The 56868-nt window shown below is 42.8% G+C and carries 47 protein-coding genes, 1 tRNA gene and 1 pseudogene; 18 read left to right on the top strand and 31 right to left on the bottom strand.

Annotated elements, in window-relative coordinates; translation table 11 throughout:
* On the top strand, positions 1-224 hold a 224-nt coding region (locus tag O9334_RS14945), incomplete at its 5' end, for a type II toxin-antitoxin system PemK/MazF family toxin (RefSeq protein WP_288000871.1).
* A gap of 496 nt (positions 225-720) precedes the next feature.
* Here O9334_RS14945 and O9334_RS14940 read toward each other — a convergent pair.
* From O9334_RS14940 to O9334_RS14930, 3 genes are read right to left on the bottom strand one after another with little or no spacing between them, the layout of a single operon-like run.
* Complete coding sequence (locus O9334_RS14940) at positions 721-3534, bottom strand: formylglycine-generating enzyme family protein (RefSeq protein ID WP_288000869.1); 2814 nt, start codon at positions 3532-3534, stop codon at positions 721-723.
* 8 nt (positions 3535-3542) lie between these two features.
* The gene (locus O9334_RS14935) at positions 3543-4514 is read right to left on the bottom strand and encodes an AAA family ATPase (protein ID WP_288000866.1); all 972 of its coding nucleotides are present in this window, start codon (positions 4512-4514) and stop codon (positions 3543-3545) included.
* Positions 4496-5887, bottom strand: a complete 1392-nt coding sequence (locus tag O9334_RS14930; RefSeq protein WP_288000863.1) for a hypothetical protein — start codon at positions 5885-5887, stop codon at positions 4496-4498. Before O9334_RS14930 ends, O9334_RS14935 begins: the two co-directional genes overlap by 19 nt.
* 126 nt (positions 5888-6013) lie before the next feature.
* Here O9334_RS14930 and O9334_RS14925 point away from each other — a divergent pair, with 126 nt between their 5' ends.
* Positions 6014-6181, top strand: a complete 168-nt coding sequence (locus O9334_RS14925; protein WP_288000860.1) for a hypothetical protein — start codon at positions 6014-6016, stop codon at positions 6179-6181.
* Between the two features lie 184 nt (positions 6182-6365).
* Here O9334_RS14925 and O9334_RS14920 read toward each other — a convergent pair whose 3' ends face one another.
* Together O9334_RS14920 and O9334_RS14915 are read right to left on the bottom strand one after the other, a co-directional pair.
* The gene (locus tag O9334_RS14920) at positions 6366-7550 is read right to left on the bottom strand and encodes an NAD(P)H-quinone oxidoreductase subunit H (protein ID WP_045358935.1); all 1185 of its coding nucleotides are present in this window, start codon (positions 7548-7550) and stop codon (positions 6366-6368) included.
* A 516-nt stretch (positions 7551-8066) separates the two neighbouring features.
* Positions 8067-8726 (bottom strand): SDR family oxidoreductase, encoded by a 660-nt coding sequence (locus O9334_RS14915; protein ID WP_045358937.1) that lies wholly within the window; start codon positions 8724-8726, stop codon positions 8067-8069.
* A gap of 124 nt (positions 8727-8850) precedes the next feature.
* Here O9334_RS14915 and O9334_RS14910 point away from each other — a divergent pair, with 124 nt between their 5' ends.
* The 3 genes from O9334_RS14910 (at position 8851) to O9334_RS14900 (ending at position 12676) form a co-directional block, all read left to right on the top strand.
* Positions 8851-9555 carry a DUF1997 domain-containing protein gene (locus O9334_RS14910; protein ID WP_045358939.1) on the top strand — a complete coding sequence of 235 codons (705 nt, stop codon included), beginning with the start codon at positions 8851-8853 and terminating at the stop codon, positions 9553-9555.
* Positions 9556-9706: 151 nt separating this feature from the next.
* A complete protein-coding gene (gene typA / locus O9334_RS14905) occupies positions 9707-11500 on the top strand; it encodes a translational GTPase TypA (RefSeq protein WP_002796752.1) in 1794 nt (597 codons plus the stop codon).
* Positions 11501-11716: 216 nt separating this feature from the next.
* Complete coding sequence (locus tag O9334_RS14900; RefSeq protein WP_238567801.1) at positions 11717-12676, top strand: ribose-phosphate pyrophosphokinase; 960 nt, start codon at positions 11717-11719, stop codon at positions 12674-12676.
* 271 nt (positions 12677-12947) lie between these two features.
* Here the strand turns inward: O9334_RS14900 and lepB are convergent, their stop codons facing one another.
* Entirely contained in the window at positions 12948-13550 is a 603-nt protein-coding gene (gene lepB / locus O9334_RS14895; RefSeq protein ID WP_045358943.1) for a signal peptidase I, read from the bottom strand.
* Positions 13551-14008: 458 nt separating this feature from the next.
* On the opposite strand from lepB, the gene O9334_RS14890 reads away from it, so the two are divergent.
* Positions 14009-16180: an EF-hand domain-containing protein gene (locus tag O9334_RS14890; protein ID WP_288000856.1), complete on the top strand. Its 2172-nt coding sequence runs from the start codon at positions 14009-14011 to the stop codon at positions 16178-16180.
* 167 nt (positions 16181-16347) lie between these two features.
* On the opposite strand, the gene O9334_RS14885 is transcribed toward O9334_RS14890, so the two are convergent.
* The 12 genes from O9334_RS14885 to O9334_RS14830 form a co-directional block, all read right to left on the bottom strand.
* Positions 16348-17010: a Na(+)/H(+) antiporter subunit B gene (locus tag O9334_RS14885; protein WP_045358947.1), complete on the bottom strand. Its 663-nt coding sequence runs from the start codon at positions 17008-17010 to the stop codon at positions 16348-16350.
* Positions 17010-17552, bottom strand: coding sequence for a DUF4040 domain-containing protein (locus O9334_RS14880; protein WP_045358949.1), 543 nt, complete (start codon positions 17550-17552; stop codon positions 17010-17012). The genes O9334_RS14885 and O9334_RS14880 overlap by 1 nt, the downstream gene beginning before the upstream one ends.
* A gap of 8 nt (positions 17553-17560) precedes the next feature.
* Entirely contained in the window at positions 17561-17830 is a 270-nt protein-coding gene (locus O9334_RS14875) for a monovalent cation/H(+) antiporter subunit G (RefSeq protein ID WP_045358951.1), read from the bottom strand.
* Positions 17827-18090: a hypothetical protein gene (locus O9334_RS14870; RefSeq protein WP_045358953.1), complete on the bottom strand. Its 264-nt coding sequence runs from the start codon at positions 18088-18090 to the stop codon at positions 17827-17829. Before O9334_RS14870 ends, O9334_RS14875 begins: the two co-directional genes overlap by 4 nt.
* Positions 18087-18470, bottom strand: a complete 384-nt coding sequence (locus O9334_RS14865; RefSeq protein ID WP_288000853.1) for a Na+/H+ antiporter subunit E — start codon at positions 18468-18470, stop codon at positions 18087-18089. The genes O9334_RS14870 and O9334_RS14865 overlap by 4 nt, the downstream gene beginning before the upstream one ends.
* Entirely contained in the window at positions 18467-19903 is a 1437-nt protein-coding gene (locus O9334_RS14860) for a cation:proton antiporter (protein ID WP_045358957.1), read from the bottom strand. Before O9334_RS14860 ends, O9334_RS14865 begins: the two co-directional genes overlap by 4 nt.
* A complete protein-coding gene (locus O9334_RS14855) occupies positions 19900-20247 on the bottom strand; it encodes an NADH-quinone oxidoreductase subunit K (protein ID WP_002801104.1) in 348 nt (115 codons plus the stop codon). Before O9334_RS14855 ends, O9334_RS14860 begins: the two co-directional genes overlap by 4 nt.
* Positions 20248-20786: 539 nt before the next feature.
* Positions 20787-21431, bottom strand: coding sequence for an HNH endonuclease family protein (locus O9334_RS14850; protein ID WP_045358961.1), 645 nt, complete (start codon positions 21429-21431; stop codon positions 20787-20789).
* A 17-nt stretch (positions 21432-21448) separates the two neighbouring features.
* On the bottom strand, positions 21449-22822 hold the full coding sequence (locus O9334_RS14845) for an AAA family ATPase (protein WP_045358963.1): 1374 nt from the start codon (positions 22820-22822) through the stop codon (positions 21449-21451).
* 115 nt (positions 22823-22937) lie between these two features.
* Positions 22938-23984 carry a class 1 fructose-bisphosphatase gene (fbp, locus tag O9334_RS14840; protein WP_288000850.1) on the bottom strand — a complete coding sequence of 349 codons (1047 nt, stop codon included), beginning with the start codon at positions 23982-23984 and terminating at the stop codon, positions 22938-22940.
* Between the two features lie 177 nt (positions 23985-24161).
* Positions 24162-24944 carry a DUF3153 domain-containing protein gene (locus tag O9334_RS14835; protein ID WP_288000848.1) on the bottom strand — a complete coding sequence of 261 codons (783 nt, stop codon included), beginning with the start codon at positions 24942-24944 and terminating at the stop codon, positions 24162-24164.
* A 2-nt stretch (positions 24945-24946) separates the two neighbouring features.
* The gene (locus tag O9334_RS14830) at positions 24947-27199 is read right to left on the bottom strand and encodes a ribonuclease R family protein (protein ID WP_190380828.1); all 2253 of its coding nucleotides are present in this window, start codon (positions 27197-27199) and stop codon (positions 24947-24949) included.
* A gap of 421 nt (positions 27200-27620) precedes the next feature.
* Here O9334_RS14830 and O9334_RS14825 point away from each other — a divergent pair, with 421 nt between their 5' ends.
* Complete coding sequence (locus O9334_RS14825) at positions 27621-28397, top strand: slr1353 family protein (RefSeq protein ID WP_288000846.1); 777 nt, start codon at positions 27621-27623, stop codon at positions 28395-28397.
* A 291-nt stretch (positions 28398-28688) separates the two neighbouring features.
* Here O9334_RS14825 and O9334_RS14820 read toward each other — a convergent pair whose 3' ends face one another.
* A complete protein-coding gene (locus O9334_RS14820) occupies positions 28689-29885 on the bottom strand; it encodes a DUF4377 domain-containing protein (RefSeq protein WP_288000844.1) in 1197 nt (398 codons plus the stop codon).
* A gap of 244 nt (positions 29886-30129) precedes the next feature.
* Here O9334_RS14820 and O9334_RS14815 point away from each other — a divergent pair, with 244 nt between their 5' ends.
* The 3 genes from O9334_RS14815 (at position 30130) to O9334_RS14805 (ending at position 31635) form a co-directional block, all read left to right on the top strand.
* Entirely contained in the window at positions 30130-30474 is a 345-nt protein-coding gene (locus O9334_RS14815; RefSeq protein ID WP_045358970.1) for a YbaB/EbfC family nucleoid-associated protein, read from the top strand.
* A gap of 59 nt (positions 30475-30533) precedes the next feature.
* Positions 30534-31256, top strand: a complete 723-nt coding sequence (locus O9334_RS14810) for a pyridoxine 5'-phosphate synthase (protein ID WP_199319125.1) — start codon at positions 30534-30536, stop codon at positions 31254-31256.
* A 67-nt stretch (positions 31257-31323) separates the two neighbouring features.
* Positions 31324-31635 carry an MgPME-cyclase complex family protein gene (locus O9334_RS14805; RefSeq protein ID WP_045358973.1) on the top strand — a complete coding sequence of 104 codons (312 nt, stop codon included), beginning with the start codon at positions 31324-31326 and terminating at the stop codon, positions 31633-31635.
* A 223-nt stretch (positions 31636-31858) separates the two neighbouring features.
* On the opposite strand, the gene O9334_RS14800 is transcribed toward O9334_RS14805, so the two are convergent.
* Positions 31859-33499: a DUF655 domain-containing protein gene (locus O9334_RS14800; protein ID WP_045358975.1), complete on the bottom strand. Its 1641-nt coding sequence runs from the start codon at positions 33497-33499 to the stop codon at positions 31859-31861.
* 228 nt (positions 33500-33727) lie between these two features.
* On the opposite strand from O9334_RS14800, the gene O9334_RS14795 reads away from it, so the two are divergent.
* Entirely contained in the window at positions 33728-36154 is a 2427-nt protein-coding gene (locus tag O9334_RS14795) for a dynamin family protein (protein WP_288000840.1), read from the top strand.
* 100 nt (positions 36155-36254) lie between these two features.
* Here the strand turns inward: O9334_RS14795 and O9334_RS14790 are convergent, their stop codons facing one another.
* From O9334_RS14790 to O9334_RS14770, 5 genes are all read right to left on the bottom strand, one after another.
* Positions 36255-38069: an ABC transporter ATP-binding protein gene (locus tag O9334_RS14790; protein WP_288000838.1), complete on the bottom strand. Its 1815-nt coding sequence runs from the start codon at positions 38067-38069 to the stop codon at positions 36255-36257.
* Between the two features lie 268 nt (positions 38070-38337).
* Positions 38338-38697, bottom strand: a complete 360-nt coding sequence (locus tag O9334_RS14785; protein WP_238567800.1) for a hypothetical protein — start codon at positions 38695-38697, stop codon at positions 38338-38340.
* Positions 38698-39066: 369 nt separating this feature from the next.
* Positions 39067-39963, bottom strand: coding sequence for a tRNA (5-methylaminomethyl-2-thiouridine)(34)-methyltransferase MnmD (locus O9334_RS14780; protein WP_288000836.1), 897 nt, complete (start codon positions 39961-39963; stop codon positions 39067-39069).
* On the bottom strand, positions 39923-40717 hold the full coding sequence (locus tag O9334_RS14775; protein WP_045358982.1) for an alpha/beta fold hydrolase: 795 nt from the start codon (positions 40715-40717) through the stop codon (positions 39923-39925). Before O9334_RS14775 ends, O9334_RS14780 begins: the two co-directional genes overlap by 41 nt.
* A 189-nt stretch (positions 40718-40906) precedes the next feature.
* Positions 40907-41506, bottom strand: a complete 600-nt coding sequence (locus tag O9334_RS14770; RefSeq protein WP_045358983.1) for a superoxide dismutase — start codon at positions 41504-41506, stop codon at positions 40907-40909.
* 444 nt (positions 41507-41950) lie between these two features.
* Here O9334_RS14770 and psbH point away from each other — a divergent pair, with 444 nt between their 5' ends.
* The 3 genes from psbH to glgB all read left to right on the top strand — a co-directional run bounded on the left by psbH (position 41951) and on the right by glgB (position 45118).
* Entirely contained in the window at positions 41951-42145 is a 195-nt protein-coding gene (gene psbH / locus O9334_RS14765) for a photosystem II reaction center phosphoprotein PsbH (RefSeq protein WP_002736544.1), read from the top strand.
* A 104-nt stretch (positions 42146-42249) separates the two neighbouring features.
* Positions 42250-42498 (top strand): TatA/E family twin arginine-targeting protein translocase, encoded by a 249-nt coding sequence (locus O9334_RS14760; RefSeq protein WP_045358984.1) that lies wholly within the window; start codon positions 42250-42252, stop codon positions 42496-42498.
* Positions 42499-42838: 340 nt separating this feature from the next.
* The gene (gene glgB / locus O9334_RS14755; RefSeq protein ID WP_045358985.1) at positions 42839-45118 is read left to right on the top strand and encodes a 1,4-alpha-glucan branching enzyme; all 2280 of its coding nucleotides are present in this window, start codon (positions 42839-42841) and stop codon (positions 45116-45118) included.
* A 135-nt stretch (positions 45119-45253) separates the two neighbouring features.
* On the opposite strand, the gene O9334_RS14750 is transcribed toward glgB, so the two are convergent.
* Positions 45254-45523, bottom strand: coding sequence for a hypothetical protein (locus O9334_RS14750; protein WP_288000834.1), 270 nt, complete (start codon positions 45521-45523; stop codon positions 45254-45256).
* 163 nt (positions 45524-45686) lie between these two features.
* The gene (locus O9334_RS14745; protein ID WP_002803963.1) at positions 45687-46088 is read right to left on the bottom strand and encodes a fasciclin domain-containing protein; all 402 of its coding nucleotides are present in this window, start codon (positions 46086-46088) and stop codon (positions 45687-45689) included.
* Between the two features lie 725 nt (positions 46089-46813).
* Here O9334_RS14745 and O9334_RS14740 point away from each other — a divergent pair.
* The 4 genes from O9334_RS14740 to O9334_RS14725 all read left to right on the top strand — a co-directional run bounded on the left by O9334_RS14740 (position 46814) and on the right by O9334_RS14725 (position 52786).
* Positions 46814-47770, top strand: a complete 957-nt coding sequence (locus tag O9334_RS14740) for a ribonuclease Z (protein ID WP_045358987.1) — start codon at positions 46814-46816, stop codon at positions 47768-47770.
* A gap of 2 nt (positions 47771-47772) precedes the next feature.
* A complete protein-coding gene (locus O9334_RS14735) occupies positions 47773-51009 on the top strand; it encodes a tubulin-like doman-containing protein (RefSeq protein WP_288000831.1) in 3237 nt (1078 codons plus the stop codon).
* Between the two features lie 291 nt (positions 51010-51300).
* Positions 51301-52227 carry an ornithine carbamoyltransferase gene (argF, locus tag O9334_RS14730; protein WP_002762401.1) on the top strand — a complete coding sequence of 309 codons (927 nt, stop codon included), beginning with the start codon at positions 51301-51303 and terminating at the stop codon, positions 52225-52227.
* A 133-nt stretch (positions 52228-52360) separates the two neighbouring features.
* Complete coding sequence (locus tag O9334_RS14725; protein WP_288000829.1) at positions 52361-52786, top strand: hypothetical protein; 426 nt, start codon at positions 52361-52363, stop codon at positions 52784-52786.
* 270 nt (positions 52787-53056) lie between these two features.
* Here O9334_RS14725 and malQ read toward each other — a convergent pair whose 3' ends face one another.
* The 4 genes and pseudogenes from malQ to O9334_RS14705 all read right to left on the bottom strand — a co-directional run.
* Positions 53057-54559 carry a 4-alpha-glucanotransferase gene (gene malQ / locus O9334_RS14720; RefSeq protein WP_288000827.1) on the bottom strand — a complete coding sequence of 501 codons (1503 nt, stop codon included), beginning with the start codon at positions 54557-54559 and terminating at the stop codon, positions 53057-53059.
* A gap of 155 nt (positions 54560-54714) precedes the next feature.
* Positions 54715-54785: transfer RNA gene (locus O9334_RS14715), tRNA-Gly, on the bottom strand.
* 85 nt (positions 54786-54870) lie between these two features.
* Positions 54871-55608 (bottom strand): HAD family hydrolase, encoded by a 738-nt coding sequence (locus tag O9334_RS14710; protein ID WP_288000825.1) that lies wholly within the window; start codon positions 55606-55608, stop codon positions 54871-54873.
* Positions 55609-55855: 247 nt separating this feature from the next.
* A pseudogene (locus O9334_RS14705) lies at positions 55856-56868 on the bottom strand (AAA family ATPase); the annotation flags it as partial.

Here is a 56868-nt window from a genome sequence, read left to right as displayed (position 1 = left end):
TGTGTCCATTAACAACCAATTTGAGACGAGCAAAAGCTATTGGTAATGTTTTATTGAATGAGGGTGAAGGGAATTTACCTGAATCCAGTGTTGTTAATGTTTCACAGGTTTTCACGGTTGATAAGCGTCTTTTAACGGAGTCTATCGGAAGACTTTCTCAGGAAAAAATCAAATTAATTATTCAGGGAATTAAGTTGGTTATTGAACCTCAAGAACTCGAATAATAGGGGTTTATATAGCGCTTTTCACGTTACTGAGGTATCGACAAGTTTTGCCAACAAGGGGCTTAAGCCCCTTGCCCATGCCTCATTCTGATGAAAACTGCTATAAAAGGATTTAAAGAACCCGTTAACACAAAAAAAAGCACGAAGATAGATTACAGCATCGCCGCTCACGGTTACTTCGGAAGTTTAATACTAAATCCGTTGAGTATATGCTACTTATAAGGACAGGCAAAAAGCAAGAGGCAAAAGGGAAAAGAGGTAATAAATAATCGGTTTTTAATAACCGGATTTAGTATAACCTATCCCTAACCCTGCATCTTGAGCGGCGATCGCGTCCTGTAGGGGCGAAGCATTCGGGCATAACCTATCCCTAACCCTACTTTTTCAGCAAACCCTAGATAATTAACCCCTAAACTAATACACTTGTTCTATAGCTTGCCCCAAAAAATTCCGGAAAAGGGAATGAGGGTAAAAAGGGAAAAAAAGAGAAAAAGGGTTACAGGGTCCTCCCAGCACCGCACACCACCCGAAAACCGAGGTCGAAGCCGTCGATGACGAAGTAGCGGCGGTCGTTGTGGCGGCGGAAAGCGGAACGGCAGTAATAGGGAATGCTGAACCAAGAACCGCCCCGTATTTGAGAACGATTATCATCCCCATTTTTTGTCCAAGCACTTCCATTCCTCGGTGCATCCTTATAATTATCGTGCCAGGTATCGGCGCACCATTCCCAGACATTGCCGTGCATATCGTACAACCCAAAAGCGTTTGGGGGGAACTGTCCCACGGGAGTCGTTTGTTGTCGATATTCTCCTGTAGGTTCATCGGCATAGGTTTCAGTAGCTCGATAGTTAGCTAAATCTGCCGTTATCGTTTCCCCAAAATGAAAGGGTGTTTTTGTCCCCGCTCTACAGGCGTACTCCCATTCTGCCTCACTCGGTAGTCGGTATTCCCGAACCGTTAGTTTCGATAATCTTGCACAAAATTCGACGGCATCGTACCAGTTGACTCGTTCGACGGGTCTATCCCAGCGCGTGGGCGATCCCCCCCTAGCCCCCCCTTCAAAAGGGGGGGAATCGGAAGCCCCCCTTTTTAAGGGGGGTTTGGGGGGATCTTTAAAGCGGGAGGGATCAGGGTCAAGATCTCGTTTTACTTTTAAATCCGTGCGAGAGGCAATCGCTCTCCACTGAGCTTGGGTAATCGGGGTTTGACTCATGTAGAAAGCGGGGACTTTGACCAGGTGTTGTGGTCTTTCACTTCTATATCCTTCCCAACCATATTTTTTAACCAGTCTTTCAATTTCCTCATCTTCCGTTCCCATCCAGAATTCTCCTTGGGGAATATACATCATGCGGATATAGTTTTGAGCTTTTTTCTGGTTGCCAACTTCTGGAAGGTTTTCATCGTAAAAATAGGCTTTAACAGGTTTTCTCTTGATAACTTGGCCTGTTTCATTAACCAGTACCGTTTCTGCGGTAAAAAGGAAAAGGTTTTCATCGTAGGGAACAATAGCGGCTACTTCGTCTATTAAACGTTTTTGTCGGGTTCCTTCGTCTTCTGGGGAAAGTTGAAGGACATTGCCAACGTGGTTTAAATCCCCTCTAGAATAGGCGGCAATCGGTTTATTAAGCAATAACAAGGGTTCATAATCGGCTAAAGCAGCGGATATATTTTCTAATAAAGCTGTCAATCTCACAAGACGCACTCGGTTATTATTTTTGATAGCTTCTGCTAGTACCTGTCTGATTTCATTGACCGCTTGACTAGGTTTTAGGTAGGCAAGAGCTAACCATTGTTGATTTTGCCAATAAACCGATTTTGAGCAATGATCACCGATTTGTTCCTGAATATAGGTTTGTAACTGATAGGCCAGAGATTTGAGTTCCTCTGGGGTTAATTTTTCTAATAGTAGTTTACGAACATCGGGAGACATTTCATAGAGTTCTCGATCTATTTTGCGGACTAAACTGGAGAGTAAAATATCAGCGATCGCATACCAGGGAGCTTGATTATTTTTATCTTGATGTTGACGCAGATAATAAAGTAAATTAGGGGATAAACTAAGGGGAAATGCCGCTCGTTTCGCTAGTTCTCTGGTGTTTGGTTTGTTTTCTTTTTCAAATAATCTTAAACGGCTTTCTGCGCTAAAAAAATCTTCATCCTCATCCCAATTATCCCCTTGTTGAAATTGATTAGGATTAAATAAATGACGGGGTGGGATAGCTTCTTCTTTTAGCCATGTTATCAAGTTTTCCCAATCCTCTGTGGTTAGTTCAAACATGGAAAAATTGGGTATATCTTCAGCTAAATCAGCAATATCGATCGCAGTTGTCCCATACCATCGATGATAGGGTAAGGGGTTTAACCATGCGACTCGGCTAAATCTTCGGCTAAATCGTCGGATAAGGGTTTCTGTTGCGCTCAAGCGCTCTTCTACATAACGTTTTCTAGCGGCACCCGCATCACTAAGAATTAGACAACTGGTTACTTCCGGAGAATAGTTAGAGAGAACTTTGGTTAAAGATTGACTTTCCCAACCGTTTTCTTGTCGTAAAACCTCGTCTCTAATCAGATTATCAAAGTAAAAATGGGGAACATTTGCCCAAGTTTGCTTCATTATTCGCCCAAATCCTGCAAAGGGAATCATCGAGTCAGAACAATCAATAAAAATTATAATTTCTCGGCGATAAAGTTGTTTCTTTTGGTAAATTATTTGATCAAAAAAACCTCGTTTAGCCGTTGCCATCACCGTGGCTTTTAGATCCCAAGTTTGTCGAGGACTTTCTAGGGGTAATGGACGCAGTTGCTGCCAACTTTCTTGTAACTTAGCGATGCCAATAGGATAATAATCAGGATTATCTAGAGATGTGATTTTTTTTCGCTTTTCAATAGCTGTGGCAATTTGTGGAAATGAATTCTCCGGTGCTATTGGTGTATCCCCCGGAGGGGTAATTTCTAATGAGTGAGATTCCCTATCATCCATCGGGTTTATGATTTTGCTAATCGATTCTTCTGGATGACGAATAGGTGTTTTTTTGGCTATTTCTATATTTATTTCTGGTTGGAATTGTAGCATCTCTGTCCAGGCCTGATCAAATTTTTCTTTTTCTTTCGGGGATTTAACCCATAAAGCTTGACAAAGAAGTTTAATTTTAGGATTCTCTAAGTTGGGATTTTCTTGAATAGCAATATCAGAATCATTGGCGAGTTTTTGAATCAGGTAATTTTCCACCCGATAATATTGTTCAATAGACAGCAGAAATCCTTCTTCGTCTCTGAGTTGATAAAATAGGTCAAGTAGGGGGGATGTCATTGGCTTTTTTAACCTCTTGTTCCATAATCTTGTAAATCAGTACGGCTTTTTAGTAAAACACTAGCGTGGGGTAATTTGTCCTCTTTTAATTTGGCGATAATTTCTTCAGGTTTGTACTTGAGCAACGATTTAAACCAGGCTATTAATTCACTGGTGCTAACTTTTTTTTCTCCTTCAGATTTAGTCTCGTCTTGTGATGTTCTCACTTCCTGAAAACGGTCCACTGCTTTGATGATAACGTCTTTTTCAGCGTCGGTAAACCGTTCGGTTAATATTTTTCTTAATCTTTCTTGGTTGGGTAGCTCAATATAGTGATAAATGCAACGTCTCAGAAAAGCATTGGGTAAGTTTTTTTCTTGATTACTGGTAATAATAATCAGAGGAAAAGCTTGATCATTTGCTTGAATTGGTTCTCCTGTTTCTTTAATGAAAAAACGACGAGATTCAATGGCTAAAAGTAAATCATTAGGAAAATCTCGATCTGCTTTATCTATTTCATCAATTAATACTACCGATTGTTCTTGCTTATCTTGACTTTGTTTAAATGCTTTACCCAAGGGTTGTAAATCAACCCAATCCTTTGAAGTAGCTGGATTTTTTTGCTCAGAAGAAGATTCTTCTATTTCTTTTTGGCTTAAAATTCCGCTAATTTGAGCAGCTTGTAAACGGCCAATATAATCATATTGATAGAGACTATCTTCTGCTTTACTTGTAGATTGAACTATCCACTCATAATATTTTATAGGATTATTTTCACGGGGATAATTAAATTCATAAACTAACGCATGAGCTAGACGACTTTTGCCACATCCCGGTTCACCTTCTAGTAACAAAGGCATTCCCAATTCAATAGCCAAGTTAACAACTTCTATTAACTCATCACCTGCGTCATAGGGATAAATTTTCTGTTGAATCGGTTCATAATAAAGTCCCGATTTAGGTTGAATTTTTCCCGTGTAAGTTAAGGATAGTTTATCCATCTATTTTCCCTCGATAATTGTCCTTGAAATTGTTGATAAAAAGCTTTCAGTGTGTCTTCTATCTTGCCTTCATTGCTATTTTGCCATAATTCCTGCAAGGTAGATTTAAATAAGTCTGTGGTTTCATCCTGTAAGTCACAACCTAACTGAAGTTGTTGAGCAAAAGTAGGAATAATTTCCTGAAAAGACCGTTGTTCAAAGCAAGAGTCAATCTGTAAGCGGTGAATAGGACTTAATTCTGATAATCTGTCCTTATCTCTCCAATCATTCCCTTCTCCATAATCTAACCAAATCATTAATAAAAAGCCTTTAATGGGACTATTTTGTATTTTACGAGCGTTGGTAATTAAGTTTTGCCAAAATGAATCAATGTCTTTTAAACGGGAAAAGTCGGCACAATCAATTCCTTCAAAAATCAAACAAAAATTATTAGCTTTTAAATTTTTAATTCCTCCAGAATTATTGAAAAAATGTTCACAAAGACTATAGCTATCCCATTCTTCTTGACCATCTCCTTGAAACTTAAAAACAATGGGTTTAACGGGCAAATTATTAGTGATCAAGATTTCTTTTTCTAAACGACGCAAACACAAAACACGATATTGATGAGGACAAGGGGGAATATAAATACTGCCTTCTCGTAAAGGTTTAGCAGCTATTGAACTGGTAAAATTTACTAGATTAGTATAATTAAATTTTGTCAAAACACGATAAATCTTTTCATTATTTGTTCGTTGATCTTTTGGGTTTTGATGATGAAGTTGACAACATTCTAAGCTTTCAAAATCTAGGCCTAATACTTCGCAATAAGCTTGAACAATATAAGACTGTCTAGAGGGTCTTCCTTTTGTTTGTATTTTTGGTTTTTTATAGTCTTTTTGAGTACAAAACAGCAAACTAGGTCCAGATATGCCAATTACCTTTAAAATAGACTCATTTAATAAATGGTTTATATCCTCATAAAAGGTTAAATGAATTGAATTATCATTAATATCTTCAATTCTGGTTGTATTTATTTTATTTTGATTAATGTACGCTCTTTTCTTCTCATTTTCAAATCCTTGAAACTTAGATTTATTTTGTAAGTACAATTTCTTACCCTTTGGTTTTAAAACCTCTTTAGTTGGTCCAGATTGTGGCTGAGATTCTCTCATCCAAGCTTTCAAAACATTTAATGGAATGGTATAACTGGAAGTTTCTGTTCGACTACGGTATTCTTCGAGAAATGCCTCAAGTAACCATCGACTTGCTTCTATTAATATTTGCTCTGTTTTCTCCGAAGCACAAGAATAGTTTCCCTTATAAGCATCTTTAGCCTTACGAAGGGTTTCTACATCTTCATCCCATAATCTGATTTCGCCGGACCTTAACATAAATCTCGTCAAACGTCAACCTACCATCTGATCCACTTTTTGATCCCCTTTTGCCAGCATTTGCTGAAAGCATTTTAATCAACTTGTCCTCAAAAAACAAGCCCTAAGGCGAAAGGAGCAAAATCTATGAATTTCTGGCAAAAACATAAAGCGGACATTGACGTGATTTGCCGCATCATCACCACTTTAACTGCCTTGGCTAGTTTGGGTGTTCAGGTGGGAGAGTTAAAGATTCCCGAAAGCAAGATTCTTCCCCTTATCCCTGAGGTTCAGGTGGAATTAAATATCAGATGAACGTAGGTTGGGTTGAAGCATGAAACCCAACTCCTGCATGGGTTACGCTACCGCTAACCCATCCTACAAATAATTGTGCCTCCCTACTTAAGCGCATTACCTGAAATAAAGGCCGATGTGCTTTTTTCATAAGACTAGGCCAAAACGAGGGTGAGTTAATAAGATAACCCACCCTGAAAGAGATTTAGCGATCAACTGACCCCATAATAATATCAATACTGCCTAAAATCGCCATAATATCGGCAACTTTTACCCCTTTGAGGATATGGGGCAGAATTTGAAGATTATTAAAATCGGCGGCCCGAATTTTCCAACGCCAAGGGAAAACATCATCATTACCGACGATAAAGATACCTAATTCCCCTTTACCACTTTCCAAGCGCACATAATGTTCACCTTTAGGAATCTTAAAAGTGGGGGCGACTTTTTTGGCGATATATTGATAGTCAAAATCATTCCAAGCTGATTTTTTCCCTTCTGCCATCCGTTTTGCTTCCAGATTTTCGTAGGGACCACCGGGTAAACCTTTCAGTGCTTGCCGGATAATTTTCACCGATTCGCGCATTTCCCGAATCCGCACCAGATAACGAGCAAAACAATCGCCGGCGGTTTCCCAATGCACTTCCCAGTCAAAATCGTCGTAACACTCGTAATGGTCAACTTTTCTTAAATCCCATTTCACCCCGGAAGCGCGTAACATCGGACCGGATAAACCCCAGTTAATCGCTTCCTCTCTGGTAATGCAGCCTATCCCTTCAATACGACGGCGGAAAATCGGGTTATTAGTGATTAATTTCTCGTATTCGTCCACTTTGGGGTCAAAATAGTCACAGAAATCCTCGCACTTATCCACCCATCCGTAGGGTAAATCCACCGCCACGCCACCAATACGGAAATAATTATTATTAATTAACCGCATTCCCGTGGCAGCTTCCCAGAGGTCATAAATCATCTCCCGTTCCCGGAAAATGTAGAAAAAGGGAGTTTGTGCGCCCACATCCGCCATAAAGGGGCCTAACCAGAGTAAATGGTTAGCGATGCGGTTGAGTTCCAACATAATCACCCGGATATATTGCGCTCGTTTGGGAACGGCGATATCGGCTAATTTTTCGGGAGCATTGACCGTAATCGCCTCGTTAAACATCCCTGCGGCGTAATCCCAACGACTAACGTAGGGAACGTACATGACATTAGTGCGATTTTCGGCAATTTTTTCCATGCCCCGATGAAGATAACCGATTACGGGTTCACAGTCAATCACGTCTTCCCCGTCAAGGGTGACGATTAAGCGCAAAACTCCGTGCATTGACGGGTGATGGGGTCCCATGTTTAAAACCATGGGTTCTGTTCTCGTTTCAATTTTTGCCATATGGCTACCGATGATCCCGAAAATCTTTTTAAAGTTATTTTGACACTCTCCGCCTTAAAAGTGCGGAGATTCTTGGGCTGAATCCTGCCTCTACCAGCAAAGCTAATTTTGGTCTTACAGTTTCATGTCTAGTCCGACTACACCTATAAGGCAAGCACTCCTATAGACTACTCCCCAAGCGTAAATTTCTGTGTGTCCCACAGTATTTAATTGTTTTGCGTTCTGACAGTTTGGACTTAATTGAACACCATTGACTGTTAGAAATTTTGAGATCACGGAGTAGGACGTTTAACCTGTTTCCTCACGTTCTCACGGTCGGCAACCTATAGTCACTTTAGCACAAAGCCGTCTTAAAAGGACGGGGTTTTCAACTCAAATTTGCGATAAGTAAACGTCTTGACAATACACAAGAAAAGCGAGAAGCTTTCAGGCTGGCAGCAGGGCGAGTCAGGGGTGAGTCGATAGGACCTGCAATTGCCCCAGAACCGATGCGTCAAAAGCTGATGAGTAATCCCCTTAGGTGACACTTTGAAACAATTGCGGCCAATCGAGATTGGGTGCGTCTGAGGGAGCAACAATTTCGAGAATTTTATTGTTAGCGGCTGGATAAAATAGGGATTCTACGCAAACGGAAGCCACTTTCGTGCGGGGAATATTGCCCTCAGACAGGGTATCGGCGGATGACATTTTAATGGCATTAAGATTATCCTCATTTTTAAGGCCTCCGGGTCGCACGATCGTGTAGGTTAAGCCACTATTGATTAAATAGGCTTCCGCTTGTTTTTTCCAGAATAAAATTAACCAAAAGAGATTGAGGGGGTGGAAAAAGTTCGATACACAGAGGGAAGTAACCAGAACAAAATGTTCGATTCCTTTCTTTTTGGCGGCATCGATGAGATTTTTAGTTCCCAAGTAGTCCACTAACAAAGGTTCCGTGGGATTAAAACTCGGTCTGGCTCCCGTGGCGCATAGCAAAACGCTACAATCAGCGATTAGTGCCTCTAACTTATCGGCCTGTTGGACATCTCCGACGACGATTTCCACCCCTGCTGGCAAAATCTCCGCCGCTTTCTCGCGGTTTCTCACCAAAGCGCGCACGGGAATCTGACGTTCGACTAATTGGGCAACGATTCGCCGTCCCGTTTCCCCTGTGGCTCCTGCTACAAATGCTTTCATCGCTTCTTGACCAAATAGTTTTTAACAATACGTTACACTAATCTCGATTCTACAAATTTCCCCGATCCTTTGGTGGTTAATCGCCAACTTTTTCTAACAGTATCATTTTCCAGGTTTATAAGTCATGCAGCGTCCCCCCATTAACTCCCTAGCTCTCGAATCTGTAGAAGTCAAAGAAGACAATCAATTTCTCGGTTTTCAAACCCATTTTGCCGGAGCCATGGATATGTATAGCAATCAGGACACGGTTGCCGATTATCTCCGCGCTCACGAAGGTTGGTTTTGTCGTTGTGCCGAACCGATGAAAACTCTGCCCTTCGGTGACAATGGTTATATTATCACCATCGGTAAATATGGTGCTTTTGGCTATGAAGTGGAGCCGAAAATCGCTGTGGTTCTGGAGCTGCCCGTCAATGGAGTCTATCATACTCGCAGTGTCCCCATTCCCGATCAACCGTTTTTGGGCTATCTAGTGGATTATCAGGCAATTATGAAACTAGAGGAAATGCCGCTATCTTCTCCTAGTCGGGAAATTGAGGCAATTTTTCGGCAACAGGGACGGGATATTCCGGCGGTTATCACCCAAATCACCTGGGAACTACAGATGGATGTTATGGTTAAGTTTCCCAAGTTTATTTATAAGATTCCCCGTTCAATTCTCCAAAAAACCGGTGATAAACTGTTGACGCAAATTGTTCGCCAAGTTTCCCCCCGCTTAACCTACAAAGTTCAAGAGGATTTTCACTCTAGCTTTAATTTACCCCTACCCCCTGCCTCCAGTCGTCTTTTCTACCGTCTCGACTCCTGCGAGGGTGGGTTGCTTGCATAGGGTTTGGGGAGTCTGTCAACAGTAATCAGTAGAGCTTGCTGATGGGAAACCAAGGAAAAATAAAGATTTGCTAACGGTGCTGGTCAGTCTAAGCTAGAATGTTAAGAAATGTTTACTCGTAAAAATAAACCTAAGACTACTTCAATATTTTATGTCTCTGCCTATCCGTAACGTTGCTATCATTGCTCACGTTGACCACGGGAAAACCACCCTCGTCGATGCACTCCTCAAACAGTCGGGAATCTTTCGAGAAGGGGAAGATGTACCCACCTGCGTCATGGATTCCAATGACCTCGAAAGAGAACGCGGTATCACCATTCTGGCCAAAAATACCGCCGTTCGTTACCAAGACACCCTGATTAACATCGTCGATACTCCCGGTCACGCCGACTTTGGTGGCGAAGTGGAACGGGTTTTAGGCATGGTGGACGGTTGTATTCTGATTGTCGATGCCAACGAGGGGCCGATGCCCCAAACCCGTTTTGTGCTGAAAAAAGCCCTAGAAAAGGGATTAAGACCGATTGTCGTGGTCAATAAAATCGATCGCCCTAACGTAGATCCTAACCTAGCCGTGGACAAAGTTTTCGATCTGTTTGTGGAACTGGGCGCCGATGACGACCAATGTGATTTTACTACTCTGTTCGCTTCCGGGATGCAAGGATTCGCCAAAGAAAGCCTCGAAGACGAAGACAAAGATATGCAGCCCCTGTTTGAGGCGATTTTACACCACGTTCCACCACCGGCCGGGGACGTTAACAAACCCCTACAGCTGCAAGTAACCACCCTCGATTACTCGGAATACTTAGGACGCATCGTTATCGGCCGCATCCATAACGGCGTAATTAAAGCTGGTCAACAGGCGGCTTTAGTAAAGGATACGGGCGCGGTTGTCAAGGGTAAAATAACAAAACTTCTTGGTTTTGAAGGCCTCAAACGGGTGGAACTAAACGAGGCCAGCGCCGGTAATATCGTTGCTGTGGCTGGTTTTGCCGACGCTAACATCGGGGAAACGGTAACTTTAGCCGATGACCCGCAAGCTTTACCCCTAATTAAAGTCGATGAACCGACCCTACAAATGACCTTCTCGGTGAACGATTCTCCCTTTGCCGGTCAGGAAGGCACTTTTGTCACCTCGCGGCAAATTCGCGATCGTCTAATGCGAGAATTAGAAACTAACGTCGCCCTGCGGGTGGAAGAAAGTGATTCTGCCGAGAAATTCCTGGTTTCGGGACGGGGGGAACTGCATTTAGGCATTCTCATCGAAACCATGCGTCGGGAAGGCTACGAATTCCAAGTATCGCAGCCGCAAGTTATCTATCGGGAAATTAACGGTCAACCCTGCGAACCCTACGAATACCTCGTTTTAGATGTACCCGAAGAAGCGGTGGGTTCCAGTATCGAACGTCTCGGCCAACGGAAAGGGGAAATGCAGGATATGCAGACGGGCAGCAATGGCCGTACTCAATTGGAATTCGTGATTCCGGCCCGGGGTTTAATCGGTTTCCGGGGCGAATTTATCCGTCTGAGTCGCGGTGAGGGGATTATGAACCATAGTTTCCTCGAATATCGTCCTTTCTCTGGGGAATTAGCCACCCGTTATAATGGCGTGATTACTGCCTTTGAGGAAGGAGTCGCCACTTTCTACGCCCTCAAAAACGCCGAGGACCGGGGGGTATTCTTTATTACTCCGGGGACAAAAGTGTATAAAAACATGATTATCGGCGAAAGCAACCGGCCCCAAGACGTGGAGATCAATATCTGCAAAACTAAACAGTTAACCAACCATCGTTCCGCCACTGGGGATGAATTGGTTCAGTTACAATCCCCCGTGGATATGAGTCTCGAACGCGCCCTCGAATACATCGGACCAGATGAGTTGGTGGAAATTACCCCGAAATCGATCCGTCTGCGTAAATTACCGGTGAAAAAGTTAGCCAAACGTTAATCGGTTTTGACAAAATCCGGCGGCAATTTTGCCATGGCCATTGCCGCTAAAAGGGGCAGCAATGGCTCGAAGATGATCGGTAATTGGTTATGATTGAGATCTAACAAAGAAATCCACTCAGATTTTCAACAAAACTGAGATGATAGAAAAAAGTGCCTTGAGTTTGAGGGTAAAGAATCTGCTGTGAGCTATTCTGCTACTTTGATGCGACATCCGATGTTTCCCGCCGCGTCGGACAGCAATCGTCTTCGTCTCTTTTCGGGATCCGCTAATGTATCTCTTGCCCAAGAGGTGGCCCGTTATCTGGGTATGGATGTGGGTCCGATGATTCGTAAACGTTTCGCCGATGGTGAATTGTACATCCAGATTCAGGAATCGATCCGGGGCTGTGATGTCTATTTAATTCAACCCTGTTGCAATCCCGTCAACGATCATTTGATGGAATTGTTGATCATGATTGATGCCTGTCGTCGTGCTTCTGCCCGACAAATTACCGCCGTAATTCCCTATTATGGTTATGCTCGCGCCGATCGCAAAACCGCCGGCCGGGAATCGATCGCCGCTAAACTGGTGGCTAATCTGATCACGGAAGCGGGGGCAAGTCGCGTGCTGGCCATGGATTTGCATTCGGCCCAAATTCAAGGTTATTTCGATATTCCCTTCGATCACGTTTACGGTTCCCCAGTGGTGGTGGACTATCTTCTCAGTAAACAATTACCGGATATCGTCGTGGTTTCTCCCGATGTGGGTGGGGTGGCTAGGGCGCGGGCTTTTGCCAAAAAACTCAATGATGCGCCCCTAGCAATTATTGATAAACGCAGGCAAACCCATAATGTGGCGGAAGTGATGAACTTGATCGGCGATGTTAAGGATAAAACGGCGGTTTTAGTCGATGATATGATCGATACGGCCGGTACGATCGCCGAAGGGGCGCGGTTACTGAAAGCCAAGGGGGCGCGACAGGTTTATGCTTGTGCCACCCATCCGGTTTTTTCCGGTCCTGCGATCGAGCGTTTATCCAGTGGCATAGTCGAGGAAGTGATCGTTACTAACACGATTCCCGTGCCGCAAGAACATTTTTTCCCGCCACTGAAAGTCTTGCCGGTTGCCCCGATTCTGGGTGAGGCAATATGGCGCATCCATGAGGACAATTCCGTGAGTAATATGTTCAAATAGGGTCTGCTGAATAAATCTAAAAACCTTGCTGGATAAGACTTTTAGCCTTTTTTGAAATCCAAAAGTACCAGATATGGGAGTGATCAGGGGGAAATTCAGCTACTTTTTCCCTGAAAATTAGGTAATTGACCCCCTCAAAATCGGTAAAACCCCACACCCCACACCCTACACCCTACACCCTGCCCCTAGGAAAAACTTTTTCAGCAGACCCTAAATAGATGGCCGAATCCCCCTAGTTTTAGGGGGAATTTTCATATTTATTTTCTTGACATTAATTCTGATTTGTGGCAGCGTCGGGGTTGTCAAGTCCTCCCAGACGCTCAAAGGGCCAAAAACGCACCACGGCGCGACCGATTAAGTTTTCCCGGGGAACGAAGCCCCAAGCGTGGGAATCATAACTATTATTGCGATTATCGCCCAAAACCAGATATTGATCGGGGGGAACTGTCACCGGTCCGAAAGCATAATTAGGTTCTTCGGCGATATATTTTTCCGCTAAAACTTTACCGTTGACGTAAACTAGACCGTTTTTGACTTCCACCTTATCCCCCGGCAGTCCAATCACCCGTTTAATAAAAGCATCGTGAAAATTTTGAGCTTTCAGAGCGGCTGTCGGACTAAAAACCACGATATCACCCCGTTCTGGCTTATGAAAATGATAGCTAACTTTCTCGATAATTAGGCGATCGTTAATCTGGAGAGTGGGTTCCATGGAAGAAGAGGGAATATAACGGGCCTCGGCCACAAAAGTGCGGATGCCAAAAGCCAAAATTCCAGCCGTGACAATGGTTTTAACTGCTTCTAGCCAAGGGTTTTCTTGGGGGACGGGAGGAGGAGAGGGTTTTTCGGATTTATGGTTCAAGCTTTCAGCCATAGAATTTTAACTTTTGAGAAGGATTAAGCTAATGCGCTCTTTAATTTTCTAGTTTAGTGATAAGTAGGTAGGTGTTAAAAATTGTCAGACACCCCCCTTATTAAGGGCGGATCAAAGGCAAAATCTATCTTATATTATATTTAATTATAACTACTTACTTAGTAGCACCGTAAACAATATTTTAAGACAATTTTCCTACATCTACCGGATCACTGTTAATTTGTCAAGGCCGCATCCTGCCGCCTGAAGGGGAATTTCCTCGGGGGGTAGAAAAAGGTAAGATTAGTCCCATTGCTGACGAGATCGAAACTCGTGCTAGTACCATCATAGACGCGGGGGGCCTGACTTTGTTGCCCGGTGTTATTGGTCTACTGCATTTTCGCCCACTGGGATGTTTACAAAAATTCCCGAATGATCGATTGAAAACTTGGATATTAATCTACAAAGCGACTAGATCTATGTTTGCACAAATTCCCGAACGCTCGATGCACTATCTGCGATGGGTTGTGACCATCGCTTGGTTAATTCTGATATTTTCTCTGTTTTTTGACCCTATTTCGGCAAATTTAACCGATCCTAACAATCTCTCTAGTCCCCTGAGAGTTGATCCCGATGTGTGCATTAAAGTCCAGGGAGTTTGCCTATCCCAATCCTCCTATCAGTTAGGTGCGCCGATTTTTTGGGGAATAGTGGTTCCTAGTGGCATTTTTATCTTATTAGTATTTGGTCACGAACTCTGGCGGCGGATCTGTCCTTTATCCTTTCTTTCTCAAATACCACGCGCTTTGGGTAAACAGCGTCAGAAAAAACAGACCGATAAATCGGGAAAAGTCCGCTCTGAAATCTATAAAGTGCCGAAAAACTCTTGGTTAGCCCGGAATTATCTCTATCTACAATTTAGTCTGTTATTTTTGGGTTTATGCGGACGTATTCTCTTTTATAATTCCGATCGCTTAGTACTGGGTAGCTTTTTAATCTTGACTATTCTAGCGGCGATCTTTGTGGGTTATTGGTATGGGGGCAAATCTTGGTGTAACTATTTCTGTCCCATGAGTCCAGTTCAAAAGATTTACGGTGAACCGAGGGGTTTACTAAATAGTACCGCTCACGAAGACAGTCGCGGTGGGATTACTCAATCCATGTGTCGCATTGTCCATGAAGATGGTAGCGAACAAAGTGCCTGTGTTGCCTGTCAAAGTCCCTGTATCGATATCGATGCGGAAAGGTCCTATTGGGATGGGATTACTAACAGCGATCGTCAATGGCTTTATTACGGTTATTTTGGCTTAGTTTTTGGCTATTTTATCTATTATTACCTTTATGCTGGCAATTGGGACTATTATTTCTCTGGAGCTTGGGCGCACGACGAAAATCAACTAGAATCCCTCTTTAAACCGGGTTTTTATCTTGCTGGTCAGGCAATTGCGATTCCGAAGTTGGTAGCTGTTCCCTTAACTTTGGCAATCTGCACTTTTTTGGGTTACTTTCTCGGTAAAAAAGTGGAAAATGCCTATAAAGTCTATAGAATCCGTAAAAAGTCGCCTTTAACTACGGAAATTATCCGTCATCGAGTCTTTACTGTCGGAACTTTTCTGATTTTCAATTTCTTCTTTATTTTCGGTGGTCGTCCTTTTATTAATCTTTTGCCAAAATTTTGGCATTATTTCGCTAGTATTTTACTGGCGGTTTTGAGTAGTTTATGGTTATATCGCACCTGGACAAGGGATCCGGGTCGTTACCAACGGGAAGGACTAGCGGGAAGATTGCGTAAACAGTTGGGTAAACTGGGTCTCGATACGGCTAAATATCTCGATGGGCGATCGCTGGAAGCTTTGCAGGCGGATGAGGTGTATGTATTGGCCAAGATACTGCCGGATTTCACCCACCAGAAGCGTTTAAAAGCCTATAAAGCCGTGTTAAAAGAGGCTTTGGAGGAGGGATATACTGACTTCGGCCACAGCCTCGAAATCCTGCAACAAATGGGCCTAGAGTTGACGATTACCGAGGCGGAACATCAGGCAATTCTAACAGAGTTGGGTGTGGAATCGGCCGAACTTCTCGATCCGGAAAAGCAGTATAGTCGCGAGGATTGGTTACGTTTGCAGAGTTATCGCGATGCTTTGTTAGAAAGTCTCTTGGTAACTTGGAAAAAAGACCCCGATCGCAAGGTGGGATCGGAATTGCTGGAAGTGTTAACCGGTAAGAGTTCCAGGGAGGCGATCGAGCATTTATTGACGGAATTGCCGGCCGCGGAAACGGAAACTGTCGAGTCTTTGCGTCGCCAGTACGGAGTTACCGGTCAGGAGGAGGAAACGATTCTCCATCGTCCTCTGGCCCGTCAATTATGGCAAAATATCGCCCGCGCTTTTCAGGTCTTCGATCGTCTATCTTTTAGTAGTGACAGCGATCGTGATCAACAGGAAAAAATTTTATTGCAAAGATTCCAGCTATTCGATAGTGATGGTTCGGGACAAATTAGCCTTGAGGAGTTAAAAGCTTGTCTTCAGGCGATCGAACCGGGGGTGACAGACAAGGAAATCGAAGCTATGTTACAGCAGGCCGATACAAGTCGCGATAATCAGATTAGTTTTCCGGAGTTTCGCGACCTACTGCACCAATTCCATAAATAAACTGTCTTCAACTAAGGAGTCTTTATTTTCCCTGACTCCTTATTCCTTAAAAAAATAGCTGTTCGCAGGCAGGCACGGATTCCCATTATACTAGAAAGTATAAGGCAAGTTGAGGAATTTTGTCAAGCCTTTTTAAGCAACTTTATTTCTATTTGTCTATCTACGCTTCACAATAAACCGCGATAGCGGATAAAAACGAGGATTACTGCCCAGGAACCTAAAGCTACTTTAACGGCGACTAAAATATTTAGTATCGGCAAAATGCCGCCACTAAATAGCGCTCCTAATTCCCCGTGGGGTAACTCAAATCCTGAGAGAGTAATGGCGGCTAAAACAATAAAAACTAAGACGGAAATTTTCTCCCATGTTGCCGCTTGCCAACGGCGATAAATTGCTTGCATCCATTCGGGAGACGAGGTAATTGCTATTAAACCAATTGCTGTACCTCCGGCGACTCCGGCGGCAAAACCTCCCCCCGGACTTAAATGTCCGCGGATAGCTAATTCAATGCCCACTAAAGCGGTAATTGTTGCCCCTAAACGGGCTAAAATAATTGAAGGTTGGTCGGTAAATTGATGGATTTTGCTGGCGGGGTTTTCGGTGGCTAAAAGAAAATTCGCCCCCATAATGGCAATGGTAAAAACAACCACTTCATAGATAGTATCGTAGAGACGATTACGAAAAATAACCACCGAAACCGCATTAGGAACACCGCCGTCGCGCACCAGGGATTCAACAATTTCTAAGGATAATACAGGGGAAGCAGTATTCGGAATAATTACCATTTTGACAGCGAAGGCAATAGCGGCTAGAGTATAAATCCATTTCATTAGTGTTTCTCCTCTAATTTTCGGGTTTCAATACAGGTTAAAATCGTGTTTGCTGCCGTTAATTCATTTTTAAAAATATCGTAGAGATAGGGTAATCTAATTGTGGTTTCGTAGGGGATAGTTTCTGGATTGTCTTGACGGATACAGACGGCATGAACATCTTTATCCCTAAGTGCCTGTTGCAAAGCTTGTTTATCACTGTAGGCAACCAATTCTAAACGCATAAAACGCTTACTTAAAACCGTTTGTAGTTGAGTTTTTAACTGTTCTAAAACTGTATCGGTTTCCTCGGCAATTACTCCTAAACGCATCACTAAAGAGGAACGAATCGCCACCGCGTAGAGAGTTACAGCTAACATGGTTCCCATCAAAGCTTCGGTTAAAGACACATCTGCTGCCCCTAATAAAGCATAAACTAAGGCTGCTATTGCCCCTAAAACCCCGCGAATTACTAAAGCTTGGTAGGGATTGGATTGTAACATCACCATCGCCGCAGTTAAAGGCAAGAGGGCAACAATAACATAGAGATAACTTTCATTCATCTTTAATTTTACTCTCGATCGCTAGAAGTATAAGCTAAAACGTAGCCTAACATGGTGTTCCAAATTGCTAGGGAAATTATTGCCAATAATAATAAAGGCCAATTTTGGGGAACTTTCAAAAGTAGCCCGAAAATAATCGCCATAGAACCCAAGGTATCAGCGACAGATAGACCATGTAATTTATATAATACCGAGCGCTTGTCTAAAAGATGCGCCGTTCCCCAAAACCAGAAAAAAACTCCGATAGCGATACAGATATAACTCAAAATGTCAATCATGATTCGTTCAGTCGTTTAAGAATTTGTGCTAATAACATAAAGCCGGCATTACCGACACTGAGAATAATCACTGCTACCACTCCAATCATCCAATCATCCCGCAGAACTGACACCACTAGAATAATAATTGATGATTTACTGGAAGCACTGGCAAAGGCGGCCATTTTTTGCCAAATATCATCATTTTTTGCCACTTCATAAAGGGGAATTAATAGGGCGACAATCATGGCAATGAGAATAATATTGAGAACAATATTCATCCCTGGGAACTCCGTTTAATTACATGAACTTCATACCCCTCATTTTCCTTGTATTCGGTGACGATAGTTTTCGGGGTAAAGGTAATGAGAAATATATCCCAAAAAGCCAGTCTGGGTGAACGTTTAACCGAAATTCTCTCCAAAATAATTTCTTCTTCCTTGTGGGGACGAAAGATAATTTCAAACGCTTCTTTATAAGCTTGGGGAATAGCCATAAAGACTTTAATTATTACCTTTAACCAATCGCCTAAAGTTTCGCTAGAGGCGAAATTACGGGGCAAAAGAAAAGCAATAGCCACCCCGATCATAATATTAGCGGGGGTAAAATTAGCGGTGAGCAAAAACCACATAGTTAAACGCAGAATTATATGTCCGATCATGCTAAGACCATCCAAAACAATAGAACTAACATTATACTCATCATACCGACGAGATTATCAAACTGTTCCCAGACCCGTGATAATTTTAGGGATAACTTTTTGAAAACTCCCAGATATAACCACCACCCCGCACCGATGACGGCTAAAGCTTTGATAATATTGGGTAGATTATAAGCTTCAACATAGACGGCATTGGATAAAAATAGGGCGGCAAGGAGCAGAATTATTGCTGTCCAGAAACCGATAGTTAACTTCTGTTTACTTTCGCCACCTGCGTGGGGTAAAAAGATAAATTTAGCAAAGGAAATCGCCGTCCCCACCGCCACAAGATTGATCATAATCTCTTGCCAGGGGACTAAATTTTTCATCGTTAACGCTTTCGCCCCAAAACCGGATAATAAGGGGAATCCAGAGATAGAAAAACTAGCAACCACTAGGGCAATCCAGAGAGAATTAGGGATCGATTGTTGCTGTAATTCTTTAAAATTGCGACTGGGTAAAACTCCCGCTAACAGAAATAGGCAAGATTTAACTAAACCGTGGGTAAGGGTATAAAAACCACTGACTACCGGGGCAGCTAAAATAAAACCTAACTGGGAAATAGTATGGAAGGCTAACATCCGCTTGCTATCCTTTTCAAACACTGCGTATGACACGCCAAAAATCGCCGTTAGCACCCCGAAAAGCCGAATTAGGACATCTAAATCCCCTAGGATTAAAGCACAGCGCAGGAGGGGAAAAATGCCAGCTTTTACCACCACCCCCGACATCAGCGCCGAGACGGAGGTTTCCGATTCCGAGTGTGTCATCGGTAGCCATAATCCCGAGACAAAGATTCCCCCTTTGACTAATAATCCCATGAAGATTAAAGCCAAGGCTTCGGGAGGTGCGTCCTTTAAACCGGCAAAAGCAAAGGAATTATTGGCTTTATAGACTAAAACTGCGCCGATTAGGTAAAATAACATCGCCACATTGCTGATAAACAGATAACGCAGGGCAACCCAGAGAGAGCGATCGCTGCGAGGATAGGCAATCATCAGAAAAGCGGCAATACTAATTACCTCTAGGGCAACGTAAACGCTAATAAAATCCTCACAGACGAAGACAGAGTTAATACTCCCGTGGAGAATGATAGCTTGAGCGTAAAAAAAGGCGGTTTTGCTACTTTCCCAGTTATAAAAAATAACTGCCATCGTCACCAGGGCATTAGTGAGGATAAAATAGGCACTTAACTGATCGGCTACCAGTCTCACGCCATAATTATCCAGTAGGTTGAGGATTATGGGAGAGGATTGGCTAAATAGAAGGAGAGAATAGGCGAGAGAGATAATAGTGGCGGCGAGAGCCAGATATTTGTCTAATCGCGGCAATAAATAAATGATAAAGCCGATCAAAAAGGGTAAACTTATCCAGGCGATCGTTAAAGTATTCATGGTGTGTTATTTTTTTCTATCTCGCTGCTGTCGAGGGTGGGGTTATCTTTGGCTAATTTCATCACTCCCACCAGCATTAACGCCTGAATGGAAAAACCGATGACGATCGCTGTTAAAATCACTGCTTGGGGTACAGGATCGGCGTAATCTTGCTGTTTAACTGTACTGAGGATAGGGGTAAATAAACCGTCACGGGAAGAAATCACCACATAGTAGGCGATAACGCCCGTACTCATGACATCCATGGCGATAATCTTCATGATTAAGTTTTTTTTCAGGAATGTTCCTAAAAATCCGCACAAAACGGTGGCGAATACAAACAACTCTAGGAGGGGAATCGTCACTGGGCTTCTTGATTAGATTTGGTTATGAGTCAAAATATTTCTTCTAATTATCCTCGATCGAGTCCTATTTATCAAAAAAATCTCAAGATTATGGGGGGAATTTTCGGGCGGCAAATAGATTGTTTTGGATCTATAATTATTATTGAAAAAAATAAAAACAAGCGGTTTCGCTTTAATAATGTATATCTTGCCAGAGAGCGCAATCAGTAATGTTTTGGAAATCTTTGATATTTTTGCTGGCAATAATAACCCGACGACTGGGATATTTTTCTTTGAGTAGAGTCCAGAATTACAATCACTCTTTTAATCCCATCCCTGAACTTTTCTGGCTCTCCTAGACTGGTTATAGCAAATTAGTAGTTTAAATCAGCCTAAACCCTTAAATAGTCTGGAATCTAACAAAGCAAAAAGCTTTTTTTATTAAAATTGCTTTTTTGAATTCTGGTGAGCCTTACTTCTTTTAACCGTCCGTTGCATTTCAGTTGTTATTTGTCTGTTTTAGGTTTTAATTTAGAGCATATTTATCAAGAGGGTTGCTCTTAAGCTTGGAGCCAACTTCTCAAGATATTAATTACTACTGGAGTGAAAGGTTCCATTTGATCTTGCTGAGGTTGTGATAGGTCATCGATTAATATATTTAATATTTCATCATCCTCTAAGCCGTCATCTGGATTTATGCCATTTTCCCATAATAAAACATTAGACAACTGCTTCCGTGTTTCGATCAAAGCACGGTTATTTTTTTCATGGTCACCCAAATTTAAAACTCGAATCGTGTCAGCTGCCCGATCGCTCAATCCTTCTACCCGTCCACTAATTTTGAATCGTAGTTCTGTTTCACATTCTGTCATCAGGGGAGTTAGGGGTAGGTGTTGAGATTTATGTGCATCACCGCATTGATTAGGGGTATTACAACTAGCAACAATATTTGAAAAGTCGAGCGTACGTTTAGGATTTAGCTTTTGAGCTTCTATATGCTCATTATGGCAAGCATTAATTTTTTCGATTCGCTGGCAGCAATAGGCACAAAGATAAAACTGCTCATTAAGAGCATAGTCTCGAATCTTTGCTCGAACGACTTTCCCTTCTTCTGTTTTATCTAAATCATCGTATGCCCCATGAGGGTTCTTCCTTTTCCAAGCTTTTAAACAACAAGGTTCAGCCCCTTTACTAATGGTTCGCATAAGGTTCAGCCCCTTTACTAATGGTTCCCATGACGCAATTCTTGTTTACGGAGCAGTAGTTTTGCTTTGACCAATTCGAGATGATTGGCAGGTAGTTCCTCACTTAATTCTGCCAGCAATTGTTGAGCCTCGGTTAGCTTTGAATCTTGTATGGCATCTAGCAGATCGTTCAATTCAGTATCAATTTTCTCATTACGAATGCTGGTATTCATGACATCTAATAAGACAGTATTAGCATCTTGCCCATATTGAGATGGTAACTGTCGCAATTCGCCATTAGCTAAAGTGTAGATCAAAACATTTTTACAATCACTGATCACTAGAGGTGAATGGGTTGTCAGCACAAACTGACAATTTGGGAAAGTTTCGGTCAGGCGCTCGCAGAGGCGACGTTGCCAAGAGGGATGTAGATGCAAATCGACTTCATCAATCAAAACGATACCATCACCTGCTAAAGGATTTTCTAAGGCAGGGTTCAGCATAGCTAGACGGCGGGCAATATCACCCACAAGAGCCATTAGGGATTTTTCGCCTTGTGAAAGTTGGGCTAGGTTGAGGGTTTCACCATTTTTGTCCACTGCCATGTAGAGACGAGGTTTACGACGGACTCTAAGGTTATCCAGATGGGGCATAAATCGGCCAATGGCGGTGCGAACTGCTGTTAATTGCCGATCTTTAGCGGAGGCATTGCGTTCGTTTAACCATTGCCATAAGTCTTGATTGGTTTCAGCCATTATTGGTCTTAGTTGGTTGAGAACGTCTTCAGGAACTCCTGATTCATTTTCGGTATCTTCCCGTTCTCGGAACCATTCAAAAAAGCGGCGAAAGTCAACGCCCTGACTTAAGGAGTTATCATAACCGTCCAATTGCAAAAAGGTATGCTTAGTCCTAATTTTTAGTGGAATATCGAGTACGACACGCTCGACAGGATAAAACGCAATTAGGGGTAGGCTAGTTTTGTCATCATGGGTGAGGGCATCACGATAACGATTGGCCAAGCGCGTACAGTCATTAAGGTTGCTATTATATTGGGCTTTACGTCCTTTTCTACTTTTTGCAAGAATCCATCTGAAATAATGGTCAATATCGCTTTGATCAGGATTGTTTAATGAGTTGGAGGAATCCCAGACTTCGATTTCAATGCTGCCAGCATTAGCAGTATTAAATATGGCATCTTCAGAAATAGGGTTACCACTCCCTTTTTCTGTAAGTAAACGAGCAGTAAACCAACTAAGAGAAGTTGCTAATGCTTTTAGTATAGCAGTTTTACCAGCCCCGTTATTACCAACAAAAACGGTAATGTTGCTTGGGTTTTGCTCTGTAGGAGCCAAGGAAATTTCCAGCTTTTCAAATAGCCCGATGTTATTTAAGATGACCCGTTGAATTTCCATATCGGGGAGAGTGGTGAGGGATATGCTGACTGCTGATAGACTAGGTATAAAACCGTAAAACAGTTAGAAGATAGGGAAAATATCTGGCTTCCTAATCGCTAAATAAAACTATAAGTTAAACTCGATCGCGATGACGGCGATCAGCGATAAAAGACTCCACCAATTTGACATCTTCGACACTACCGATCACTAAAGGTGTGCGGGTGTGTAATTTATCGGGAACGATATCTAAAAGATTTGTCACCCCATCACTAGCTTTACCTCCTGCCTGTTCAATTAAAAAAGCAAGGGGGGCAGTTTCATAAATTAAGCGCAATTTTCCCTGGGGATTTTTAACAGTACCCGGATAGAGAAAAACGCCTCCCTGCATTAAAATTCGATGGATATCTCCCACTAATGCCCCACTGTAACGGGCTGTGTAACCATCATGACGGTGAACATAACGAGTATAGTCGCGAATTGCCTCATCCCACTGCCAAAAATTGCCCTCATTGGTACTATAAATCGGGCCATGGTCGGGGATAATAATATTCTCTTGGGCAAGGATAAATTCCCCTAAACTGGGGTCAAGGACAAAGGCATGAACACCGCGACCGATCGAGTAAACTAAAATAGTCGAGGGTCCGTAGAGAATATAACCGGCGGCGATTTGTTTACGACCATTTTGCAGTAAATCCCGCGCCTCTCCGTCTAAATCATTGCCTTCCTGTTGACGGATGGCAAAAATCGAACCCACATTTAGATTAATATCCACATTGGAAGAACCATCGATCGGGTCGTAGAGTAGGGTATAGCGACCGATGGGACAGTTTTCTGGGATATAATAGGGTTTATCCATTTCCTCGGAAGCAAGACGGCAAACTAAACCACTTTGCTTAAAAACCGAGATAAATACTTCATTGGCAAAAACGTCCATTTTCTTGACTGATTCCCCTTGGACGTTGGTTTCTCCAGTAAAACCTAGCACATCCGCCATTAATCCCGCTTTACTGAGACGACGGGCAATTAATTTCCCCGCTAGGGCAATCCGACTCATAATTGCGCTTAAATCCTGTGCGTCGGGGGAAAAGCTTTGTAGTTGTTGCAGGACGTGACGGGAGAGGGTGGTACAATCTCGATCGAGGCTATGTTCGGGGATAGAAAAGGGAATATTGCTAACCATAACTGTAATTGCCAGTAATAAAGTAAAAAAGGGAAATCCGTCTAGTCTCAATTGTGACTATGATTTGATCCTAGCCAAGATTTTCCCTATTGCGGGCCAATTTTTAGATCAGTTTTAGAGTTGGCTAATTTTCCCCTCATTGATCATTAAATCCCGGTCAATAGTTGTCCTCTCAATTTAAGTCGATGGGGATACACCGGGCAAGCGTTTATATTTCAAGTAATAGGCAAAACCTGTTATTAAAACAATAACTATTGTGCCGATACCTAAATAGTTAGGAACCCAAAAAGCCGCCGCAATGGTGTTAATTTCTCCTGGTTTTAAATGCCAAATTAACTGATTATCAACTTGTTCTACCGGGGGATTTAATCCTGAGTCATCATCAATATTTTGACCAGGAAAGGGAGTCTTTAAAGCGAAGTCGATATCGACTAAAGAACCGGGACTAACGATAATATTTCCCTGTTCGGAAAGCACACCTAAAGCTCGCAGATCAACAGTTAGTTTTAAGTTTTTCTGGGTCAAAAAGAACCAATCTTGTTCTGTTACTGCCAGTTTTGAATCTAGTTGCAGTAACTTTATATCATCGGTATCGGCAGAATTTTTGATTTTAAAGGAAGAACTAGGATCAAAAAATTGATTGAATTTTTCCTCTAATTCCTGACTATTACTAAAGGGAATAGTGACAATTATTTCTCGTTCGGAAATAGGAGCGGTTTTCCCCTTAAGTAATTTTGCCCTCTGTTCGATACTATTTAACCATTTAGTGGCTTCGGTTTGACTGAGACTGGTTAAGCGTTGTCCGAGGGTGATATGTTGAATAATTTCCCCGTGGTGTTGGTGGGGAAAATTAATGCCCACATCATAACGGACACAGCCAGTTAAAAAGAGAAAAATACCGCATAAAAAGGGCAGAATAAAGCGGGTTTTCCCGATTTTTTCGGTGGTTGGTTGATTCATAATTAATCTTCTTCTAAGTCGTCATAACTTGCTGAACTGCCACCGCTAACCGTAACTAGATCAATTTGCTGACGATAATAGTCTACATCTTTTACTTCCACTTCTACCTCATCACCGAGACGATAGGCAACGCGATTTTTCCGTCCTACCAAACAGCTATGACGGGCGCGATATTCGTACCAATCATCCTTGAGAGAAGAAACATGGACCAACCCCTCCACTAATAAATCGGAAATTTCCACGAAGAAACCATAGGATTGTACACCGGTAATTAAGCCGCGAAAAACTTGGCCCATTCTTTCTTTCATTTTCTCGGCTTTTTTCAATCCTTCTAGGTCTTTTTCCGCATCTTCAGCAATTTTTGAGCGATCATTGAGATGGGAAACAATTAGGTGGCTTTCTTCTTCTAACTCCTCCTGAATTTGGCTTGGTAGAATATTCCAATGAATCTGTCCATGACAGCTATTACTGCCCAAATTAACCCCGACTTTGACGATTTTGCTGCGGCGATCTTTCCCCTCTGTTAATAGGATTTTTAACACCCGTTGTACCCAAAGATCGGCATATCTTTGCAGGGGTGAGAGACAGTGGGTATAATTGCCAGGATAGGCCAAACCAAAATGGGGTAGAGGATGGCTGCTATATCTAACTAATTTGAGAGTTTCTTGCAGGAGATAATTGAGGACTTTCACCGATGAGGAAGCGGAAAAAGTGCGGGTAAGATTTTGATAGTCATTGGGTTTAATCTCCTCCTCGGCAGTTAAATTTAATTCTGCCCCCAAATTATTGGCTAATTTGAGTAAATCCTCTAATTCATCCCAATCCGGTTCCGATTGTCCGCAGTAGATACAGGGCAATTTTAAGGCCTGTAAATGTTCGGCGACAACTTTGCCGGCTAAAATTGCCACTTCTGTCAGTAAAGAGCGGGCCGGTAAATTATTAGAAGCGAGAACAGTCCCCCCCCGTCCTTCGTCTTTGTAGGGGGAGATTTTGTCTAATTGAATATCAAAACTACCCCGCTGCAGACGTTGGGATTTTAGGGTGGGGCAAACGCTGAAAAATAAATCTTTCAGGGTTTCAACCGTATCGGTGGGGGCAGCTGCGCTATCTTCTTCACTGAGCAGATCGCGCACCTGTTGATAGGTAAAATGTTGATCCACTTGGATGAGGCTGCGGGTGATTTCGTACTCCAATAGATCGCCCTTGTCATCGAGGGTGACGAGGATAGAAATAGCGGGGCGCTGTTCTTGCGGTGACAGGGAACAACGACTGATAACGGCAGCCGGGACTAATGGCAACACTTTTTCGCCTAAATAGACGGCATTTCCCCGTTTTTTGGCAACTTTATCCAATAATCCGCCCCGTTCAATGTAACGGGCTACATCGCTGATATGAATGGCGACTCGCCAGCGATTTTGGTTGATTTTCTCTAAAGAAAAGGCATTTTCAATGATCGGAGGATAATCCAGGGATGTGTCGTCTTCGATAGTAAAGGTGAAAAATTGGGTTAAATCTCGCAGTTGTTCTTTTTCGCCACTATCGAAGAAATCCGCTAAATTATCGGCAATTTCGAGGGCTTCTGGCGGAAAATTATGGGGTAGATCGTGTTTACAAGAGACGATATCCGTGTCGGCAGCGGCCTCGGCCGTGGAACCGAGAACACGAGTAACTTTACCGATGGGAGGCATTTCCCCTAGGGGATAACGGAGGACGGAAACATGAACGAGGTGATCGATGTTTTCTTGGAGGTTTTGACCATTTTCGAGGAGATTAAGGGTAAATTTCAGGCGATCATCCAGGGGAACCGCCACAAACTGCTCATTTTCCTGTTTTACTTGCGCTAGAAGCGAAGGATTAGCCCGTTCCAGAATTAATCTCACCTCTCCTTCTGGGGAACGACGACGGGTCCCCTCGCGGATGATTTTGACTAAAACCCGATCGCCATTCCACGCGTTACTTAAATGATTTTTCGAGACGTAGATGTCATCAGCATCTTCGATATCTTGGATAGCAAAGCAAAATTCTTTACTGGAACAGCGCAGCTTTGCTTCTACGATATTTTCTTCGATCACACGACGATAGCGCCCGCGTTCTTTGACAACCATTCCCAGACGTTCCAAAGCATCGAGAATCACTTGCAATTTTTCGCAGCTTTCGGGATCGTCTTCGCAGCCTAGTTTTTTTTCGAGAAGTTTACCCGTAGCTAATTTATCATCACTAAGATGAGAGAGGAGTGTGGCGATCGAGAAGTCCATCTAACAATAATCCTTACTTACAAGACACTGACGGAATCGTGAATAATTAAGTTTAAATACTTAATAATGGGAAGATTGATTTAAACTATTGACTCGAGAGATTATCTCTGTCGGGGTAATTGCGATCGCTGGTGGTGACAGTGAAGGTAAACTGACCAAGCATCGAACACCCGAACCTACCCTGAGAATTATCGAAGCCTTCGTTAGTATAAGCCCATAGCGAACACCGACAAACTTTTCGGCGATCGCTAGTCTTGCTGGCAGAAGCTTCAGCCTAGTAGAATCTTCTTACTGTGGGGAAGGCTAATCCTAGGACTGAAAATTTTATCTAACCTTTAATCTTAGCAAGAACTTGCTACATTTTTCCATAATTACGATAGAGTATTCTCATATAAGTACAAAAGAACTCGAAAAAGTCACCATGTTGCAAAAGTTACGCCAACGTTACCCCCAAGTTGCCCTGATTAGCGAGTTAGTTCAAATCGATCACGGCAAGTATATTGTGAAAGCGATCGTGAAAATTGAGGGAAAAACGGTCGTTACAGGTTTAGCTGCGGCAGATACGGTGGAAATAGCCGAAGATAGAGCCAGAGAACGAGCTTTACTGCTTTTAGAGGCTGAAAGCACCCCCGATCTCCAGCCTGTGGAAAAAATCAGCCCCAATAATATTTCTCTACCGGAAGATTTACCTAAACCCGTCCCTAGTGCCAAAAAATCGACCAAAACGGCTAAAGTCACCGAAATACCTCGTCCTGAAGCCAAAATTGAACCGGAATTACCCCCAGTTAAGGATATTCCCCCAGCTAAAATTGAACCGGAATTACCTCAAGTTAAGGATATTCCCCCGGCTAAAATTGAACCGGAATTACCCCAAGTTGAGGATATTCCTTTACCAGAACCAGAGCCTTTATTATTAGAAATGGAAACCGATAATTACTCCTTATTAACAGAATTGCCAGAAGAAGCTAGTTTAACTGAAGAAGAACCCCCAGAACCGGAACCAGTTGCTGTTATTCCCGAAGAAATCGATTATTCAGTTCTTAAAACTAAAATTGATGTGCAGATGAAACGATTAGCTTGGACCACGGAAAAAGGTCGGGAATACCTGATTTCTACCTATGGCAAAAAGTCCCGTTTACTGCTAACTAATGAGGAGTTATTAGAATTCTATAACTACTTATCTAGTATCAGTGCCTAATCACTAAACCTGCTGCATAAATCAAAAATCTTCCGTTAAGTGAGGAGTCTCCGAGCCAGTATTCTCCGAGTCAGGAGAAGAAGAAAGAAATAGATTATTTCCTAGCAGTAGAAAAGCGATCTTTTTCTGGAAAATGCGATTAAAAACTCACTTTTGCGGGAGATATAATAAAGAAGCTATTAGCTGCCAGTCTTTTTTTCCCTATCTCACTGATAACTGATAACTGATAACTGATAACCGATAACTGATAACTGATAACTGATAACTGATAACTGATAACTGATAACTGAATTAGTTTCTCACAGCTTCTGTTTCCGCTTCTTTGGGAACAACAACTGGCAATCCGCTGACTGTTTCGATTTGATAAATAACGCGACTTAATTGGGAAGGACAACAGAGAGGATCCGTGTCTTTATAGCGATTAAAAACCACAATAATTCGATCGCTATTTTGTAAAACAATTCTCTGAGATGCCCCATCAGCGCGAGAATCCATCGGTCGCGGGGAAAGAGTGCCAGCGAATTTACCATCGACAAAAACAAAGTCTTGATAACCCATCGGTCGGCACATTCCATCCACTCCACTCATGGCCGAAATAATGCTAGTTTTACCATAGGTTTGCACGGCCCCGTACAGTAACCATCCCGCTTTATTAAGCGCTTGATCATTGGCAGTAATTGCCGGACGAACCTGTTCACGACACTGGTTATCGATCACGGTTTTAACGGGAGATTTGGGGATAGGTGCCTTGGCTTTATTCCAATTAGTTAACGGTCGATCAAACCAAGCTCGCGGAGTCTCTTTTTCTGGGGTTTGGCTAATAACTTCTAATAGCTTCCATGTTTCCGAATTTTGATTAGTAGCTGGATTGGAGACGGTTTCAACGCTAACTTTAATTTGATATAAAAATCCAGGTTTATAATCAAATCCCTCGATACTATTGGCGAACAATCTCCAGTTTTCCTCTGGTTTTTCTCGCATCTGTAAACAGTCTTTGGTTGTGCCTTGGCTACAGGGTTGTTTCCTAGAATTGATATAAATTGTCTTTTCCGTGCGCGTGGTGGTCGGTGCGGGGGTAAAAGTGAGTATTCCTAAACCTTCGGGATTACGATAAAATAATTGTAAATCGCCTTTAGCTGTCACTTGGAATTGTTCCACTCCTTGCAAGGCAGCAAGATATTGATTTTCTTGTTTCATCTGCGGTTCCGGACAAGCTTTTTTCGTAGTAGCGATCGCTTGGTTAACCTTGAGCGTGCCATCATTGACTTGATAGCCGGTATTATACTGGTTGCATCCGGCCGAACCACTGAGGATATTTTTCTGGAAAGCGGCAGTAATTTCCGTTTCTTTCACCAAACTTCCGGCTGTCCAACCCCTTAGTTTCCATCGAGTCCCCTCCAAAGGGGAAGTATTAGCGATCGCTGCTTTCCCCGCTAAAGCACAACTTAGGGCAATTGTCAAGAAAATTCCCGTTTTTTTGGCGTTCAAAATTGCTATTCTCCTCGTCAAAGCAACAATTGTATTATGGCGTGGGGTAATCGACTGAGTGGTTGGGATAATTTTTTGGATTTCTCTTTCTGACCATCCCGTGACGGATGAAGAGAGAACAAGTTCCCTCAAACCTTAACCCAGTCAGAAAGTCATCGTTGTCATGATGGCCAAAAGTTGACCCCGGTTCACCTTAAGCAGTACAATAAAAACCTTGAGTGACCCCTTAAACAAAAAAAACATCATGGCACAAGGACAAGGATTCGGATTCGGTCTCGGTAAGATTAAAGAACTACAAGAAGCTTTCCAAAAAGCGCAACAGGTGCAACAAGGGGCGAAAGTTCTGCAAGAAGAACTGGAAACTATGGAAATTCCTGGCCAGAGTGAAAATGGCTTGGTGACAGTCTATCTCAGTGGCAACCAAGAACCCCGGGGTATTGAAATCGACCCTTCTCTCCTCTCCCAAGATCTGGAGATTGTGGCTGGGTCTATTCTAGAAGCCATGAAAGCCGCCTATGATGCCTCCACGGAAACCATGCGCGGCAAAATGGAAGAACTGACCATGGGTTTAAATATCTCCAATATGTAATCGCTTTTGACCGCAATGGTAAGATGGAAAGTTGGACTAACAAACAAGGAGGTTCAACTTTGCTGACTTTGGGTGTCAATATCGACCATGTGGCCACAATTCGCCAAGCGCGCCGCACCGTGGAACCGGATCCCGTGGCGGCGGCAGTTTTGGCCGAAATCGGTGGTGCTGATGGCATTACCGTTCACTTGCGCGAGGATCGTCGTCATATCCAAGATCGCGATGTGCGGATTCTCCGGCAAACGGTGCGGACTCATCTGAATCTGGAAATGGCCCCGACGGAGGAAATGATCGCCATTGCTCTCGATATTAAACCCGATTATGTCACCCTTGTCCCCGAAAAGCGCCAGGAAGTGACCACGGAAGGGGGGATCGATATGCTGGGCAATTTTGACCGTTTTTGTCGGGTTGTAGAGCGCCTGCAAGGGGCTAATATCCCCGTTAGTTGGTTTATTGATGCCGATTTTGCCCAAATTCAAGCGGCCGCTAATACGGGGGCGAAATTTATTGAACTCCATACCGGTCAATACGCCGAAGCACAACAGGAGAGCGATCGTCAAGCAGCATTAACAATTCTTAAAGAAGGTTGTGAATATGCTTCCTCTCTGGGTTTGCGGGTGAATGCCGGCCACGGTTTGACCTATTGGAATGTTTATGCCGTCGCCTGTTTGCCCAATATGGAAGAATTGAACATTGGTCACACAATTATCAGTCGTGCGGTTTTGGTCGGGTTGGAACGGGCTGTTAGGGAAATGAAATTGGCTATGCGTGGACAATTGTAAAAGCCATCAGCTATCAGCTAATCTCCCGACTAACGAACAATTACACTGAAAAATTAAAGGAAAGATGATGACAACTTATTATTATTTGGTAGCCAGTCAAAAGTTTTTAGAAGAAGAAGCGATCGAAAAGGAAGTTTTGAAGGAAAGAATCAGGAATTATCAAGAAAAAGGTCAAGAAATTGATTTTTGGTTAATTGCCAATCCAGCTTTTTTAGATGCTCCCGCTTTTGCCGATATCAAAAAGAAAACTCCCCAACCGGCAGCGGCGATTGTTTCTCTCAATCAACAGTTTATTACTTGGCTGAAATTGCGTCTAGAATACGTTATTACTGGACAGTTTGAGGCTCCTTCCGATAGTATTCCCGAACCGTTAAAATAACCCTTTTTTGTCTGTGGTAAGTAAGTGGTTCTAATTAAATAGAAGATAGATTTTGGGTTCGATCCCCCCTGCCCCCCTTGATAAGGGGGGTGCCGATAGGCGGCGGGATCCCCCTTAATAAGGGGGGTATCTGACGATTTTTAACACCTACCTACTTAGCTTGCTGTAACAAGGGAAAATTGCTAGTTTTTGTCTGTGGCAGAAAATACAGACGAAGCACTGATCACCAGCTGACTTTGCCTTTGAGCTTGTTAATTTTTCCCTGACCGATTCCCGATACTCGATCCAAATCTTCTAGGGAAGTAAAGGGTTTTTGTTGCCGGGCTGCGATAATTTTTTCGGCTAATTTGCCACTGATACCGGGTAAAGTATCTAATTCTTCTTTTGTGGCAGTGTTTAAATTAATTAAGCGATCGCTTTGAATTGTTACAGATTGGGGGCAGTTTTTTCTATCCTGTTCGATCCGATTTTTAATAGTTTCCGGCAGTCCTAATTTAGCGGTACGGTAAAGATATTGAAATTCTCGATCGAAATGAGCAGCAACGGTGGGATTATTGATAATAACTAAAGCTTCATCGTTTTGATGGTTAGCAGCTTTTGACCAATTATGAGAACCAGTAATCACAATTTTATCATCGATTAAACCGAATTTATGGTGTAATTTATCTCCCGGGGCTAGAGCGGGAACTCCTAGGGTATTAATTGGGTTTTGCCAAGGCTGATTATCTGGTTCATAACGACATTTATTACTGAGAGCAACTCCTAATAAATCTAATCCTTCGCTATAGTATCGGAAGGCAAAACTAGGATCAATTAAAGCTTTAATTTCTATACCTTTTTGATGTCGTTGGGCGAGAATATTAGCTAAAGGCTGTTCCGTCAGGACAAACAGGGCTAAATCCACGGATTTTTTAGCTTTATTTAAAGTTTCACCGATCAGACCATTGCTAGTAATTGTCCAGGGATAAGCGGTAGAATCGGGGGAAAATTTTACCGTCAGACTACTATTACCGATAGTAATTGTTTGCGGGTTTCTTTGGGGTTTATCTAACCCAAATTTAGGCCGATCTTCCCTTCCCCACATCAGATTAAATTCCCTTTGAAAAACTCTAGCTAGTGGGGGATTAGTAATTACTAATAAGTGATTGGCATTACCGACAGTTTTGGGATTAGAAAAGTCTCCATGAATATCACTTAAGGTATAGTTAGCTGAACTAATTAAAGTAGTGTGATCATCAATAACCATGAATTTATGGTGCATTAAACCACTACCTTTTGAGCGATCAGCCCTATCATCAATTAGGGGAATACCAGCTTTTTTGAGGATAGTAATTGCATCTCTTTGGGCGATTTCCTCTGGACTTAATTTACCATCTCGATTTATATCAACTAAATCAAAAAGGTTTTGATAACGTTCCTGTTCTCGATCGCTTGATTGTTCTTGGTTTTTGGCTAAACTATTAATAGGTTGATTGTAAATATTTTCGAGGATAACCCTAACTTTAATTCCCTGTTGCTGACGCTCAACTAAAGCTTGAGCGATGGCGGGTAAACGTAACTCTTGCACTGCTAGATCGATCGAACTTTTAGCCGAGTTGATATTATCAATAATAACCTGTTCTAAATTATCTCCCGGGCGATTAATTTGGCGATAGGGATCGGTATAATTTGAACCCCGGGCCTGATTATGATTAAAATAGACTTGAATATATTGATCTTGGGGCAAGGGTTGCGGACGATTTGGGATAACATTGAGAGAATGACAACCACCCAAAAGAAAAACTATTCCTAACAAAAATCCTAACTGTCCCATATTCCGAATTTTTTTTAATCTCCATTTATCTATTGCCATTTTTGCCCACATAATTATCATTACCCTAGGATTCAGGAGTCAGGAGGGAATTTTTACCTAAGGAGGTTCTCGGGAATCGGTATGTACTAAATTGATTATAATCAATCCTGATTCTAGATTCAAGACTAGGGCCTTGTTCTTGATTGCTTAAATCGCTGACCAAAGATGTGACATCTAGTTAGGGAATTTTGTTATAATCTGGGGAACAATAGCACTGTTCTTCTAGATTTGGGTTTTACCATGACTGAACTTTTGCCCCAATGCAGTAATCTGGCTGGTAATGTTAACAGTATAATTGAACTATGCAAAGGCGAATCTTCTCTCCGTAATCAACAGGATACCAGCAAGATAGAAATTGCCCTACAAAAAGCCATTTCTCCCAAATTTGAAATCGTTTTCGCCGGTGCTTTTAGTGCCGGGAAATCAATGTTAATCAATGCACTTTTAGAGCGAGAATTGCTGTATAGTGCCGAAGGACACGCAACGGGTACAGAATGTTATATTGAGTACGCAGAAGCTGATGAGGAAAGAGTGGTTTTAACCTTTCTCAGCGAAGCAGAAATTCGTACTTTAGTCGATACCGTCTGTCAAAATCTACAATTAACTAATCCCAGTAACATTAATTCCCCCGAATACTGTAGTCAGTTAAACCAATACTGTCAAAAAATTATCGAACAGGAAGGGGGAGAAGGCAAATCCGAGCGAGCTAAACAAGCTCAGGGTTTAAAATTATTAATTGAAGGATTTACTCAAAATCGTGAGCGAATCCATACGCTGCATAATGCCACCTATTCCATGGAACAATTTCACTTTTCTAATTTAGCAGAAGCGGCCAGTTTTGCCCGTCGTGGTAGTAATAGTGCCGTCTTAAAACGTCTAGAATATTACTGTCATCATCCTCTCCTTAAAGATGGTAACGTTTTGGTAGATTTGCCCGGTATTGATGCCCCAGTCCAAAAAGATGCCGCCTTAGCCTATCGTAAAATAGAGCATCCTGATACTTCGGCAGTGGTTTGTGTTTTAAAGGCTGCTTCTGCGGGAGAATTAGCCACAGAAGAAACGGAATTACTCGAAAAAATTCGCTCTAATGCTGGTATTCGTGATCGAGTTTTTTATGTTTTTAACCGCATCGATGAAACCTGGTACTCAGCCCAACTAAAACAGCGTTTAGAAAACCTAATTCAAACGCAATTTCGTGATACTTCCCGCATTTACAAAACCAGCGGACTTTTAGGGTTTTATGGGTATCAGGTGAAAAATCAAACCAATATTAATCAGCGTTATGGTTTAGATTCTATCTTTACCGAAAGTGTTAAAAATTTAGGAGGAGAAGAAGAAACACCGCAATTTGTCAGCGAGTTTAATAACTATTGTGCCAACTCCGGTAAATTACTGGCAACTCCCTTTAAAGTTTCCATCCACGGTTATGAAACTCCCAATAAAAATTATTTCCGAGTTTTAAGTGAGTGGGGAACTCCTTTACTAGAGCAGTTAATTGCTGATAGCGGTATCGCAGAATTTCGCAGGGCAATTACTCGTTATCTCACCGAAGAAAAACGTCCGCAATTGTTTGCTAATTTAGCCGATGATTTACAATCTCTCTGCATTACTCTGAAAAATCATTATCAAGGGATTTATCGTGATTTAGAAAGTCAACCACGAGAAATTGAGGCGATGAAAGCTCTGGAGTTAAATCACCTCAATCAAGAGTTAAAAGAAGTGGGAGAGAAATTAACTAAACATATCGATGGTTATGTCAATGCTATCGTGGTTAATAGCGATGAAAACTTTGAGGAAGACTTTAAGAAACTGAAAGCGAGAATGGTATCAAGATTGGATGAGTTATTAAATACTTTTTCTGTCAAAAATGCTTACTCACAAGCGACTTTAACCCATCCCCGCAATGCTACAGCACCTTTATTAGCAGTATTGGTAGAAGCTTTTTATTATCTGTCTAACCAGCTAGAAGATGTGTTGATTGAGGAGTCAACAAGTTTAATTAGTCGCTTTTGTCAGCGTCTTTTAGATGCGGTAAGGCAAGGTGATTATTATCGGCAAATTTATCGTTTATTGGGTAACGATAGTGGCATAGAAAATCAGCTAAAACAGCTAGAAGATCAGTTAATTCATGCCTTAGTTTCCGAAGCGAGAACAGAGTGCGATCGCTATGTAAGAGAAAATCACAATTTTTACAACGAAGGCACTTTTTCTATCTTTCAATTTCGGCAAACTGTCCAACAAACTGCCCAAGGTTATGACTGTGAAAGTATTCTTGATGCTGAACCTGCTATCCGTCAATTACTTAAGTTAGATTTTGAGCCAAAAGTATCAGCGACAATTCATAAAAACTTCCGCCAAACCGTTAATAATACTCTGAAAAATCAATTGATACCAATGGCAAAAAAACAAGCGGATACTATTCTACAACAGTTCAATCAAGCTCGTTCTTATCTAGAACAAACTTTAGAACAGGAAGCGGCGGAAAAAATTGCTAATAATGCCCGCAAACAGGAAGAAATTAACCAAAAAATTGAGGATTATAACCAAGCGATAAATTCTCTCAATACTTGTTTAACTGCTATGGGTTTACAGAAAAATCATTTACCTGTAATTGGTGAACAAGAATTAGAGATTGTCCCTGAAGTTGTTAATCACTCCAGCAATTAATATGGGGAAATTATCGGCATGAAGCGCCAATTCAGACTTGAATTGGCCTTGTCTTTGAGTAAAAAATGCAAGTTATAACCGTGCAAAGTATATTTTAAGACTAAACCAGTTCACCGCTTTCTTGCAAAGAGTGGAGACGCTGATAGATTCCCTGCTGATTTAATAATTGGTCATGGCTACCGATCTCGACAATGCGACCATTATCCAAGACGACAATTTGATCAGCTTCTCGAACGGTACTGAGACGGTGGGCGATAATAATCGTGGTGCGAGTGCCTAAAATGGATTTCATGGCTAGTTGAATGGCTCTTTCTGACTCATAATCTAAGCTAGAAGTGGCCTCATCAAAAACTAACACATCTGGATCGACAATTAATGCCCTAGCAATTCCTAAACGCTGTCTTTGTCCCCCCGAAAGACGCACACCCCTTTCCCCTACAATAGTGGAATAACCATTAGGTAATTCCTGAATAAATTCATCGACACGGGCGATTTTACAGGCTTCTGCTACCTTCTCAAAGCTAATATTAGGATTACCATAGGTGAGATTTTCTAACACCGTACCATTAAAAACATCTACTTCTTGATGGACAATCGCTAACCGTCGCCGATACCAAGTGACATCTAAGCGACGAATATCCTCTCCATCCATCAGAATTTGCCCTTGATTCGGTTCAAAATAGCGGAAAATTAACTTAACTAAAGTGGATTTTCCTGAACCTGATTTTCCCACTAATGCCACGGTTTGATAGGGTTCAATCAGCAGATTAATATCCTTGAGAATGGTTCTTTCTGGACTATAGCCAAAGCTAAGATTACTTAATTCTACTTTCCCCGTAAAATGATAGGGATTATGTTGGGCATGATCGGCTAAAAGACTACCAGCATCAGTGCCACTGGGTAAGTTGATAAATTCCTGTAAACGTGCCATAGAAGCATAGCGACGGGCAAAAGTTTCTGCCATTTGGGATAGGGGATCTAATTCCGCATAGGCCATACTAGCCAGGGTATAGGTGGTGATAAAATGCCCGATCGAGATTTTCTGTTGAACGGTAGCTAGGAGAGTAAAGAAAAATACTCCAAATAAACTAGCTTGGACGAGGGTTTTTTCCCAAGTAATTAAGTCCACATAACCCTTATGAATGCGATAGACAACGTAGGTAAATTCTCTCTCTAAACGCTGTTTCTGACGATATAATTCCTGTCCTTCTGTGGCAAAAGCTTTGACAGTTTTGATATTAGTAATAATCTCAGAATTGCGACTTTGGGTATTTTCGATGTGCCGATCAAGAATTCTTTCTTTTTGCATTAAATCTTTTAAATCTCTCACAATAAAAGCTAGAATTAATACAAAAGAAATAACAAAAGCGAGGGCGATCTGCCATTGAATTACCCAAATAACAATAAAGATACCCAAAACTCTAAACAGTTTTGGGATCATCATTCCCGCCACTTCGGGATAAGTCCAAGTATGACTTTCTATCCCTTTGGCGATCCGGTTAGCGATGCGTCCCGGATTATTTTCATCGTAAAAAGATAGAGGTAAGGTGAGAATTTTGGCAATAATTTTTCTGAGATGATCTCGTCGCGCTCTTAAGGATATTTCCCAGTGAAACCATGCACCCAGCCAAGGCTGAATTGGTGCTTTAATTACCGTGGTTAGGAAAATTAAGCCTAATAATACTGCCAAACTAACCCACTTTTCTGAGGCAAAGGGAGTTAAAACCATGGTGCGATCGACTAAAGATTGCACGAATCCATCTAAAGGTTGATCGGAAAGAACATTAAGAATCTGTCCGACGGCGTAGGGAACCATCAGATCGATAATTTCAAAGACACTCGATGCAGCAATGCTCAAAAAGGCGGCTTTTTGATAATTGCGATAGTAACTGATAATATCCCGTAAGGAAGCCATAACATCAAGTAAATTGCCAATTTTTAACTTCTATCTGGTAACTGCTAACTGAAGAGACTAAAGGCACTTTTAGGATTGTTTTTCTGGAGTTACCATTATACTACAATACTACAAAAATCTGCCGACCTAGAAATTTCTAGGACAAAAGCCTTGTCATAGTCTTGTATTCTCAATCACAGTCCGTACTACATTTTCACCCAGCCATTAGTCAACAGACGATGCCAGATCAGCTTATATTTCATCCTTGGCAGAAGCACCACAGATCAATTTATCGGAAATTTTGGCGAATATTATCACAAAAATTAATAAATTTCTGAAAGGTTTTTAAGTGTTCAGTTTTATCGATACGCTTTTTTAATTCATTAAGATAGTATTGTTCTTGAACTACCCCAGGGAATTTTTTAGAATAAGACAAACCTTTGGCTTCAAAAATAGACTTTAGATAAGCAAAATGAAAATCGGCATGATTTCTGCAATTAAATCTACCCATTAGTTCGGGATCATTTTCGTAAACATCATAGTGTTGAACATAATCAGCTAAAAGTCCCTGTAAAGGTTGTTTAGGATTAAATATTCTACGATTGCCTAGTAGCCATGTTTCAAGACAGCGATTTTGAATGATGATCACGATTTCGATTGTTGCAGGAACAGTAATATGTTTGGTGATAAAGTCATTAACATATTGTTCTCTTTCTTCGACAGTATCCTCATCAGCATCGAGACAGATGACTAGATAGTTATATTTGGATACTTCTTGAATTTTATCGATGGCGTTAGGAATTCCCTCATGAAGTATCGAGGGGTAGCCATCACCACTAATAAGATAGTAATACTAAATCCGGTTATTAAAAACTGATTATTTATTCTCCCCTTTGCATGAGTGCCTCTCCTCATAACTAGCCTGTACTCAACGGATTTAGTATTACTGTTAATTCTGGCGATTTTTGCTATTACAACCACAAAAGCCCGAATTCTCAGACATTTAACTACACTATTCTCATTCCGAGATTTCGATCGAACTCACCGATCTTTGCCAACGTTTTTTCCAGTGGCTAGTCGGTTCTAAGTCACAGAGAGCCTGTTCGGTGCGACGACGTTGTATAATCACTTCGGCTGAGTCGGTTAAAGTCGCATCTCGATAGGGAATAGCGGCCTTAGTTTGCAGATGTTCCCGTTCCTGTGCCGATAGAGATGGGGGTAAAGACAAAAAACTGGCTATTGTCCCTGGCGATCGCCGCCCGACGCTATCGGTGGCCCCAATCTGCAATCCTGCTAATTGTAAAGCCCTTCGCACCGAGGCAGCACAGGAATAGGTGACTAAATAACCCGTCGGACTCAGGCATTTCGCCACTAAAGCTAAAAACTCCACCGTCCACAGTTGCGGACATTTACCCGGGGAAAAGGGATCGAGAAAAATTGCCTCCGCTTGAAAACCCGCCTCAATCACCTTGGTTATCGTCTGTCGCGCATCCCCGATTAACAGTTTAGCCGTGAGATTAGGCAGATCCAGCCGGTGATTATGGGCAAAATCACTTAAATATTCGGGAATTGGTTGACTCCAACTATTTAAGAGATTTTCTCTAATAGCCGCGAGGGGAACCACTCGATCGCTTTCTAAAGCTAATAATTCTACCCGACAATCCCCCCTAACTTGCCAAATGGCTGCTAAGGCCGCGGCGGCATTATACCCTAAGCCGTAACAAATGTCAAGAATTTTTAGATTATTGCTCTGGTCTGCTTTTGCTGCCAGACGACTGGAGAGGATAAATTTTTTCTCGGCCTCTTCCCTTGCCCCGGAGGTAGAATGATAACATTCGCCGAATTCGGTCGAAAAAAAGGTATAAGAACCATCCTCAGTGACTTTTTGCGGGTAGGCTTCGGGGGAGACAAGCATGGTGATGGAGAATGTCTTTGAGGTGAATATCGGTTTCCAGCAGGCAAGCGTGACCACTATTGGGTAGAATCGTTAATTTTGCGGCGGGTAACTGCTGAATTAGGCGTTTAGCCTCCGCTACCGATGGTAACAGTCGGTCGCCTTGACTGGCTATCAATAACACCCCCAATTGCAGACTTTTTAACTCGCTGGCACTAACCTGAAACCGTTGTAACTGGGATAAACGCCAGCTAATCGTCTTCGGTGGGACGTATTGCATGGCTTTGAGGAGAGAGCGGCGATCTTCCCGGGATATTCGACCCAGAGCAGCGAGAAAGGGTAAAATAGTTAGGGCCGAGCTGCCGTGGATGAAATCGGGCATTATCTGGGTGATACCGATTCCCAAGCTTAAAAGAGGTCTTTGATTAAAAGAAGAAGCAGGGTTAATTAAAATCAGTTTTTTAATTAATTTTGCTGATTTTGTCGCTATTTTCAAGGCTAAACAGCCGCCAAAAGACTCACCGCAGAGATAGACTTTTCTCGATTGTCGCTTTAATTCCTGTTCCAATAAAGCGATCACGAGGGTGCTTAACTCCTCCCAATCACCGAGATATTGCGGGGAAATCACCAAACAACGCAGATCGAAGTAAGGAGCAAGGTTTTTAATCTGACGATGGTATAGTTGGCCGCTGCCATCCATTCCGGGTAAAAATACAAACAGGGGATAATCGGGACGGGGATGACGGGGAATAATCCAACTGACAGGTTGTTCCATGGTGCGAGCAGCGCGATCGATGTTAAAAAAGTTTTTTCTGGTTATCTATTTTAAGGATAATTAATATTAGAGAGATTTGCCAGTTTTAAGAGTAGTATTAACCTCCAACCTATGGATTGTTTCTCCCTGCTCCCCAACCCCTGATAACTGATAACTGATAACTGATAACTGATTAACTGAGCCAAATTTTTAGGCCGCCGCTAAATTAGCAGCCACGAAATCCCAATTAACCAACTTGGTTAAAAAGTCGCTGATGTAATCGGGACGACGATTTTGGTAGTCGAGATAATAAGCGTGTTCCCACACATCCATAGTTAGGAGGGGAACCTGTCCGGCGGTTAAAGGATTGTCAGCGTTGCCGGTTTTGGTAACTTTGAGAGTACCGTTATCGAGAACCAACCAAGCCCAACCACTACCGAATTGAGTAGCGCCCGCAGTTTTGAAAGCTTCGACAAATTTCTCGAAACTGCCGAAATCTGCCTGAATTTTATCGGCTAAAGCACCAGTAGGCGTGCCACCACCCGCCGGTTTCATGCAGTCCCAATAAAAACTATGATTCCATGCTTGGGCGGCATTGTTGAAAACCCCAGCTTTAGAAGCATCACCGGCAACCTTAACGATAACTTCTTCTAAAGAGAGAGTATCGAGTTCCGTATCTTTGACCAAACCGTTATAGTTATTGACATAAGCGGCGTGGTGCTTGTCGTGGTGGAATTCTAGGGTACTTTTGGTGATACAAGGCTCTAAGGCAGTGTAATCGTAGGGTAAAGGGGGAAGTGTGTAAGCCATGTGTTCTCTGTATCCTCTCTTGAGAGCTTGTTTAAGGTAGTGTTGTTAACCTTTTGTCAGTATTCAGCTTGACTAAGACGAATACCGTTGCAATAAAACTTTACATCCTCGATCATAGCACCGAAGGAGACTTGATCAGTGATCACTGATCGATCAGCTTTTTTCTCCCATATCCCTTCTCCCCCATCACCTCAACTCCCATCGACCATCTCCTAAATCCTGAGAAGATCACCAAACAATGTTAGAATAATTCCCGTACTGTAGGCGCTTGCAGATTCTTGTGGGCGTGGCAGGGCAGGCGAAAAACGATTCCGTTAGGAATTAGACCAAAAAAGCTCCACTGGAAACAGCAGTAGATTTTATCTCACTGGGTTGACCGGTTGGCACTTCGTCAAATTACGGATCAATACAAAATTATCATTTACAGATCTTTCTTGGTAACTTATGGCACAGCGTACACGCTTAGGTGAAATCCTTCGTCCCCTCAACTCGGAATATGGTAAAGTTTCTCCCGGTTGGGGAACTACCTTGCTAATGGGAGTGTTTATGGCTCTGTTTTTAGTCTTTTTGCTGATTATTTTACAGATCTACAACTCCTCCCTAATTTTAGAAGGATTTAATGTAGATTGGGGTCAGTAAGCAGATTCCAACAATCTCGTCGGCATTTTTGGCGGCAGAATTATCCCTCGGACTTTGGCAGGTGGGTTATTGCCCACCGCTAGTTTTTTATTAGGAGCAAAAAAATGAATATTTTTGGGATTGGATTACCGGAAATGGGGTTAATTCTCTTGATTGCCCTGCTAGTTTTCGGACCGAAAAAATTACCAGAAATCGGTCGCAGTTTAGGCAAAACGATTCGAGGATTTCAAGAAGCATCCAAGGAATTTGAAAGTGAATTTAAGCGAGAGGCCCAGCAGATTGAAGACTCGGTAAAAATCAAAGCTGAATTAGAAGAAAGTCAATCTCCTAGCGATCAAACTCGTTCCAGTTAAGAACTGTATAGAGATAAAAAGGAAGAAGATTGGGCGATAAATTTGTAGATCAAATTCGAGGCTATCCGCTAGATTAACATCGAGAATGACAAAATCGAGATTAAATTGGCAGTTTTACCATCGGCCGCTACTTTTACTCGCTAGTTTTTTTGACCGAGAAAAGGGGAAATTAGGTTTCGGAGTGCAAAATCGTCTTTAACGACGATAATTTCGGCAGCAGCCACAGCCATAGTTGAATAAGTAGGCAGAATATACCATTAGTTTGAGAATTCCCAGACGGCAGGGAAAAAATGACTATTTCCTTGCTATAAGTATTGTAGATGTCAAGAGTGGTAAATGAATGTCTATAGTGGTATCCCCCGAACAAGTCCATCAAATCGTCAACAACCTCCATCACGATCCCTTTGAGGTTTTGGGGGCCCATCCCCTAGAAGAAGAAGGAAAAGTCAATAAATGGGTTGTTAGAGCCTATTTACCGAAAACCACGGCCGCTTGGGTTATTTTACCGTCCCAAAGACAGGAATATCCCATGAAGACCGCTTATCATCCCCATTTTTTCGAGTGCGTCATCGATATCGGTGAACTGAACAATTATCAATTACGCATCCACGAGGGGGAACAGGAACGGGTAATCTATGATTCCTATGCCTTCCGTTCTGCCAAACTCAGCGATTTTGATTTACACCTGTTTGGGGAGGGCAACCATCATCGCATTTATGAAAAATTAGGGGCGCATTTAGCCGAAATCGAGGGTATTAAGGGGGTTTATTTTGCCGTTTGGGCTCCTAATGCCCGCAACGTCTCGATTATTGGTGATTTTAATAGTTGGGATGGTCGTGATCACCAAATGCGGAAACGTAATAATATGGTCTGGGAATTGTTTATCCCGGAAATCGGTGTGGGCACTAAATATAAATACGAGATCAAAAATTGGGAAGGTCATATTTACGAAAAATCTGATCCCTACGGTTTTGCCCAAGAAGTACGCCCAAAAACCGCCTCGATCGTGGCCAATTTAGATAGCTATACTTGGGATGATAGCGATTGGATGGAAAAACGTCGCCATAACGATCCTTTAACTCAACCGGTTTCCGTTTACGAATTACACCTCGGTTCTTGGCTGCACGCTTCTAGTGCCGAACCCCCCCGTTTACTTTCTGGGTCCGGGGAAGCGGTTCCCGTGTCGGAATGGAACACCGGGGCGCGCTTTTTGAGTTACTACGAGTTAGCCCAAAAACTAATTCCCTACGTTAAAGAATTAGGTTACACCCATATCGAATTATTACCGATCGCCGAGCATCCTTTTGATGGTTCTTGGGGTTATCAAGTGACGGGTTATTTTGCCCCCACCAGTCGCTACGGCAATCCTGAAGATTTTATGTATTTTATCGATCAATGTCACCAAAATGGCCTTGGTGTGCTAGTGGATTGGGTACCTGGTCACTTCCCCAAAGATGGTCACGGGTTAGCTTTCTTTGATGGTACTCATCTTTATGAACACGGCGACCCGCGCAAGGGGGAACACAAGGAATGGGGAACCTTAATTTTTAACTACGGTCGCAACGAAGTCAGAAATTTCCTCGTCGCTAATGCCCTATTTTGGTTCGATAAGTACCATATTGACGGTATTAGAGTTGATGCGGTGGCTTCTATGCTCTATCTCGATTATTGTCGTAAAGATGGGGAATGGGTGGCTAACGAGTACGGTGGCCGGGAAAATTTAGAGGCTGCGGAATTCCTGCGTCAAGTAAATCATGTAATTTTTAGCTATTTCCCCGGAATTCTCTCTATTGCCGAAGAATCCACCGCTTGGCCGATGGTGTCCTGGCCCACCTATATGGGCGGTTTAGGCTTTAATTTAAAGTGGAATATGGGCTGGATGCACGATATGCTCGATTATTTCGGCATGGATCCCTGGTTCCGTCAATTCCATCAAAATAATGTCACTTTTAGTATGTGGTATAACCACAGCGAGAATTATATGCTGGCTTTGTCCCACGATGAAGTGGTTCACGGCAAAAGTAATATGATTGGCAAAATGCCGGGGGATGAGTGGCAAAAATTTGCCAATGTCCGGGCCTTATTTAGTTATATGTTTACCCACCCTGGCAAGAAAACCATGTTTATGAGCATGGAATTTGGTCAGTGGAGTGAGTGGAATGTTTGGGGTGATTTGGAGTGGGGTCTTTTGCAGTATCAACCCCATCAACAGCTAAAACGCTTTTTCACTGATTTGAACGCCACCTATAAGAGTGAACCTGCTTTATATACCCAGGATTTTGGTGAGGATGGCTTTGAGTGGATCGACTGTAGTGATAATAGTCATAGCGTCGTTTCTTTCCTGCGCTGGAGCAAAAATTGGCAGGAGTTTCTGGTGGTGGTTTGTAATTTTACTCCCCAACCCCACAGCCATTATCGCGTTGGTGTACCCCATCCCGGTTTTTATCAGGAAATCTTTAACAGCGATGCGGGTAAATATGGCGGTAGTAATATGGGCAACCTCGGTGGTAAATGGTCGGAGGAATGGTCCTATCATAGCCGTCCCCACTCGATCGATCTCTGTTTACCACCTTTAGGGGTTTTAGTTCTCAAAATCGGTCCCCATGCTTCTGGGGAATAGGGGAATAGGGGAATGGGGAGATGGGGAAATGGGGAAATTCAACTAACACCCTAACACCCTAACACCCTAACAAAAAAATTTAGAGGTCATCTTGCAGAAAGTGGCCTCTTTTTTGGGTGAATTTTCCGGAAACTATTAAGTTGTCAAATTAGCGAGCAATGTTTGCGCCCATTCTTGAGCGAGTTGTTCCACATTGCCATTACTATCGAGATGGCTAAGAATATATTTTTGTCGTTGGTGAGCTAATTCAGCGAGACTACCGATATGAACAAAACTTTTTGGCAAACGATCATTCTCAAAGGAATATTGACCGACGTGGTTGGCTTCGATCTGCTGACGATCAATCCAGAATCCCCATCCTTGCGGTGCGGCATTTAGTTCCGAGAGAAATTCTAAGGTCTTCATTGGCGTACTCCTTAGCGGGAATTATCTTGTTTATAACCGCAGAAAGTGGGCATTTTCCTCCGTCGATCATCGAAAACATAAACAAGCAAAAGTGTCTGTATATTTGGTTACTAAATAAGACGGAGCCGCCCTGGATGCGGCCCGGGGAAAAGCCGGTCAAAAACTAACCCATCAGGATCACCGTATCGATGACGTGGATCACACCATTATCCGCCTCGATATTACCTGCGACCACCGTGGCATTTTTCACCTCAAAACCTTCGCTACAATCGATGGGAATCGGTGAACCCTCTAGAGAAGTCACTACAGCCAATTTCGCCAAATCTTCCTGCATATATTTGCCCGCAACGACGTGATAGGTGAGAATTCGGGTTAACTGGGGGATATTCTGCACTAGGGTTGTAATCGTCCCGGGGGGCAATTTGGCAAAAGCTTCATCGGTGGGGGCAAAAACTGTGAAGGGGCCGGGACTTTTTAGGGCATCCACAAGATTAGCGGCTTGTACCGCCGTCACTAGAGTTTTAAAATTATCGGCACTGACCGCAATATCGACAATATCTGCCATAAACTTGACTCGATCCTGAAAAAAATCATCTATTTCAGATTTTAAACTTAATCTTGTCCCAAAGATCGTTCTAGGGAAGTAATGTGGGGTGTGGGGAAGTGGGGAAGTGGGGAAGTGGGGAAGTGGGGAAGTGGGGAAGTGGGGGAATTTCAACTAAAACCCTAACACCCCAACACCCCAAAACCCTATCACCCTATCACCCGACTCCTGACTTCTAACCCAATTTTGGACAAAGATAAGCAAAAATTATTTATTGACTCCACAAACTTGAGAATATTTAAATTAACATTCCGCAATATTTACAAATTCTTAAGAATTAATTGAGAAAGATTTTTATTTAACAACGATGTTACAATGGTTACAGCGATTTTACTGAATTTCATAATGGGTTATTCTGTGCTTTTTTGGGTAGCAATGGTTGAAACCCTTGCCACACCTACAGGGTGATCCTAATTAAGACGGGTAAATGAGTCAATTTCACCCACAACGATGATCTTTTTTTTGTGTAGTTTTATTGCAAAAAAAAAGTTTTTTTGACAAAAAGCAGAAAGTATGATATGAACGCTGGCGTATTTCTGGCTGCGAGTAATTATTGCAGAGTTAGGTCAAAATCAGGGGATTTCCTGTTTCCAAGTGATCAAATACAGAAAAGCAGCAATTCGATCAAGAAATCGATCAAAACAGCCTAGACTAGAAAAATAATCCTCTATCCCGACAGCTATCCTGTGGAGATTACTTTTTTAGGAACCAGTTCCGGGGTTCCGACTCGTTCGCGTAATGTCTCTAGTATCGCCCTTCGGTTGCCGCAACGGGCGGAAATATGGCTGTTTGACTGTGGAGAAGGAACTCAACACCAGTTACTGCGTAGCGACCTAAAAAGTTCCCAAATCCGACGCATTTTTATCACCCACATGCACGGCGATCATATCTTTGGTTTAATGGGATTGTTAGCCAGTATCGGATTAGCCGGTTCTGCTCAGGATATTGATATCTACGGACCCCCCGGACTAGGGGACTATCTGCGTGCTTGTGCTAAGTATTCCTATACTAATTTCGCCAATCGGGTGCGAGTCCATGCCGTTTCCCCCGGCATACTCTACGAAGATGAAGAATTTACCGTCTCCTGTCAGCTATTAAAACATCGTATTCCTGCCCACGGTTATCGCATCGCCGAAAAAGACCGTCCAGGACGTTTTGATGTGGAAAAAGCCAACGCTTTGGGTATTCCCCCCGGACCAATTTACGGCAAGCTGAAAAGAGGAGAAACTGTCACCCTCCCCGATGGCAGAAAAATTCGCGGTCAGTCCCTCTGCGGGGAAACGGAAATCGGCCGTAAAATTGCCTACTGTACCGATACTATTTTCTGTGAAGGTTCGATCGAATTGGCACAGAATGCAGATGTGCTAATTCATGAGGCGACTTTTGCACACCAAGATGCTGGGTTAGCTTTTGAAAGTGTTCATTCCACTTCGACGATGGCAGCCCAGGTGGCCTTGGCAGCCCAGGTAAAATTGTTATTAATGACCCATTTTAGTCCCCGTTATCTACCGGGTAATTCTCTGGATATTTCCAATCTGTTAGAGGAAGCGCGGGCAATTTTTCCTAACACTAAATTAGCCTACGATTTCCTCACCTACGAAGTCCCCCGCAACCGTCAAGAAATGGCTTTAGGAGTTAAGTAATTATGCCAGCAGCAGTGGAAGAAAAAAGCATGGTTCCCACGGTTTTAGTGGGTATTGGTGGCACGGGTAACGAAATTTTATCGCGATTGCGTCGTTTAATCGAGGAAAGTTATGGCAGTTTGAGCAATTTTCCGATTGTCAGTTTTTTGGTGGTTGACACGGATAAGGATTATAAAATCAGTAATCCTGAAGCTGCCGGCAGTGCTTTTAAAGATAACGAAAAACACTGGGCCCGGGTGAGTGGAAAACAGGTACAGGAGATGGTATCTGACATGGATAGATATCCCTGGATTAATAGTTGGTTTCCCCCGGAATTAGAGAGAAATATTACTTCCCTGGAAGCGGGGGCGGGACAAATTCGCGCCTGTGGACGTTTTGCTTTATTTTGTAATTATCATGAGATCCAAAGAAAATTTCTAGATGCGGTGAGACGGGTAAAGGGACAAGAAAACTTTATGCTCGATCGCTATGGAATTAAAGTTAATAATACTGCTATTAATGTCTTTACTACGGGGTCTTTAAACGGTGGTACAGGTAGCGGAATGTTAATCGATCTAGGCTACTGTATTCGTAATTGGTTACGAGGGGAAAGTAGTCCTTTGAGTACGGCAATTGTTCCCACTCCTGAAGCATTTGCGGGGATTAGTGTCGGCGATCGAGTTTTGGCTAATGGTTACGCTGCCCTGATGGAATTAAATTACTTTTCCGACTACAGAACCGAATATCATCAACAGTTTAGCAGCGGTTTAGTCGATGAAGTGGTTAGTAAATTACCCCCCTTTGATTTTACCTATTTAGTGGGGACAAAAAACGGCGAAGGTGATTTTAAACTCGGTCAAATTCGGGAAATGATCGCCCAAAATATCTTCCTAGATATGACCTCTGATTTTGCCCCCCATAAGCGTTCTATTAGAGATAATATTAAGGGTTCTTGGGCGCAAGCTGACCCTGGGGGTCGCGGTTATCCTAAGCAATTTATGAGTTTTGGGCTATCAACTATTGAAATTCCTATTGCCCAAATTCGGGCCTCTTTATCGGAACGTTTAGCCAAAGATTTAATTAATTGGTGGCTGAATAATGCCGTGATTTTACCCGCTCAAATGTTGGAGTTAGTCAGAGGTGATATCCTCAAAAGAATGCGCTTGAGCGAAGGGGAATTAATTATGGATTTATGTGCCGACAAGGATCGCTCTTTAATTGCCATAATCTCCCAATGGATTAACGAAACTCGTCAGGAAATCAATCAAGATAATTGGCTCTCTTGTACCAAACAGGGTGTTAATATTTTAGGCAATGAACAGGGAAAAATTCTGCGATTTATTAATGATTATTTAACGCCAAGAGTCGAGGAATTTAAACGCAATCATTTACTAGAATTGAGTCCCGATGAACGGCTGCACGGCGATTACCTGAAAAAGATTTATAGTAACCGGGATGAAATTATTCAACGGGGTAAAAAGTCCCTAGAAATGGAGTTTTATAATATCCTTGAAGATCGGAACCGTGGGGTAAAGTTTGCCGAGAGTTTTATTGTTTCAGTGCGACAAATCTTCACCGACATAGCGGAAAAATTCCGTCGCGATCAAGAACAGGTTTGGAGTCAAAATGAAAGTAAACGTCAACGAGAATACGACACAGCTTTAGCGGAAATTAATGATCTGAAAGATAAAATTCATATCTCGAAAAAAGATAAGATGGAACAATATTGTGAACAAGCTTTAACGGGATTGGAAGGCTATTTAATGGCCAATATTCAACGAAAAACCAGAGGTGCAGGAGTAGAGGTTATTAATCGTTTACTGGAACATCTTAATCAATTAGAAAGCCGTTTTAATCGCTTTCGTCAGAAATTAATTCAAAGTCGCGATCTATTTAATCTCCAAGCTAATCAACAGATCGATAGTGCCGATGCTTTGTTAATTAATGGGATTAAATTATTTGACAGACAAGAATTAAATAGTCTTTATCAAGACTTTATCGAACAATTTGCTTCGGGGATTGCTGGTAACAAAAATGCCTACGATACGGGTATGGATAACCTTTGTTTACCCCTCTCAGAAGAGATTTTAAAGCAATCTAGCCCCCTCTGGAAAGAAACGCGCCGCACCGATGAAAATATGCGTTTATTTGACATAACCGAGATTGCCGATATTCGTCAAGGAGATTTTCAACAAGTTATACTAAACCAAGCTAATCAACTACTACAAAATGCTCCCGCTAGTAGTCGCATTCAGAAGGAATTAGCCGCTTGTGATCGCTTGTTAAAAATCTATAACAACGATGCCGATATTATCAATAATCTTCGCATTGCCTACCAAAAATCGCGACCCCTAATTATGCTCAATCCTGCGGTTTTGCGGGGAAAAGATGCGGGTTTTACGCCGCAATTAAATCAAAATGTTGCCCTGATTGGGGGAAGAAATACCAATAACCCAGCAGCCCAAAAAATTATGCCGAAACTGCGGGAATTTATTGCCAACGAAGACGATATTAAACCCTTGGGAGACGTGGAAAAACATCGTCTTGTCTTCGTGCAGGAAATTGGCGGTTTTTCCCTACGCTGTCTCGAGGGAATGCGGGAGTTGCGGCAATCCTATCAGGACTGGAAAGGAGAATTTATTCTTGCTAAACGCGCCCAACAAATGGGGGAAAATCGCGATTTACCCATCCCCGTACATATCCAAAAGGAACCTCCTTTCTGGGATGTTTTTCCCGAAGATCCGAGTATTTATCAATTGGTGGTGACAGCCCGGGCTTTAAAAGTGCTTTTTCCAGAAGTCAATCGAGTCACTAATGAGAAAACAATTCGCTATGAAATTAAAACCGCAACGGGATTAAAAAAAGTCGATATCGCTACCAGTTGGGAAGATGCGGTACAGGTGTTAGAAGTAAAAGCTTGTCGCGAAGATAAGGAAAAAATTCAAACTCAGGTGACAGCTAAGTTACAGGATTCGTCCACCCCCGAGAAAAAACAAGCTTTGTATCGGACTTTTATCCAATATTTACAACAACGTTCCGAGGAGTTAACAGGAGGAAAAGACAATACAGAATATAAACGGGAAGATGCAATTATTTTGCAGTTAATCCATAACTATAAGTTGGATAGCGGTGGGGAAATTCCTCTTTCTCCGGTGACGGAAGTGGCTAACCCAGCTTTAATTATCTGCGGTAATTGTGGACACAAAAACCCGCCCTCGTCTAATTTTTGTTCTAAGTGTGGGGCAAAATTAGTTAAGTAGAAATTAGATTTTGGGTTTGATCCCCCCTGCCCCCCTTGATAAGGGGGGTGCCGATAGGCGGGGGGAGCCACCTTGATAAGGGGGGAATCTGACAATGTTTAACACCTACCTAATTTAACAGATAATTTGGGGGTGTTAGCTGGACTAACATCCCCCAAAATGAAAATTTTCGGGAAAAATTGCCTAATAGCGAAAAAACTGGATTATAATAAGGTCTTTACTCAAGATTTTTGCTAACCGCTAACTGCCATAAAACCCAATCAAGACCCCTGTTTATCGAGAGAAAAACCAATGGTAGCCACTTTAAAAGGACGAGATGTTTTAAGAATAACCGACATGAGTAGCGAAGAAATCAGCGCCCTACTCAATCTATCGGCACAGCTTAAAGCTGGCACTCTTAACCCTAGCTGTAAAAAAGTCTTAGGACTGCTATTTTATAAAGCTTCCACCAGGACGCGGGTTTCCTTTACCGTCGCCATGTACCAGTTAGGGGGACAGGTGATCGATCTTAATCCCAGTGTAACCCAAGTGGGGCGCGGGGAACCCTTAGCAGATACAGCCCGGGTACTCGATCGCTATCTCGATATTCTCGCAGTTCGCACCTTTAAACAAGAGGATTTAGAAGCTTTTGCCAATTACTCGCGCATTCCGATTATCAACGCTTTAACGGATTTAGAACATCCCTGTCAGATATTAGCCGATTTACAGACTATCCAAGAGACTTTTCAGACTTTACGGGGAATTAACCTCACCTATGTGGGGGATGGTAATAATGTCGCTAATTCTCTCCTCTTGGGTGGTGCTTTGATGGGGTTAAATGTGCGGGTTGCCTCCCCCGCAAACTATCAACCGGATGGGGAAATTGTCGCCAGCGCCCAGGCTATTGGCGAGAAAACCGGTAGTAAAATCTTAATTACCGACGATCCCGTTACCGCCGTAAAAGACTCTCAGGTGGTTTATACTGATGTCTGGGCGAGTATGGGACAGGAAAGCCTCGCTGATGCCCGAATTCCCGTTTTTCAGCCCTACCAAGTCAACGAACAGCTAATGAGTCACGCTGACAAAGATGCGATTATTCTCCATTGTTTGCCTGCTCACCGGGGTGAAGAAATTACCGACGGGGCGATCGAGGGTGTACAATCAAAAGTCTGGGAACAAGCGGAAAATCGGATGCACGCCCAAAAAGCTTTAATGGTGAGTTTATTGGGATTAATCTAGCTCCCGATGCTCAGTTACTAAAATAATTATTAAACTCGATCATCAATCATCCTAAGACCTGTCCGACACCAGAAGTTAACGCTAGGATTGATGGTAAGAGCAATAATCAGGGCAGCCTCCACACCTAAACTATATGTCAGACACCTCCGCAGTTAAAAAATATCTCGCCCATTGGTTTCAATTGGGAAAAAAAGTTATTTGTCCCAAAAACCAAGCTATGCTATTTCCGCTGCCAATTTTCAATGCTGATCGCTATTCGTCGGAGTTTGAAGATTGTTGGCAAAAAATTCTTGATCCTCAAAGTGGCGATTGTTACCTAGAAGGTACTCAACAAACCATCCAAGACTTACTTTCCCCTCAATGGGAATTTCATCCCTGCGCTCGTTGTACTATACCTGTACCAATCGAAGTGATGGGACAATCGGGTTTATCCTGTCCTTGCCATGATTTGAGTAATTGGCCCAATTTAGAATTACCCCTACCCCATTTACCCGTCAATAGTCGGGAAAATCTTGATCGCATCCGGCAAAGATTGCTAAAAAATTCTCACCCACATTAACCAGACAAAAAGAGACGTTAGGGGTAACGTCTCGAAAAAAGGATTGATATTTAGGGTCTGCTGAATAAATCTAAAAACCTTGTTGGATAAGACTTTTAGACTTGCTTTTACTCAAAAAGTGCCAGCCGTTGCGGGGGATCGGGGGGAAAATTCAGGTACTTTTTCCCTGAAAATTAGGTAATTGACTACCTCAAAATCGGTAAAACCCCATACCCCACACCCCACACCCCACACCCTGCCCCCAGGAAAAGCTTTTTCAGCAAACCCTATTTAACGATTTCTGCCAAAAAGATTGACTAAATCTCGCAATCTCTCGCTACATTCTCCGGTTAAAGCTTCCTGACGATAGCGCCATGACCAATTGCCTTCTGCGACACTGGGGGTATTCATCCGCGCATCGGATCCTAAACTTAACACATCCTGTAACGGTACGATCGCCTGATTAGCCACGGAACTATAGGCCAGTCGAATCAGATCCCAAGCCACTCCCTGACCACTGGGAGCGCCAAGATATTGATATAGTCGCGCTTTTTCGTAGTCGTTGGCGTTATCTTGAAACCAGCCCACAGTAGTATTATTATCGTGAGTGCCGGTATAAATCACACAGTTGCGTTCGACGTTAAAAGGAAGATAGGGATTACCCGCATCACCCCCAAAAGCGAAGTGGAGAATCTTCATCCCCGGGAAAGCAAAGTGATCGCGAAAATCTAGAACTGCTTGGTCAATATCGCCCAAATCTTCGGCAATAATCGGCAATTTACCTAAACGAGTGCCGATAGTATTAAAGAGATCATAACCCGGGGCCTTGAGCCAACGACCATTAATAGCGTTTTCCTGGCCAAAAGCCACCGCCCAATAGGCCTCTAATCCGCGAAAATGATCGATACGGATGATATCGACTAGGGAAAGAACCGCTTTTAAACGGCGTACCCACCAGTCAAAGCCCGTATTTTTGAGATAATCCCAGTTATAAAGAGGATTTCCCCATAATTGACCCGTTTCTGAGAAATAATCCGGGGGAACCCCCGCCACTTCCAAGGGATTACCGGTTTGGGTATCTAGTCGGAAAACCTGCGGATTTGCCCAAACATCGGCGCTATTATGGGAGACATAAATGGGGATATCACCGATAATCTCGATACCGAGGGAGTTAGCATAGCGTTTTAGGGCTAACCACTGCTCAAAAAACTCAAATTGTAGGAATTTGTGCAGAAAAATCTCCTCTTGTAACTCCTGTTTCGGTGTTTCCAATGCCCCCCAATGACGTTCGCGAATTTCTGTCGGCCATTCCATCCATACTTTACCCTGGTAAGCGTGGGATAAAGCCATAAATAGGGCGTAATCCTCTAACCAATCGGCATTGCCAGCACAAAAGCCAGCAAACTGTTTGTAAAGAATTGTGTCAGAACCCTTGACAAAATTGCTCGCCGCCTTTCTAAGTAGGGGAATTTTCCAAGCGATCAATTTATCAAAATCCACTTGATCGAGGGGAAAATCGGGAATATCCTCGAAATCTGCGTCACTAAGCAGGTTTTTTTCCCGAAGAAGATCGAGACTAATCAGGAGATGATTGCCGGCAATGGCACTAAAACTCATGTAGGGAGAGTTACCGTACCCTGTGGGGCCTAAAGGGAGAATTTGCCAGAGTTTTTGACCACTTTGAGCCAAAAAATCGATAAATTGATAGGCTTCCCTACCTAGTTCTCCAATCCCGTAACGGCCGGGGTGACTGGTGGGATGAAGCAAAATACCGCTAGAACGGCTAAAAGCCATGAAAAAACCCCCTTATCAGTGATTCGGTTAGCAGTTATTAAGTGTTTAAAGCTGAATGCTCACTGCTATCTCCAAGCTAACCCGCTCTCGATCGATAAGGGCAATACTTAACAACTTTATTAGACCTATAGGACAAAATGATACACAACAACTTAAGCGGGTGAGGGGAATCGAACCCCTATCATTAGCTTGGAAGGCTAGGGTTTTACCACTAAACTACACCCGCATTTTCTTAGCACTTTCGTTAGCATAACACGAATTGCCGATTTTTGCAAGTAGGGATTTTCAGCTTGTTAATCGCCCCTAGATGGTTATAGATTGCCTAAAAATCCCGATCGCTCGGTTATTTCCCCGATTTGGCTCAAAGTTTTCTCCACGCGATCGAGGTCTAGTTGGGAGAAATTATCGATCGCCCAGTTGGACACTCTCTGCATAAAATGGAAGGGGTAGGTATGAGCGATTCCCACCACCTGCATTCCCGCTCTTTTTGCCGCTTCGCAACCAGCAAAAGTATCTTCAATCACCAGACATTCCCAGGGTTGCAATTGCAGATTAAAATTCCAACGATTGAATCTTTCTACGGCCAGTAAATAACCATCCGGTTGAGGTTTACTGGTGCTAATCTCATCCCCGGTGACAATGACACTAAAATAATCCCCAAGGCCCGTCTGTTGCAAGATTGATTCCACTTCCGAGCGTATTGCTCCCGTCACCAAACCGATTTGTAGATCCCTGGCCTTAACCCGTTTTAAAAAAGAGTATATCTCTTCATAAATAGGAAGTTTCTCTAATTTTTCTAATCTTTCTCGGTATAAACTGGCTTTTTTGTTAATTAACTTAGTCAGATACTCCTCGGTCACTTGACGACCGCGACGGGTGAGAACATTACGCAAACAGACGCGATCGCTTCTTCCCAGACATAACTCCGCAAATTCCGACCCTAGGGGCAGTAAATTTTCCCCGATCAAGATTTCATTGATTAACTCTTGATGGATTGGTTCATCATTGATGATCACCCCATTAAAATCGAACAGAACAGCCTTTAACATCAATCTTAGACAGAAAAGCTAATAAATACTCAGTGTTCTTGATTATACTAAAGTTTTTCGTCATGGCCAGGTGTGGGTAAGCTAAGACCCATTTTCCCCCAACCCCCCCTGCCCCCCCCCGATGTCGGGGGGGTTGGGGGGGTGGGTAGGGTTGATTCATGAATCAACCCTACTATGAATCAACCCTAGGGGCAGGGGGGGGGAGATTCGGCTAATCTAAGAATAAGCGGTTTAAATGCGTCCTAGCTTACAAGCTAGAAGAACAGCAAGTTTTCCATTTTTGGGCGATAGAAAGGATTAATGCTTTTTCTGCTTGGGGTAAATTGGCAGCCTGTCGGTCGGTTATATCCCTTAATTCCCTGATAATCCGATTAAGAGCGAGTTTTCTAGTCTTTCGGGAGTCACTTCTCTGGACTAAAGCTATTTCTGCGATAACTCGATTTAAACTGCTGATAGCTTGCCAAGTTTGCGGACGTAATGACGGTTCTGCGGCAATGGGGGCAACCTCCAGGGAAGCGATACTATCGAAAGTTGCTGCCTGACTAAATCGGTGTAAAGTCTGGGCGAGACTATACATTTCTTCCCCGTAGGCGAGGGAACGTACCACAGCAAAGGCTTTTTTGGCTTTTTCGGTGTCCTGTTGGTGAAGATACCAAAAACCAGCGGCGGCGGCGCGAGCAGGAGTATCTAGACGGATTTGGCTGTCAGTAAGAGAAAACAGTTTCGCCGACGCGGACGCATATTTTAACAATTGCCAATCGGAGGGATTTTCTGCCAGACGGGAGACCCGATAGATAATTTCTGCCTCTGGGAATTGCGGTAAAACGCGATTAACGGCGGCAAGGACAGGAATAAACTGGCGGCTGTACCGAAGGTATTGATTGAGGTTATTAATAGCTGTTTCCCAGTCTTGCTGTAACCATTGTTGTAGAGTCGAGGTTAACCCCGGCAGCGGTAGAAGGGTAATACGGGGAAAAAGTCGCCCTTGAGGGCCCGCCAAAAGCCCGATTAGCCAATTATCAAGACGGAAAAAGGCGAATATAAACACCACGCCCAACACCCCGCCCGACACCCCGCCCCACACCACGCCCGACACCGCGCCCCACTCCACGCCGAACGCCACGCCCCACTCCACGCCCAACACCACGCCGAACGCCACGCCCGACGCCACGCCCAACACCACGCCCACCCAATTAACAGAAAGTCCTAAATTTGCTGCTATGCTACAGATAATCAGAGGGGTAATTACAGTTAAGAGAA

This window comes from Microcystis sp. LE19-8.1F (assembly GCF_027531715.1).
GTDB lineage: Bacteria > Cyanobacteriota > Cyanobacteriia > Cyanobacteriales > Microcystaceae > Microcystis > Microcystis wesenbergii_A.
The sequence above is the reverse complement of the archived record's forward strand: the minus strand, read 5'-3'. Positions and strand labels throughout refer to the sequence as shown.

What these genes read in the sequence shown, in the direction of transcription:
- O9334_RS14900 (WP_238567801.1), top strand. Translation starts at nt 11,717, where the DNA reads ATGTTTCCCGCCGCGTCGGACAGCAATCGTCTTCGTCTCTTTTCGGGA.
- O9334_RS14910 (WP_045358939.1), top strand. Translation starts at nt 8,851, where the DNA reads ATGCAGCGTCCCCCCATTAACTCCCTAGCTCTCGAATCTGTAGAAGTC.
- O9334_RS14835 (WP_288000848.1), bottom strand. Translation starts at nt 24,944, where the DNA reads ATGAATCAACCAACCACCGAAAAAATCGGGAAAACCCGCTTTATTCTG.
- O9334_RS14825 (WP_288000846.1), top strand. Translation starts at nt 27,621, where the DNA reads ATGTTGCAAAAGTTACGCCAACGTTACCCCCAAGTTGCCCTGATTAGC.
- glgB (WP_045358985.1), top strand. Translation starts at nt 42,839, where the DNA reads ATGTCTATAGTGGTATCCCCCGAACAAGTCCATCAAATCGTCAACAAC.
- O9334_RS14885 (WP_045358947.1), bottom strand. Translation starts at nt 17,010, where the DNA reads ATGAAATGGATTTATACTCTAGCCGCTATTGCCTTCGCTGTCAAAATG.
- O9334_RS14750 (WP_288000834.1), bottom strand. Translation starts at nt 45,523, where the DNA reads ATGAAGACCTTAGAATTTCTCTCGGAACTAAATGCCGCACCGCAAGGA.
- O9334_RS14875 (WP_045358951.1), bottom strand. Translation starts at nt 17,830, where the DNA reads ATGATTGACATTTTGAGTTATATCTGTATCGCTATCGGAGTTTTTTTC.
- O9334_RS14770 (WP_045358983.1), bottom strand. Translation starts at nt 41,506, where the DNA reads ATGGCTTACACACTTCCCCCTTTACCCTACGATTACACTGCCTTAGAG.
- O9334_RS14880 (WP_045358949.1), bottom strand. Translation starts at nt 17,552, where the DNA reads ATGAATGAAAGTTATCTCTATGTTATTGTTGCCCTCTTGCCTTTAACT.
- O9334_RS14710 (WP_288000825.1), bottom strand. Translation starts at nt 55,608, where the DNA reads ATGTTAAAGGCTGTTCTGTTCGATTTTAATGGGGTGATCATCAATGAT.
- O9334_RS14805 (WP_045358973.1), top strand. Translation starts at nt 31,324, where the DNA reads ATGACAACTTATTATTATTTGGTAGCCAGTCAAAAGTTTTTAGAAGAA.
- fbp (WP_288000850.1), bottom strand. Translation starts at nt 23,984, where the DNA reads ATGGTTAGCAATATTCCCTTTTCTATCCCCGAACATAGCCTCGATCGA.
- O9334_RS14795 (WP_288000840.1), top strand. Translation starts at nt 33,728, where the DNA reads ATGACTGAACTTTTGCCCCAATGCAGTAATCTGGCTGGTAATGTTAAC.
- O9334_RS14870 (WP_045358953.1), bottom strand. Translation starts at nt 18,090, where the DNA reads ATGAATATTGTTCTCAATATTATTCTCATTGCCATGATTGTCGCCCTA.
- O9334_RS14775 (WP_045358982.1), bottom strand. Translation starts at nt 40,717, where the DNA reads ATGGAACAACCTGTCAGTTGGATTATTCCCCGTCATCCCCGTCCCGAT.
- O9334_RS14745 (WP_002803963.1), bottom strand. Translation starts at nt 46,088, where the DNA reads ATGGCAGATATTGTCGATATTGCGGTCAGTGCCGATAATTTTAAAACT.
- O9334_RS14865 (WP_288000853.1), bottom strand. Translation starts at nt 18,470, where the DNA reads ATGATCGGACATATAATTCTGCGTTTAACTATGTGGTTTTTGCTCACC.
- O9334_RS14735 (WP_288000831.1), top strand. Translation starts at nt 47,773, where the DNA reads ATGCCAGCAGCAGTGGAAGAAAAAAGCATGGTTCCCACGGTTTTAGTG.
- O9334_RS14830 (WP_190380828.1), bottom strand. Translation starts at nt 27,199, where the DNA reads ATGGACTTCTCGATCGCCACACTCCTCTCTCATCTTAGTGATGATAAA.
- O9334_RS14915 (WP_045358937.1), bottom strand. Translation starts at nt 8,726, where the DNA reads ATGAAAGCATTTGTAGCAGGAGCCACAGGGGAAACGGGACGGCGAATC.
- O9334_RS14930 (WP_288000863.1), bottom strand. Translation starts at nt 5,887, where the DNA reads ATGTTAAGGTCCGGCGAAATCAGATTATGGGATGAAGATGTAGAAACC.
- O9334_RS14935 (WP_288000866.1), bottom strand. Translation starts at nt 4,514, where the DNA reads ATGGATAAACTATCCTTAACTTACACGGGAAAAATTCAACCTAAATCG.
- O9334_RS14725 (WP_288000829.1), top strand. Translation starts at nt 52,361, where the DNA reads ATGTCAGACACCTCCGCAGTTAAAAAATATCTCGCCCATTGGTTTCAA.
- psbH (WP_002736544.1), top strand. Translation starts at nt 41,951, where the DNA reads ATGGCACAGCGTACACGCTTAGGTGAAATCCTTCGTCCCCTCAACTCG.
- O9334_RS14920 (WP_045358935.1), bottom strand. Translation starts at nt 7,550, where the DNA reads ATGGCAAAAATTGAAACGAGAACAGAACCCATGGTTTTAAACATGGGA.
- O9334_RS14940 (WP_288000869.1), bottom strand. Translation starts at nt 3,534, where the DNA reads ATGACATCCCCCCTACTTGACCTATTTTATCAACTCAGAGACGAAGAA.
- O9334_RS14845 (WP_045358963.1), bottom strand. Translation starts at nt 22,822, where the DNA reads ATGGAAATTCAACGGGTCATCTTAAATAACATCGGGCTATTTGAAAAG.
- argF (WP_002762401.1), top strand. Translation starts at nt 51,301, where the DNA reads ATGGTAGCCACTTTAAAAGGACGAGATGTTTTAAGAATAACCGACATG.
- O9334_RS14780 (WP_288000836.1), bottom strand. Translation starts at nt 39,963, where the DNA reads ATGCTTGTCTCCCCCGAAGCCTACCCGCAAAAAGTCACTGAGGATGGT.
- O9334_RS14800 (WP_045358975.1), bottom strand. Translation starts at nt 33,499, where the DNA reads ATGTGGGCAAAAATGGCAATAGATAAATGGAGATTAAAAAAAATTCGG.
- O9334_RS14925 (WP_288000860.1), top strand. Translation starts at nt 6,014, where the DNA reads ATGAATTTCTGGCAAAAACATAAAGCGGACATTGACGTGATTTGCCGC.
- O9334_RS14760 (WP_045358984.1), top strand. Translation starts at nt 42,250, where the DNA reads ATGAATATTTTTGGGATTGGATTACCGGAAATGGGGTTAATTCTCTTG.
- lepB (WP_045358943.1), bottom strand. Translation starts at nt 13,550, where the DNA reads ATGGCTGAAAGCTTGAACCATAAATCCGAAAAACCCTCTCCTCCTCCC.
- typA (WP_002796752.1), top strand. Translation starts at nt 9,707, where the DNA reads ATGTCTCTGCCTATCCGTAACGTTGCTATCATTGCTCACGTTGACCAC.
- O9334_RS14860 (WP_045358957.1), bottom strand. Translation starts at nt 19,903, where the DNA reads ATGAATACTTTAACGATCGCCTGGATAAGTTTACCCTTTTTGATCGGC.
- O9334_RS14850 (WP_045358961.1), bottom strand. Translation starts at nt 21,431, where the DNA reads ATGCGAACCATTAGTAAAGGGGCTGAACCTTGTTGTTTAAAAGCTTGG.
- O9334_RS14815 (WP_045358970.1), top strand. Translation starts at nt 30,130, where the DNA reads ATGGCACAAGGACAAGGATTCGGATTCGGTCTCGGTAAGATTAAAGAA.
- O9334_RS14890 (WP_288000856.1), top strand. Translation starts at nt 14,009, where the DNA reads ATGTTTGCACAAATTCCCGAACGCTCGATGCACTATCTGCGATGGGTT.
- O9334_RS14790 (WP_288000838.1), bottom strand. Translation starts at nt 38,069, where the DNA reads ATGGCTTCCTTACGGGATATTATCAGTTACTATCGCAATTATCAAAAA.
- malQ (WP_288000827.1), bottom strand. Translation starts at nt 54,559, where the DNA reads ATGGCTTTTAGCCGTTCTAGCGGTATTTTGCTTCATCCCACCAGTCAC.